Annotated in this window: 50 protein-coding genes (2 of these 50 running past the window's edge); 34 read left to right on the forward strand and 16 right to left on the reverse strand. The window is 47.0% G+C overall.

Going from position 1 to position 57,671, the window contains the following annotated elements; all coding sequences use genetic code 11:
* From MHM89_RS13410 to MHM89_RS13420, 3 genes are all read right to left on the reverse strand, one after another.
* On the reverse strand, window positions 1–1,051 hold the 5' portion of the coding sequence (locus MHM89_RS13410) for a dihydrolipoyl dehydrogenase (protein WP_239409022.1). 398 nt of this gene lie to the left of the window's left edge; only the first 1,051 of its 1,449 coding nucleotides appear in the window; the start codon lies at window positions 1,049–1,051; its stop codon lies off the left edge, out of view.
* A 43-nt stretch (window positions 1,052–1,094) separates the two neighbouring features.
* The gene (locus MHM89_RS13415) at window positions 1,095–1,835 is read right to left on the reverse strand and encodes a glutathione peroxidase (protein WP_239409023.1); all 741 of its coding nucleotides are present in this window, start codon (window positions 1,833–1,835) and stop codon (window positions 1,095–1,097) included.
* A gap of 149 nt (window positions 1,836–1,984) precedes the next feature.
* On the reverse strand, window positions 1,985–3,154 hold the full coding sequence (locus tag MHM89_RS13420) for a flagellar assembly protein T N-terminal domain-containing protein (RefSeq protein WP_022944072.1): 1,170 nt from the start codon (window positions 3,152–3,154) through the stop codon (window positions 1,985–1,987).
* A 127-nt stretch (window positions 3,155–3,281) separates the two neighbouring features.
* Here MHM89_RS13420 and MHM89_RS13425 point away from each other — a divergent pair, with 127 nt between their 5' ends.
* From MHM89_RS13425 to MHM89_RS13435, 3 genes are all read left to right on the forward strand, one after another.
* Window positions 3,282–3,737, forward strand: a complete 456-nt coding sequence (locus MHM89_RS13425) for an LPP20 family lipoprotein (protein WP_026110991.1) — start codon at window positions 3,282–3,284, stop codon at window positions 3,735–3,737.
* 307 nt (window positions 3,738–4,044) lie between these two features.
* Window positions 4,045–4,680, forward strand: a complete 636-nt coding sequence (locus MHM89_RS13430) for a transglutaminase-like cysteine peptidase (protein WP_151172381.1) — start codon at window positions 4,045–4,047, stop codon at window positions 4,678–4,680.
* Window positions 4,677–6,626, forward strand: a complete 1,950-nt coding sequence (locus MHM89_RS13435; protein WP_239409024.1) for a LapD/MoxY N-terminal periplasmic domain-containing protein — start codon at window positions 4,677–4,679, stop codon at window positions 6,624–6,626. Before MHM89_RS13430 ends, MHM89_RS13435 begins: the two co-directional genes overlap by 4 nt.
* On the opposite strand, the gene MHM89_RS13440 is transcribed toward MHM89_RS13435, so the two are convergent.
* From MHM89_RS13440 to MHM89_RS13455, 4 genes are read right to left on the reverse strand one after another with little or no spacing between them, the layout of a single operon-like run.
* The gene (locus MHM89_RS13440) at window positions 6,623–7,219 is read right to left on the reverse strand and encodes a response regulator transcription factor (RefSeq protein ID WP_239409025.1); all 597 of its coding nucleotides are present in this window, start codon (window positions 7,217–7,219) and stop codon (window positions 6,623–6,625) included. The genes MHM89_RS13435 and MHM89_RS13440 overlap by 4 nt on opposite strands.
* A gap of 2 nt (window positions 7,220–7,221) precedes the next feature.
* A complete protein-coding gene (locus MHM89_RS13445; RefSeq protein WP_239409026.1) occupies window positions 7,222–8,646 on the reverse strand; it encodes an HlyD family type I secretion periplasmic adaptor subunit in 1,425 nt (474 codons plus the stop codon).
* Window positions 8,643–10,775 carry a type I secretion system permease/ATPase gene (locus MHM89_RS13450; protein ID WP_239409027.1) on the reverse strand — a complete coding sequence of 711 codons (2,133 nt, stop codon included), beginning with the start codon at window positions 10,773–10,775 and terminating at the stop codon, window positions 8,643–8,645. Before MHM89_RS13450 ends, MHM89_RS13445 begins: the two co-directional genes overlap by 4 nt.
* A 23-nt stretch (window positions 10,776–10,798) precedes the next feature.
* Window positions 10,799–12,772, reverse strand: coding sequence for a TolC family outer membrane protein (locus tag MHM89_RS13455; protein WP_239409028.1), 1,974 nt, complete (start codon window positions 12,770–12,772; stop codon window positions 10,799–10,801).
* A 228-nt stretch (window positions 12,773–13,000) separates the two neighbouring features.
* Between MHM89_RS13455 and MHM89_RS13460 the strand changes: the two genes are divergently transcribed.
* Complete coding sequence (locus MHM89_RS13460; protein WP_239409029.1) at window positions 13,001–19,027, forward strand: retention module-containing protein; 6,027 nt, start codon at window positions 13,001–13,003, stop codon at window positions 19,025–19,027.
* 57 nt (window positions 19,028–19,084) lie between these two features.
* Here MHM89_RS13460 and flgN read toward each other — a convergent pair whose 3' ends face one another.
* The 3 genes from flgN to flgA form a co-directional block, all read right to left on the reverse strand.
* The gene (flgN, locus tag MHM89_RS13465) at window positions 19,085–19,513 is read right to left on the reverse strand and encodes a flagellar export chaperone FlgN (RefSeq protein WP_022944063.1); all 429 of its coding nucleotides are present in this window, start codon (window positions 19,511–19,513) and stop codon (window positions 19,085–19,087) included.
* On the reverse strand, window positions 19,506–19,832 hold the full coding sequence (gene flgM, locus MHM89_RS13470; protein ID WP_022944062.1) for a flagellar biosynthesis anti-sigma factor FlgM: 327 nt from the start codon (window positions 19,830–19,832) through the stop codon (window positions 19,506–19,508). Before flgM ends, flgN begins: the two co-directional genes overlap by 8 nt.
* A 72-nt stretch (window positions 19,833–19,904) precedes the next feature.
* Window positions 19,905–20,621 carry a flagellar basal body P-ring formation chaperone FlgA gene (gene flgA / locus MHM89_RS13475; protein WP_081604382.1) on the reverse strand — a complete coding sequence of 239 codons (717 nt, stop codon included), beginning with the start codon at window positions 20,619–20,621 and terminating at the stop codon, window positions 19,905–19,907.
* Between the two features lie 167 nt (window positions 20,622–20,788).
* Between flgA and MHM89_RS13480 the strand changes: the two genes are divergently transcribed.
* The 21 genes from MHM89_RS13480 to MHM89_RS13580 all read left to right on the forward strand — a co-directional run bounded on the left by MHM89_RS13480 (window position 20,789) and on the right by MHM89_RS13580 (window position 42,088).
* Window positions 20,789–21,721: a chemotaxis protein gene (locus MHM89_RS13480; RefSeq protein ID WP_022944060.1), complete on the forward strand. Its 933-nt coding sequence runs from the start codon at window positions 20,789–20,791 to the stop codon at window positions 21,719–21,721.
* A 47-nt stretch (window positions 21,722–21,768) separates the two neighbouring features.
* Complete coding sequence (locus tag MHM89_RS13485) at window positions 21,769–22,602, forward strand: protein-glutamate O-methyltransferase CheR (protein WP_026110988.1); 834 nt, start codon at window positions 21,769–21,771, stop codon at window positions 22,600–22,602.
* A gap of 73 nt (window positions 22,603–22,675) precedes the next feature.
* Entirely contained in the window at window positions 22,676–23,086 is a 411-nt protein-coding gene (gene flgB / locus MHM89_RS13490; protein WP_045978574.1) for a flagellar basal body rod protein FlgB, read from the forward strand.
* Between the two features lie 2 nt (window positions 23,087–23,088).
* A complete protein-coding gene (gene flgC, locus MHM89_RS13495; RefSeq protein WP_045978575.1) occupies window positions 23,089–23,511 on the forward strand; it encodes a flagellar basal body rod protein FlgC in 423 nt (140 codons plus the stop codon).
* 14 nt (window positions 23,512–23,525) lie between these two features.
* Window positions 23,526–24,203, forward strand: coding sequence for a flagellar hook assembly protein FlgD (locus MHM89_RS13500; RefSeq protein ID WP_022944056.1), 678 nt, complete (start codon window positions 23,526–23,528; stop codon window positions 24,201–24,203).
* A 39-nt stretch (window positions 24,204–24,242) separates the two neighbouring features.
* Window positions 24,243–25,568, forward strand: coding sequence for a flagellar hook protein FlgE (flgE, locus tag MHM89_RS13505; RefSeq protein WP_022944055.1), 1,326 nt, complete (start codon window positions 24,243–24,245; stop codon window positions 25,566–25,568).
* A 129-nt stretch (window positions 25,569–25,697) separates the two neighbouring features.
* Entirely contained in the window at window positions 25,698–26,441 is a 744-nt protein-coding gene (locus tag MHM89_RS13510) for a flagellar basal body rod protein FlgF (protein WP_022944054.1), read from the forward strand.
* Window positions 26,442–26,462: 21 nt separating this feature from the next.
* Window positions 26,463–27,251 carry a flagellar basal-body rod protein FlgG gene (gene flgG / locus MHM89_RS13515; protein WP_022944053.1) on the forward strand — a complete coding sequence of 263 codons (789 nt, stop codon included), beginning with the start codon at window positions 26,463–26,465 and terminating at the stop codon, window positions 27,249–27,251.
* 14 nt (window positions 27,252–27,265) lie between these two features.
* Window positions 27,266–27,946 carry a flagellar basal body L-ring protein FlgH gene (flgH, locus tag MHM89_RS13520; protein WP_026110987.1) on the forward strand — a complete coding sequence of 227 codons (681 nt, stop codon included), beginning with the start codon at window positions 27,266–27,268 and terminating at the stop codon, window positions 27,944–27,946.
* 11 nt (window positions 27,947–27,957) lie between these two features.
* Window positions 27,958–29,049 (forward strand): flagellar basal body P-ring protein FlgI, encoded by a 1,092-nt coding sequence (locus MHM89_RS13525; RefSeq protein ID WP_022944051.1) that lies wholly within the window; start codon window positions 27,958–27,960, stop codon window positions 29,047–29,049.
* Between the two features lie 150 nt (window positions 29,050–29,199).
* Window positions 29,200–30,135 carry a flagellar assembly peptidoglycan hydrolase FlgJ gene (gene flgJ, locus MHM89_RS13530; protein ID WP_235419877.1) on the forward strand — a complete coding sequence of 312 codons (936 nt, stop codon included), beginning with the start codon at window positions 29,200–29,202 and terminating at the stop codon, window positions 30,133–30,135.
* Window positions 30,136–30,138: 3 nt separating this feature from the next.
* On the forward strand, window positions 30,139–32,148 hold the full coding sequence (gene flgK / locus MHM89_RS13535) for a flagellar hook-associated protein FlgK (protein WP_045978577.1): 2,010 nt from the start codon (window positions 30,139–30,141) through the stop codon (window positions 32,146–32,148).
* Window positions 32,149–32,153: 5 nt separating this feature from the next.
* Complete coding sequence (gene flgL, locus MHM89_RS13540) at window positions 32,154–33,401, forward strand: flagellar hook-associated protein FlgL (RefSeq protein WP_022944737.1); 1,248 nt, start codon at window positions 32,154–32,156, stop codon at window positions 33,399–33,401.
* Between the two features lie 278 nt (window positions 33,402–33,679).
* On the forward strand, window positions 33,680–34,684 hold the full coding sequence (locus tag MHM89_RS13545) for a flagellin (protein ID WP_130145116.1): 1,005 nt from the start codon (window positions 33,680–33,682) through the stop codon (window positions 34,682–34,684).
* Between the two features lie 389 nt (window positions 34,685–35,073).
* Window positions 35,074–36,081, forward strand: a complete 1,008-nt coding sequence (locus MHM89_RS13550) for a flagellin (RefSeq protein WP_022946272.1) — start codon at window positions 35,074–35,076, stop codon at window positions 36,079–36,081.
* A gap of 160 nt (window positions 36,082–36,241) precedes the next feature.
* Window positions 36,242–37,246: a flagellin gene (locus tag MHM89_RS13555; RefSeq protein ID WP_130145114.1), complete on the forward strand. Its 1,005-nt coding sequence runs from the start codon at window positions 36,242–36,244 to the stop codon at window positions 37,244–37,246.
* Window positions 37,247–37,322: 76 nt separating this feature from the next.
* Entirely contained in the window at window positions 37,323–37,772 is a 450-nt protein-coding gene (locus MHM89_RS13560; protein ID WP_130145112.1) for a flagellar protein FlaG, read from the forward strand.
* 24 nt (window positions 37,773–37,796) lie between these two features.
* Window positions 37,797–39,215: a flagellar filament capping protein FliD gene (gene fliD, locus MHM89_RS13565; protein WP_022944857.1), complete on the forward strand. Its 1,419-nt coding sequence runs from the start codon at window positions 37,797–37,799 to the stop codon at window positions 39,213–39,215.
* Window positions 39,216–39,226: 11 nt separating this feature from the next.
* Complete coding sequence (gene fliS, locus MHM89_RS13570; protein WP_022944856.1) at window positions 39,227–39,649, forward strand: flagellar export chaperone FliS; 423 nt, start codon at window positions 39,227–39,229, stop codon at window positions 39,647–39,649.
* Complete coding sequence (locus MHM89_RS13575) at window positions 39,642–39,926, forward strand: hypothetical protein (protein ID WP_239409030.1); 285 nt, start codon at window positions 39,642–39,644, stop codon at window positions 39,924–39,926. Before fliS ends, MHM89_RS13575 begins: the two co-directional genes overlap by 8 nt.
* Before the next feature lie 83 nt (window positions 39,927–40,009).
* Complete coding sequence (locus MHM89_RS13580; protein ID WP_239409031.1) at window positions 40,010–42,088, forward strand: 6-hydroxymethylpterin diphosphokinase MptE-like protein; 2,079 nt, start codon at window positions 40,010–40,012, stop codon at window positions 42,086–42,088.
* A 34-nt stretch (window positions 42,089–42,122) separates the two neighbouring features.
* Here MHM89_RS13580 and pseI read toward each other — a convergent pair whose 3' ends face one another.
* From pseI to pseB, 5 genes are read right to left on the reverse strand one after another with little or no spacing between them, the layout of a single operon-like run.
* The gene (pseI, locus tag MHM89_RS13585) at window positions 42,123–43,184 is read right to left on the reverse strand and encodes a pseudaminic acid synthase (RefSeq protein ID WP_130145106.1); all 1,062 of its coding nucleotides are present in this window, start codon (window positions 43,182–43,184) and stop codon (window positions 42,123–42,125) included.
* Window positions 43,177–44,694 carry a UDP-2,4-diacetamido-2,4,6-trideoxy-beta-L-altropyranose hydrolase gene (gene pseG, locus MHM89_RS13590; RefSeq protein WP_239409032.1) on the reverse strand — a complete coding sequence of 506 codons (1,518 nt, stop codon included), beginning with the start codon at window positions 44,692–44,694 and terminating at the stop codon, window positions 43,177–43,179. Before pseG ends, pseI begins: the two co-directional genes overlap by 8 nt.
* Window positions 44,691–45,368, reverse strand: a complete 678-nt coding sequence (gene pseF / locus MHM89_RS13595) for a pseudaminic acid cytidylyltransferase (RefSeq protein WP_239409033.1) — start codon at window positions 45,366–45,368, stop codon at window positions 44,691–44,693. The genes pseG and pseF overlap by 4 nt, the downstream gene beginning before the upstream one ends.
* A gap of 17 nt (window positions 45,369–45,385) precedes the next feature.
* Complete coding sequence (gene pseC / locus MHM89_RS13600; protein ID WP_239409034.1) at window positions 45,386–46,528, reverse strand: UDP-4-amino-4,6-dideoxy-N-acetyl-beta-L-altrosamine transaminase; 1,143 nt, start codon at window positions 46,526–46,528, stop codon at window positions 45,386–45,388.
* The gene (gene pseB, locus MHM89_RS13605) at window positions 46,525–47,526 is read right to left on the reverse strand and encodes a UDP-N-acetylglucosamine 4,6-dehydratase (inverting) (protein ID WP_130145098.1); all 1,002 of its coding nucleotides are present in this window, start codon (window positions 47,524–47,526) and stop codon (window positions 46,525–46,527) included. Before pseB ends, pseC begins: the two co-directional genes overlap by 4 nt.
* 231 nt (window positions 47,527–47,757) lie before the next feature.
* Here pseB and MHM89_RS13610 point away from each other — a divergent pair, with 231 nt between their 5' ends.
* Both MHM89_RS13610 and MHM89_RS13615 read left to right on the forward strand, forming a co-directional pair.
* The gene (locus tag MHM89_RS13610; RefSeq protein ID WP_239409035.1) at window positions 47,758–48,546 is read left to right on the forward strand and encodes a flagellin; all 789 of its coding nucleotides are present in this window, start codon (window positions 47,758–47,760) and stop codon (window positions 48,544–48,546) included.
* 150 nt (window positions 48,547–48,696) lie between these two features.
* Window positions 48,697–50,127 (forward strand): sigma-54 dependent transcriptional regulator, encoded by a 1,431-nt coding sequence (locus MHM89_RS13615; RefSeq protein ID WP_022944847.1) that lies wholly within the window; start codon window positions 48,697–48,699, stop codon window positions 50,125–50,127.
* A gap of 60 nt (window positions 50,128–50,187) precedes the next feature.
* Here MHM89_RS13615 and MHM89_RS13620 read toward each other — a convergent pair whose 3' ends face one another.
* A complete protein-coding gene (locus MHM89_RS13620; protein WP_022944846.1) occupies window positions 50,188–50,763 on the reverse strand; it encodes a DNA-3-methyladenine glycosylase I in 576 nt (191 codons plus the stop codon).
* A 173-nt stretch (window positions 50,764–50,936) separates the two neighbouring features.
* On the opposite strand from MHM89_RS13620, the gene MHM89_RS13625 reads away from it, so the two are divergent.
* The 7 genes from MHM89_RS13625 to fliI all read left to right on the forward strand — a co-directional run.
* Window positions 50,937–52,052 carry an ATP-binding protein gene (locus MHM89_RS13625; protein WP_239409036.1) on the forward strand — a complete coding sequence of 372 codons (1,116 nt, stop codon included), beginning with the start codon at window positions 50,937–50,939 and terminating at the stop codon, window positions 52,050–52,052.
* Window positions 52,045–53,445: a sigma-54 dependent transcriptional regulator gene (locus MHM89_RS13630; RefSeq protein WP_138547723.1), complete on the forward strand. Its 1,401-nt coding sequence runs from the start codon at window positions 52,045–52,047 to the stop codon at window positions 53,443–53,445. Before MHM89_RS13625 ends, MHM89_RS13630 begins: the two co-directional genes overlap by 8 nt.
* 188 nt (window positions 53,446–53,633) lie before the next feature.
* Window positions 53,634–53,966: a flagellar hook-basal body complex protein FliE gene (gene fliE, locus MHM89_RS13635; protein WP_026111098.1), complete on the forward strand. Its 333-nt coding sequence runs from the start codon at window positions 53,634–53,636 to the stop codon at window positions 53,964–53,966.
* Window positions 53,967–53,985: 19 nt separating this feature from the next.
* Window positions 53,986–55,707, forward strand: coding sequence for a flagellar basal-body MS-ring/collar protein FliF (gene fliF, locus MHM89_RS13640; protein WP_045978597.1), 1,722 nt, complete (start codon window positions 53,986–53,988; stop codon window positions 55,705–55,707).
* Entirely contained in the window at window positions 55,700–56,737 is a 1,038-nt protein-coding gene (gene fliG, locus MHM89_RS13645) for a flagellar motor switch protein FliG (RefSeq protein WP_022944841.1), read from the forward strand. The genes fliF and fliG overlap by 8 nt, the downstream gene beginning before the upstream one ends.
* Before the next feature lie 3 nt (window positions 56,738–56,740).
* Complete coding sequence (gene fliH, locus MHM89_RS13650; protein ID WP_239409037.1) at window positions 56,741–57,598, forward strand: flagellar assembly protein FliH; 858 nt, start codon at window positions 56,741–56,743, stop codon at window positions 57,596–57,598.
* Window positions 57,595–57,671, forward strand: the 5' end (the start) of a protein-coding gene (gene fliI, locus MHM89_RS13655; protein ID WP_151172400.1) for a flagellar protein export ATPase FliI. It continues 1,261 nt past the right edge of the window; 77 of the gene's 1,338 nt are visible here — the first part of the coding sequence; its start codon is at window positions 57,595–57,597; its stop codon lies off the right edge, out of view. Before fliH ends, fliI begins: the two co-directional genes overlap by 4 nt.

Genomic DNA, 57,671 nt, shown 5'->3' on the forward strand with positions numbered 1-57,671 from the left:
ATACAGCCGCAATTGGCGCTCGACGTAAGCCATTACGCACATCAGGGTAGCGTCCTGCATTGTGCCCTGCGATAGTGCCTTGATCCGTAGCTTCATGTAGCAGCGGCACCATATTACTGGCATCTCCGGCAATAAATATGTTGCTGTCCCCGCATTGCATAGTGTATTCATCGGCAATGGGGACTCCTCGCTCATCAAGCTCTAGCGATGTATTTGTCAATGCTAGCTTATCGACGTTCGGTTTGCGGCCTGTGGCGGCAAGCACGTAGTCGAACTGTTCGCTGTGTTGTTGTCCATGACCGTCGGTATAAGTGAATTGAGCTTTATCGCCGACTTGTCGCATATTTGTCACTTGAGCATCGGCGTCTACGAAAAACTCTTCAGCGAAGGTGGTGGCGGCATAATCTTTTAAGACTGGATCGCTTAGCGGGCCAATCGCTCCGCCAACGCCGAATAACTTTACGCGTACCCCTAAACGATGCAATGCTTGGCCAAGCTCTAGACCAATAACGCCAGGGCCAAAAACAGCCACAGACTCGGGTAAGTCTTGCCAGTCAAAAACCTCATCGTTAACAATTAAGCGCTCGCCAAAGTTGTTAAACGCTTCTGGGTAGCTAGGTCGGGAGCCGGTGGCGATAACGACACGCTTGGCTTCAATTAACGTATGATCAGCGACTTGAACTTGATGATCATTAATAAATTGTGCGTGGCCAATCAGACGGTCTTGCGGGTCGATATCTTCGACTGCATCAATTACAAAGCCAACAAAGCGATCACGTTCGCTGCGCACGCGATGCATCACTGCCTGACCATCAATAATAGGGGCTTGGGTATTAATACCGAAACGGTTTGCTGTGTGCACACTGTGGGCTGCTTCTGCAGCGGCGATCAAGAGTTTGCTAGGCATGCAGCCAACTCGCGCACAAGTTGTTCCGTAATGGCCTGCCTCAACCATGAGTACCTTATTGGTATGTTCTTTCGCGCTGCGATAAGCACTTAGACCGGCTGAGCCTGCGCCAATGACTAAAACATCGGTGCTCACTTTATTCATAGCAGTGTCCTTATAAAAAGGGCCCGCAGGCCCTTAAAATGAATTAGTTGTTAGTGAAGTAAAGGGAAAGCTCATCAGAGCCACCTATATGTTGCCCACCAATAAATACTTGCGGGACCGTATCTCTACCGGATATTGCTTTTAAGCTGGTAAGCGACGCTTGACTACCTAACACAATTTCCTCAAAAGCAAGACCGTGCTGCGAAAGCATTGCTTTCGCTTTGGTACAAAACGGGCATCCCGGCTTAGTAATAATGCTTACCGGCTGTGGCTTACTTTGTTTGGGGTTAATATAATCAAGCATAGTATCTGCATCCGATACCTCAAAAGGGTCGCCTGGTTTTTGCGGCTCGATAAACATCTTCTCGACCACACCGTCTTTCACGAGCATGGAGTAGCGCCAGCTACGTTTACCAAAACCTAGGTCGTTCTTGTCGACCAGCATGCCCATGCCGTCGGTGAACTCGCCGTTACCGTCAGGGAGTAAGGTAATATTGTCGGCTTCTTGGTGCTCAGCCCAGGCATTCATCACAAATGTATCGTTTACCGACACACAGACAATGTCATCTACGCCATTTTGTTTTAGTACACCGGCAAGTTCGTTGTAGCGTGGTAAGTGTGTTGACGAGCAGGTTGGTGTAAACGCACCGGGCAATGAGAACACCACGACCGTCTTACCTGAAAAGATATCGTCTGAGGTAAGTTGTTGCCATTGCTCGCCTTTACGCACTGCAAATGTCACCTGAGGAATTCGTTGGCCTTCGCTGTTGTTAAATGTTGTCATACTGATAATCTCCTTTCGATGTGTTGGGTACAGTGTGACAAAAGCGAATTGATTTGTATATCAGTAAGAATTGATGACTTTGATTGTTAAAATCGAACGTTGAACGTATCTTGATTTTAAATGGTACCCAGGGAAGTGCTGAGCCTAGGCTATTGGCTCAGCAACACTAAGTCGTTGAGTTGAATATTCGCCAGTGGCCGTTTACCAATATTAGTGGCAATGGCACTGTGTTGGTAAAGCTGATTCACTTCTACACGGTGTAAGGTGGTTACCTGACGTGGCAAATGTTTGCCTGCATAGGTGGTGAGGTTGCTGCTATGCGCCAAAGTGAGTTGCTGACCCATCACTAAGCCGTTGGCTTTACCTAAGTTGACAACTACTTGGTCACCATCAATATGCTGAATTAATCCACGGGTGGGTAGGCAGCGCAGCTCATTGTTAAGGTCAAACATCACTTTCTCACTAAGCGCAGTAATGGCTCGTCCGTATTGGCTTTGCCAAAAAGTGCCACTGTTTACATCGATACGAGCGGTTTTTTCAAACTGCCAAGGCCCTTGAGTTTGATAGGCTTTTTGCCATATTTTTTCAAAGCTCAAGGCATCGAATAACGCAAACTCTACATTAAAATAGCGGTTATAGCTTTCATCCTGCCAAAATGCATAATCATTATTCAATTGCTTGCCGGTGGAAATATCGGTGATTTGCGAGAGTAACACGTACTGACTGTTACTTTTGTCGCGAATATATTCCAGTACGTTTTCATCATACTGAAATTGCTGTGTAAAGAAGGGGCTAACATCCACCGCTTCTTTAAAATAAGGAATAGGCAGCATAGCTAATTGCGTTTGGCTCATAATTGCGTAGAGCTGCTTAGTAAAAGCAGGGGCTACGTCAAATATTTGACCATAACGAGCTTGCTGTGGATTATCCAATGCCGTGCGTGTGAGAGCAAAGTGGCTAATAAAGTCTTGTTCAGGGCATTGCTGTGGGTTGTCTAACACTTCAATTTGCATGGTGACACTGATCATGCCATCACTTTGTTGCTCTTCGAGCAGCTGCATCTGTTGTACTTGACCATGTGCTTGCAAAGAAAGGTGATCCTGAGTGAGCACGCCGTTAGTCAAGGTCTGCACACTGGATAGCTCCAGCCCTGAATATAATAACGCCTGTTTTATAGCGTCACTGACCGCGTTGGCGCGTGCTGTTTCGGTATCTCCATCCTCTAAAGTCGCAACCCCTGTGGTTTGCAACCATTGGGCGCTGACACTCGGGCTTATTAGTGCAATCATCAGTGCGCACACAGATGCCAAATATCGCATAGTTATCCCACCTAAAAATGTTCTTGCAACAAAGATAGCAAAGAACATACCAACTCCCCTGTAATAGTGGCATTTATCGTGCATACTACTGAACATAGGTTTAGAGACAATCAGTGTGGAGCAAAACATGCTACGAATGATGATACTGCTGATCAGCACATGGAGCATGCTCGGTTGCAGCAGTGTGTTTGATAAGCACGTTGAATACGCCATAGAGCAGCCTGACAATTATCCGATTTTACGTGCGATTGGCTACGCGCCTATTGCACCGCAGCCCGGTGAAAGCGCTCAGCAAAAATCGCTGATGGCGATGAAAGCTTCAAAGATAGAAGCCTATCGGGAGTTGGCGGAGCAGGTTTATGGCCAACAAATGCAAGGGCAAACCACCGTTGCCAATGCCATTGCTGGAGATGATGTACTGCAAGCGCGGGTTCAAGGGGTGATCCGAGGGGCTCGAGTTAAACGCAGTTATGTTGTTGGCGATAGTTATGCGACTGAATTAGAGCTGGATATGAAGCTAGTACACGATCTTTACATTACTCAGAGTAAGCCTCGCAAGGTAAAAAAGGTCACTTACTACTGAGGTGCTTGCTGATATACAACATTGCCCCAAGTGTACGCCAGTGCGCTTGGGTTTATCTTTTCTTGCCTTTATACACCTGCATTTTTGCTTTAATTTCTAATATCAAACTTATTCTAAGCACCTCTTTATACTGCATTTACGGCTAACATCGGGTGCTGCAGAACTGAAAATCACTGCTATGCTTTAATAAATCAAACCCATTGCGTCCTAAGCGGTGCGCAGAAACTATGTAGGCCTTTAGGACGTAGTGAGCAGTGCGAAAATTATAAATAAAATACGGTGGCTGGGGCTAGGTTTAGTGTTCGCCATGACGTTGCTCATGAGTGGCATTCACGCTGGCGCAACTATGGACAGCGGCTTGTTTCAAACGCTTATGCGCAACCAATACGGTACTCAACGTTTACTGGTGGCGCAGCGCTGGCAGCAATTACTAGCTAGCTTGAGTGCTGAAACCGAAACCCGCAAAGTGCAACTGGTCAATCAGTTTTTTGCCACGCAAGTGCGCTACCGCACCGACCAACTTCTCTACAAACAACAAGATTATTGGGCAACGCCATTAGAAACCTTAGGGCAAGGGCTGGGCGATTGTGAAGACTACGCCATAGCGAAATACGCGTCATTGAGGATGCTAGGCATCGCTGATAATAAGCTGCGGCTTATCTATGTTAAAGCGCAAATAGGCGGCCCTCGCAGCCAAGAGTTTCAAGCGCATATGGTGTTGGGTTATTACCCGACCCCCAGTAGCCAACCCATCATTCTCGACTCGCTCACAAGTGCTATTTTGCCAGCAGCGAAGCGCACTGATTTATATCCGGTATTCAGCTTTAACAGTGAAGGTCTGTGGACTGCAACGTCAACTCACAGTGTGGCCGACCCTCGGGCGAGATTATCTCGCTGGCATTCGGTTTTAAAGAAAATGGAACAGCAAGGAGTTAGGTGGTGATAAAGCAAGCATCTACAGCGTCCTGTGGGGCGCACCGTATATCTCTGGTGGTACAACTGTGGCTGGTGATTGTGGTTATTGCTTTGAGTGGGTTGATCAGCAGCGTACTCATTAGCGGGTACAATGTTAAATCTAGCTTCACCGAAGAGCTTTATTTGAAAAACGCCGATAATGCCACAACCTTAGCGCTTGCGCTCAGTCAGATGGATAAAGACCCAGTGACCGTTGAGCTTTTCGTCTCAGCAGCCTTTGATACCGGCCACTATCAGCAGATTAAATTAGTCGATACACAGGGTGAAGTTGTAGTTGAGCGTTCGCTTACACAGCACGAACATGCTTCAGTACCTAGTTGGTTTGCACAGATGTTTGCTTTTGAGGTCGACGCCGGCGTTGCACAAATAAGCAATGGTTGGCAGCAATACGGCACCTTGTATATTCAGAGTCAGCAAAGATATGCATTAGAAGCTTTATGGGACAATGTGCTCAATTTAGCCAGTGGTTTTGCTATCGTTGCGTTATTGAGCTGTATTGCTGCTTCACTCATTTTACGTTGGGTTCTGAAGCCTTTAGAGCGAGTGGTCGCTCAAGCCCAAGGGTTCTCAAAAAAGCAATTTAAGCAGCTTGCAGTTCCCAATACGGCCGAACTAGCTGAGGTGACAGAGGCGATGAATCATCTGGCTGAGCGCTTTGGTGGCATTCTGCGCGAAGGGAACGAGCGTATCGCCCGCGCACAATACCTAGCCCAGCATGATACAACAACAGGGCTAGCCAATGGTCGGTACTTCCTGTCGCGTATGGAGCAAGAGTTAAAGCAAGTTAGTCATCATCAGCAAGTGCTGATACTAATGCGTTTAGCAAATTACGAGCAACTGCGGGGGAGCTTAAACCCGGAACAGTTTTATAGCTTGGAGAAAGAGCTGGCGCAGTTACTGATTAGGTATGCAGAAACTCAGCAAGATAACCTTCATGACTGGCAACTTGGGCGTATCAGTCATTGTGACTTTGCTCTTCGACTCAATGAGGTAATGGCTGCAGAGGATAGCTCACGGACGCTGACGCAATGCTGTAGTGAATTTAGCGATACCTATAATGGGCTGGTAGAGCTGAGGCACAGTATTACCTATATTGAAGAAAAGCAAAGCGGTGAAGAGGCTTTGCAGCAAGGTCAGCGGTTGTTGGCTATGGCCACTGCTTCCGGTGTAGATATGTACGCCGATGCTGCAACCGAGCATCACCAAGTAGCGGCGGTGACTGGGCAATCCTTAACGCAAGCACTTGAAAAAGAGCAGTTTGAATTAAAGCTCACAGACGTACTGAATTTTGACGATAGCTGCGTGCAAAGTGAAGTCGGTTTATATTTGAAAGTGGGTAACAAGGTCCATTCGCGACGCTACTATCAACGTCTGCTCAGTGAGCAACAATTGGATGCGCAGCTGGACTGGAAAACGGTGAAAACATTTTTCAATGAGAAGTTATGGCTGCATTACGCTCAGCCTCTTGCTATCAAACTCAGTGAAGCGACTCTAGAAGATGAAATCGCTTATACCAGTATTCTTGCATTGATATCGAGTGAGCGGCTGCTAGCATCGCGCCTAACCTTGGAGTTTTCTGAGTCATGTTTAATCAACATGGCTGAACAAGTGAAAGAGTTCTGCCGAGAGGCAAAATTAGTGGGTTGCCAATTAGGTTTAACGGATGCAGGTCAAGCATTGAACCAAGTTGATGGTTTAGAACAGTTGGGGTTAGATATTATAAAGCTTGATAACACCTTGGTGCACAACATCAGTAATGATGAGGCCACCCAACAGTTGGTGAGGCATATTTGTGCACAAGTGCGCCCTTTGGGAGTGATGGTCGTGGTGGAGGAATTGGCTCAAGACATTGCTGTTGAATTACTCAAAGAGTTGGGAGTAAGTGCCCGTATTCAAACTCAGCAGGGGCATTAATGCCCTTGCCCAGCACCGTTGACATGCAACGCTAATTGCAGTCGGTCTTTAACCTGTAGCTTTGCAAATGTCGAGCTTAAATGCTGTTTAACAGTACGCTCAGAAATATAAAGTCGTGCCGCGATAGCCTTGTTGGTTTGTCCTTGAGCCACGAGCTTGGCGACCTCACATTCACGCTCGCTCAGTTTACTTAAATCCGCAGAAGTAGGTGAACAGGCCTTATCGGCGATGGAAAGCGCACCAATAAGGTTGCTTAGCAAGCAGCCAGGAAGCCACAGAGCATTGTTTTCAATCGCGTCACGCGCCTGTTTAAGTACAGCCGTAGTGGCGAACAGTTCAACATAGCCGCGCGCACCTAAGCTAAACCCATGTTGTAATTCACTGACACAGGGATTACGGGTCATCAAAATAATTGCGATATGACGAGCATGTAATTGGCCAATGATCTGTTGCCAATCGGGCATACCAGTGAGTACCCAAGCAACACGAGCGTCGGGTATTTGCTCGGGCAGTGTATAAAGCACTTCTATTGGCTCACCTAGGCGCTGCCAATGGCTAGATATGAGCCCTTGTTCGGTTATAAACAGATCCATGGCTAACGCTCCGTCATCGCCTGAGAAGTGGCTTTAAGAATGGGTTTTAACAAATAGTCTAATACCGTTTTTTGCCCAGTGATAATATCCACTTGGGTTGTCATTCCTGGGATAATCGTGAGTTGCTCGCTCAATGAGCCGCGCGATGTTTTTAATTGCACTAAGTAATAGGTGTTATCGCGCTCATCGGTGACAGTATCGGCACTGATGTGAGTGACTTGGGCTTCCAACCCGCCATAAATAGTAAAGTCATAGGCTGTGAGTTTGATCATCGCCGGCTGTCCTGGGCGTAAAAAGGCAATGTCTTGTGGCGCAACTTTGGCCTCCACAAGCAGTTGATCATCAAGGGGGATGATCTCTACCAAGTCACTGCCAGGTTGTAACACCGCGCCCACGGTATTGACCAATAGGCGTTGCACAGTGCCACGAACTGGCGAGCGAATATCTGTTTGTGTAACCTTATCAGCAAGCCCCGTTTGTGTTTCCCGCAAGGCGTCGAGGCGCAGCATCGAGTCAGAGAGTTGGTCGCGCCAGCGGTTCACCATGGTCAGTTCGACCTCATCAATTTTACTTTGCGCTTCTTCAATCGCCGCCTGGGTTCGCTTTAATGCCGCTTGGGCGCGCTTGATCTCACCTTGTAAGTCCACAGCCTGTCGCTCTAAGCGGATTATATCGACTTCAGAGACGGCCCCAGATTGCAGTAATGGTCGTGTTACCCTCAGTTCTCGTTGGCTTAGTGCTAAGCTGGCGCGGTACTGCTCAATGGCTGCTGCTGTTTCATTGTAGTCTTGGCGTCGCTGTTCTAATTGCCGTTGGTGAATACGAATTTGCTGGGTCAATTCCTGCTTGTTACTGCGATATTGGGCTTGCTCATACTTAATCGCATTCGGCGCCTGTTGCGTTAATTCGTCGCTAAATACCAGTTCGGTATGGGCGGTGAGTGCTTGTAAGCGAGCCACTTCAGCGCTTAACCCTAAATATTGGGCGCGGCTTTCACGCAGGCTGGAGACAAACCGAGTCGGGTCGACCTTGACGAGGAGGTCCCCTTGTTCAACAACTTGCCCCTCCTTGACGAGAATTTGCTCGACCATGCCTCCGTCATAAGATTGCACAATTTGCAGTTTTTGCGAGGGGATCACCCGCCCTTCGCCGCGTGTCACTTCATCTAGTTGTGCGTAGGCGGCCCACACCAGCAGCAGTATAACCGCCACGGCTATAGCATACAGAAGACCGCGCGCCGCCAGTGGTTGCTGCTGCATTTGCTGCCAATGCGCATCAGCCACCCAATCTTGCTGATTGGGAGGCACGAAGAAACCATTAAACAGACGATTGAATAACCCCTTTTTGGCGCTGCGTTGAATGCCTCGGCCTAAGCGCTCAAAACTCGCTTGCTCAATACTGGATGGCGGGTGTTCTTGCTCTTTCATGATGCGTGTTTCACCGATTTTTTCGTCAAGTGAGAGGTGATCGTCGCTTTATCTCCATCGGCGATGATTTGACCCTTGTCCATGACTATAACTCTATCAACGAGGTCTAGTAGGGCTGAACGATGGGTAACAAGCACTAGCGTTTTGCTGGAGCAGTAGTGTTTTAGGGTATGAATTAACCGTTGCTCACTGCTGTGATCTAGGGCTGCACTGGGCTCGTCCAATAGCAACACCGGAGGATCATTGATGAGGGCCCGAGCCAGAGCAACGGCTTGGCGTTGTCCGCCAGAGAGAAACTTTCCTTGTTCGCCAACTTGCAAATCAAGGCCGTCAGGATGGGCGTTGATAACCTCCATTAGACCAGCTTTCTCTGCAGCTGCTATTATTTGTTCATCTTCGGCATGCCACGCACCAAGCGTGATGTTGTCTCTTAACGTACCGTACATTAAGCTCACGTCTTGGGGAACGTATCCTATATTGTGGCGTAGCTCAGCCGGGTCGAGTTGGCCGATATCAATGTCATCAACTAATATATGGCCTGCATTAGGGCTATATAACCCCATAAGAAGCTTCTCAATGGTGCTTTTGCCAGAGCCATTTTTACCGACCAGGGCCACATGCTCACCGACATTAATTTGCAGTGACACGTTGCGTATAATAGGCACTGCGTTTTCATCATAACTAAAGTTAACTTGATCTAACTTAAGGTGGCCGTTAAGGACAGGGTGAGATAACCAGTGTTTGCCCTCTGGTCGCTCTACTGGCTTGTCCATTATTTCATTAAGTGAATCCATAGCCGTAGCCGCGTGGTGATATTGTGCCATCACAGCAGCTGTTTGCGAGATTGGGGCCATGGCGCGAGAAGACAACAGATACGCTGCAATCAATCCGCCTTGCGTTAATTCGCCGTCAATCACCAAGTACACGCCAACAATGATAAGGCCAATGCCGACTCCTTGCTGCATCCAAGTAGACAGATTAGTAATTGAGGCGCTGAGCAAACGGCTTTGGGCATTTATACGCGCCAAGTACAGTGTCGCTCGCTCCCACGCTGATTGCACTTTACATTCTCCATGAAAGGCTTTGATATCATCAAGATTGTTTAAGCTCTCAACCAGCACGGCATTGCGCATGGCACTGACTTTCATGGTGTTGTCACTTAGCTGCTCAAGGCGATTGTGACTGGCAAGGGCGTACAGCAAAATGACTATAGCGCCAATGATCAGCGGCACAATTAGCTCTAAGCCAATCAGTGCGATGATTAATACGTAAATTAATACAAAGGGTAAATCGACTAACGCTACTAAGGTCATAGAGCTAAAGAACCCACGGATAGACTCAAAAGCGTGAAGGTTTGCGGCAAATGAACCTGAAGATTGAGGCTTATTCTTCAGTTGCATGCCGAGTACCCGCTCCATAATGGTGGCTGAGACTTTCACATCGATACGGCTCGCGGCTAATTCAAGAAAGTAACTGCGCATCAAACGCAACACCAAGTCGGCGCTGAGCGCCAACATAGCGCCAATACCTAAAACCCATAAGGTATGTACGGCTTGGTTTGGGACAACGCGGTCGTATACGTTCATCACAAACAGCGGCATAGTCACTGAAAACAAGCCTATGAATAGTGCGGCAATAATCACATCGCGATACAGCGAGCGACATTCTTTGATGATTGGCCAAAACCACCCGGTGCGGCTATTTTTATTAGTCAGAGGCGCGCGGGCATCGTAGGCAAATTCAGGCTGAAGATAGATAACCGCGCCGCTATAGGCTTTTTCAAACTCCCCAGTACTTTGTTGTACTGGCGTATCTGCAAGTTCAGGGTAAATCACAGATACTTGCTCGTTATGCTTATCGAAGCTTAGCAGCACACAGGCTTGATTGTTTGCCATTAACACAATAGCAGGCAGTAAAGCGGTATTAACCGCATCAAGGTCTCGATGTACGAGCTTCGACTTAAAGCCTGCTCGTTTGGCGGCGCGTGACAACACAGAAGGAGTGAGCTTATAGTCAACAAGAGGAAGGCCAGCGATAAGCGCTTCGCCAGAGAAGGGGCGATTATGATAATTGCATATTATCGCTAAGCAATCCGCTAAGGCACCACCGTGAGCATGATCCATTTTCATAAAACGCCATTTCTAGTAGGTGGTTAGCTATTGATTTTGGCTTCAATTCGCCTATTGAGCGCGTTGGCGCGCACCGAAATTTCTTGCTGAATAGGCTGTTCAATACCAAAGCCCATGGCAGTGACCCGCTGCGCAGAAATACCGAAGTTATTGATAAGGATCTCGGTAACAGCAAAAGCGCGGCGCTCTGACAGCCGTTTGTTATACCGAGGTTCGCCATCAAGTGACGCGTGGCCGTGGATTTCAACGGTTTTATCTGGGTGTTGCTTTAAGAATGTCGCGAGGCGTTCAATCTCAGCGTAGTATTGCGGCATTACCACGTCAGAATCAAAGGCAAAGGGAATACCTATTTCCACCGAGCGCGTGTCCGCTGTATATTTAGTGCAGCCTTGGGCGTCGACCTCGGTTGCAAATGGTGTGGCCGGACACTGGTCTTTATCATTAGCAATGCCATCACTGTCGTCATCAGCATTCATAACGGCTGCGTTACTGCTAAGACCAGCAGCCGGTAATGTGGTGTCTATTTTTATACTTTTATAGGCGTTGTTGCGCTTATTTTTCTCGGCAAGAAAAGACTTGCGAGACATTTGGCTGGCAACGTCGACTTTGGGGCAAAGGTGCTCGCTATCTGCTGTAAGCGGCGACTCAGTTAACTCACTTAAAGTAGGGTATTGTTCGTTGGTAATACTTAAAGCTTCGAGTAAACCGCCCATCTCTGCTAGCATCGCCAATACATTATTCATTCGCTCATACTCGGCATTTATATAGGCTCGGCTGGATTGAAACGCCTCATTTTCAGCATCAAGCACGTCCAGCAAAGTACGCTCGCCGATATCGAACTGATCCTTATAAGCCAGCTTGACCTTCTCAGAGGCGGCCTGGTGCTGCGCTAAGGCCGGTAGCTTACGCTCTAAAATGCGTACGTTATTGTAGGCGATTTGCACGCCTTGGCGTATCTCTAAACAGGCTAAATCGCGCTGTTGCTTAGCAACATTAACTTGTTCGTATGCTTGCTCGAGATTGGCACTATCAAGGCCACCATTAAACAGGTTGTAGCTTACATCGATGCCAATTCGGCCTTCAGAGCGAGTTGTGTTAAAACCAAGCTCATCTCTGTCTTGCATGCCATAGCGAGCGGATAAGTTCACATTGGGGTGAAATCCAGACTTTTGGCTTTGTGCAAAGGCTTGCTCGGCGCTGATACCATAGAGCGTGGCATAAAAGCGCGGAGAGTTTTCATATGCTAGCGCTAACGCTTTGTTGATAGAAAACGGAATTTGTTCATCATCGATCCCCGCCTCGTTGAGGTTGCTAGGGGGCAGCTCGCCGACAATCCGTAGATAGCGGGCATTGACATCGTGCAGGTTGGCAAGCTCGGTCATAACGTTAGACTCGGCCAGCGATAAGCGTCCGGTGATTTGCTCTAAGTCGGCTGCTCTGGCTACGCCTGCGCCGACGCTTTGCTCTATCTGTTGAAACACCATTTGGTGTTGTTCAAGGTTTTGCTCTGCTAACTCCACCAGCTTGTTGTAGCGAATAACATCAAGGTAGGCGGTAGCAGCATCTAAGCTGGTTTGTTGTGCTTGGGCTAGCAGCTCAAAGTAACGTGTTAGCTGGATTTGCTCAAACCGTTCAACTTCGTTGCTAGTGCGAAAGCCGTCATAGAGCATTTGAGTCACGCTCAACTCGGCGGTATTTCGCGCGTAGTCATCATCAACGCCGTAATTACGTGTCTCGTACCCAGTGCTTGCATTGACGTCGACTTTAGGCAAGTAGCCAGAGAATGCAGCATCGACCCCATGCATTGACGCTTTAAATTCATGCCAACGCTGTTTTACCTGCGGATTTGTGTCAATTGCTTGTTTGGCGGCGTAAGAAAGTGGTTCTGTAGAGCGTGCTTGTGATAACGAGCTTGTAAACATCGTAGTCAGTGCAATAGCGGTAAGTAGAAGCGGTTTAAGACCTATGAACTCCTTGTTAGCCTGTTCACGATCCATGCTAACCTCCCAGTTTTGTTAAATAAACCCAGTACTGCCATGTCAATTGTATGATTTAGTCGAGAATTCATCGATGCGCAATAAAATCATTTTTTGTACCTCTAAAATTCGTTCGACTTAGTATAAAAGTATGGTTTTTTGGCGACAAAATTGGACTGCTGTCCAATAACACTCCGCTCGTCAGTTTCTACACTTAATTTGTCGGCCAAATTCAGTGAGGAAACCGCCATGGACCAGTTAATTGTAAAAGAGGTAGTAGGGGAAGTATTTGTACGTTTGCCCAATGGTGAGGTAAAGCTTGTTAGCGTTGGCGATAGTATCGTCCAAGGCGCGCGCATAATGACCCAAGCACAAAGCTCAGTGACACTCTCAGGCACTCACAGCGACTTTGAAATTCCTGCCAATCAGCATGTATCGCTAGGGGCAGACACGCTGGCTGAATTTGGTTTGAGCTTGGATGAGCATCAGGTCGCACAGCAAAGTGTAGTCGAGGCAATCAATGGCCTTGATGCACAGCCGACCTCACCTTCTGCCACTAACGAAGACCCCAGTATTTCCTCTTTTTTGGATGCACTGCAAGGTGACGGTGACATTCTCGATGCCTTAGAAGCAACCGCAGCTGGTGCGGGTGGAGGCGCCGCTGGTGGAGGAGGGACCTCTTTTGTACAGCTCACACGTATCAGCGAAACGCTATCAGGTCAGCAACTGACCTTAAATGACGATTTTAGTGCTCAGAATCAAGGTGCGATAACGGTTGAGAATACCGGCGATGGGGTGTTGCCAGAGGGTGAAGCAGCGAGTGGTGAGAGCGGAGTTATTACGGTGACGCCGATAGGTTTAACTAATAACCCAGACATTCAAGTCAGTGGCACCAGTACAAATATGGCAGGGCAAACTGCGACTGTGACATTGACCACAGCTGATGGTATTTCGGTTGAGCAGACAGTGGTTATCGATGAGGGCGGTCAGTGGCAAGTGGTGTTCTCTGATGAGGTAGCAGACGGTGCGTTCGAAGTGACTGTTACGGCCACCGATCCTCAGGGAAACACTGTGGTGGGAACAACATCAGGGGAGCTGGACACCACAGCCCCCGTTATTGTTATCGCTACACCTATAGATGAAGATGACCCGACGCCAGCTATTTCGGGGAGCAGCGATTTAGATGCTGGATCAGCAGTGAATGTGCTCATTACAGATGCAGCAGGCGCTATCCAAACACTGGTCGCTACTGTGGGGGAGGACGGCACTTGGCAAGTGCAAGTGACGCAACCATTGGTGCAAGGGGAGTTCAGTGTTGTTGCTAGCAGCACTGATGAAGCAGGGAATATTGGCCAGGCGCAGGCACAGGGCAGCTTTAATGGTGACACTGACCTAGAGAGTTTAACTATTGATATCGCTGCGATTGGCACCACAAACGACAGTACGCCGAGTCTAGCGGGCAGCACGGATGCCCCTGATGGCAGTGTGATCATTATCACTGTCGTTGACGCTTTGGGAAATGAGCAGAGTATAACCACGACAGCTGTTGCCGGTCAGTGGCAAATTGATGTGGCTCAGCCATTGGCCGAAGGCGAATTCTCAGTGACCGCATCTGTAGCGGCGGGTGGCTTAGAGGCCAGTGACTCAGAGTCTGGTTTATTGGACAGCCAAGCGCCCAGTATAGTCATTGACTCACTGGCAACCATCAGTGATAGCACCCCAATAATCAGTGGCAGCAGTGATGAAATCGGCGCTACCGTCAATATATTGGTTACAGATGCGGCGGGAGTTGCGCAAAGTTTAACGGCTGTCGTCCAGGCAGATGGTAGCTGGCAGGTGGAGGTGCCACAGGCGCTGGCTGAGGGAGAGTTTGAGGTACAGGCTAATGTCACTGATGTGGCAGGTAATAGCGCCAGCGATAACGAGCAAGGAGTTATAGATGTCAGTGCGCCGGAGTTAACGATAGATTCTCCTGTGATTACCAATGACACAACCCCCATTATTACTGGCACCAGTAGTGAAGTTGGGGGCACCGTTATTGTGATTGTCTCTGATGCTGAGGGCAATCGACAAACATTAGAAGCGACAGTTCAGCAAGATGGTAGCTGGCAAGTACAAACTCAACAGGCGCTAGGTGAGGGAATTTACCAAGTATATGCTAGTGTTGTTGATGCATCTGGTAATAATGCCAATGATACTGCTCAAGGCGAAGTGGATACTACAGCGCCGAGCCTAACCCTGACTCCCTTGGGAGTCACGAACGATCCCACCCCAGTGATTTCCGGAACAAGTGATGAGATAGGAGCAACGATAGCGGTCGAAGTGGTTGATGCGAATGGCACAACTCAGTCATTCACTGCTGTGGTGCAAAGCGACGGGAGTTGGCAAGTGGAGGTGCCGGCAGAGCTTGCTGAAGGGGGATACCAAGTTGAGGCCAGTGTGAGCGATGAAGCTGGAAACAGCACATCAGCAACGGCAAGTGGAACAATTGATACCAATGCTCCCGATTTGAGCATCGACCCGCTATCACCTACCAATGATGTAACACCAACGATTTCAGGTTCCAGTAGTGCAATAGGTGCCGCAGTAAATTTGACTCTCACCGATGCAAATGGGCAGATACAAACCGTAACAGCGGTAGTGGCGGCAGATGGTAGTTGGCAAGTGTCTGTCCCGCAGGCGCTTGCTGAGGGGGTGTTTACCGTTTCAGCGAGTGTTACTGATGCCCAAGGAAATGAAGCGCAGGCAAATGCCCAAGGGCAAATAGATGTTACGGCTCCGACGCTCAGTATTGATCCGCTTGGAGCGCAAAGTGATACCACGCCTATTATTTCCGGTGTTAGTTCGCAAGTGGGCGCAAGCGTGGTTATCGAGGTCACCGATAGCGATGGTACGACGCAAACGTTAACAGCAGTGGTGCAAAGCGATGGCCGCTGGCAGGTAGAAGCCTCCCAGCCGTTAGCTGAAGGGGATTATACTGTACTTGCATCAGTGACTGATGAAGCAGGGAATAACACCCAAGCGTCAGCGCAGGGCAGTATTGATGCCAGCGCACCGGATTTGACCATCGACAACCCGGGTATAGGCAATGACACAACTCCAATCATTACTGGCAGTAGTTCTGAGGTTGGAGCAACGGTGGCTATTACCGTGGTCGATGCCAGCGGTAATACCCAGACGGTTCAGGCGACGGTGCAAGGTGATGGCACTTGGAGTGCGTCGCTCGCTGCGCCTTTAGCTGAAGGGCAATACACTATCACCGCCGAAGTCAGTGACAATGCCGGTAACCAAGCGAATGATCAAGTCCAAGGCGAAGTGGATATTACAGCACCCTCTGTGACAATTTCGCCCGTTGGCAGTGTGAATGATGAAACCCCTGTAATTAGTGGCAGTGCTGAAGGCAATGAGGGAGATGTTGTATCAATTACCGTAGTTGATGCCAGCGGAGATAGCCAGAGTTTTACGGCACTGTTAGCCGGTGATGGCAGTTGGACAGCTGAGGTGCCCACTGCACTTGCTGAGGGGGATTTTGATATTACCGCCAGCATTACTGATGCCGCAGGAAACGAGGGCACCGACAATGAATCTGGTACTGTTGATACTGCCGGTCCAGGGATCACGATTGATCCCGTAGGAGTGATAAGCGATGCCACTCCTGTTATTTCTGGTATATCAGCGGGCGCTGCGCCTGGAGCCGTGGTGTCAATAGTCGTGGTTGATGCCCTTGGCAATGTTCAGAACTTGAGCGCCACAGTCGGCGCAGACGGTACATGGAGCGCAAACGTTGGTGCAGCGCTGGCAGAAGGAGAGTTTACTATCACAGCCAGCGTTGACGATGGAGCTGGCAACACCTCAACGGATTCTGAGACAGGGGTTATCGATACTCTTGCTCCAAGTGTTGAGATTGACCCACTCGAGCTCACTAACGACAACACGCCCCTTATTTCTGGGGGCTCAAGCGAGGCGAACAGCCAATTAACACTTATCTTTACTGACTCTCAGGGGAACAGTCAAAGCGTAGTCACTACCACTGATGACAATGGCGATTGGCAGGTATCCGCTCCTTCAGCGTTAGCCGATGGTACTTATACCGTGGCCGCGACCATTGTTGATGATGCAGGCAATACGGGTACTGATTCTCAGAGTGCTGTAATTGATACCATTGGCCCTGAGTTGACCATAGTGCCATCGTTTCTGTTAGGTAATCTCGTTTCCTTGTCTGGTACTTCGGATTTGCCCGCAGGCAGTGAGGTCACCATCACAGAGCACCTCGTCGGAGGAGGGATTGGTGCAACGTACACAGCGATCACCGATGCGGATGGCAATTGGACTTTAGTTAATTTGACGGTGCCGCTTCTGACATTAGCCTATGTGACTGCGTCAGCCTCTGATGCCGCTGGTAATTCGACCACCATCAGTACACTCGATTTTGATAATGAACCGCCTGTCCTTAGCATTGATACCCTTGGCTTAACTAATGACAGCACGCCAGTTATCAGTGGCACAACGGATGTGGCTGATGGCACCGTGGTAGAGGTGATAGTGACCGATGCGTTCGGTGACCAGCAAACCCTGCAAGCGTCTACCTCAAATGGCAACTGGTCTGTGGCTGTGCCTACGGCGCTGGCTGAAGGTGGTTTTACTGTAGCAGCGGCAGTACGTGATGACGTTGGCAATCTAACCGAAGTGAGCGCAACCGGCGAGGTGGATACCACCGCCCCTAGCCTAAGTGTGAACGTGCCAGCAAATGGCAATGACAATACCCCGCTTATCTCAGGGACCAGTGATGAAATAGGTGCCACTGTCTCTGTCACAGTCACTGACGGCAATGGTGATAGCCAGAATATTTCTACTGTTGTAGCAGCCGATGGCACCTGGGCTGTGACGCCTTCAGCGTTATCTGACGGCACCTTCTCCGTGAGTGCAACGATAATGGATGATGCGGGCAATATCACCACAGTGTCTAATACCGGAAGTATTGATACTCAAGGAGTGAGTGTCACCCTTGACCCATTAGGGTTAGGGAACGATGCCACACCGCTGCTGAGCGGTACATCGAGTGAAATAGGCAGGGAAGTGAGTATTAGTGTGCTGGATAACAACGGTGATACTTACACACTCAGTGCGACGGTAGACGGCAGTGGTAATTGGTCGGTGCCTGCCCCCAGCCTAGCTGAAGGAGATTACACCGTAACCGTCAGTGTTTCTGATGCTGCTGGCAATAGCAGCAGTGCAAGCGACACTGGCACCATAGATACCATTGCACCGACAGTAAGCATTGATCCAAGCAGCGTGGCACTAACTAATGACAACACCCCGCAAGTCAGTGGCTCCTCAAATGAAGCGAATGCTCAGGTGAGTGTGCAATTTGTGGATGATGCGGGCACTATCCACACGGTGACCACCAACACAGATAACAACGGTGATTGGTCTATTAGCGCCAGCGCAGTACTGGTCGATGGTCAATATACGGTGACCGCACGTGTTACCGACCAAGCGGGAAATACCGGCAGTGCTGTGGATAGCGGTATCATAGATACAACTCCCATTAGCTTTGAGGTCACTGATTTTGACCCCGGCATTTTGGGATTAGTGCTACCGTCAGCGGAAGGCACAGCACCTGCAGGTACAGAGATCTACATTATTGGCTCTAGCCTGCTAGGTGTAGGGCTAGCTGGCATCGACCTTGATGTGTTAAGCACGTACCCCAGCACGACGACTGACGGTGATGGCAACTGGCAGTACACTCTATCTTTATTAGATGTTGATTTACTTAGCGGTGAAGATTATTACTTCGTGACTATTGATGATGCCGGCAACTACCTCGTAAAAGACACTGACAATCAAGAAGTGGATCGCGGCTCAATTTATGACAATGCTGCTGCGGATGAGACGTTGGAGGCCAGTGTGGCAAGCGAAGATGATTTGGCCTTCGAATCAGGTGAGCAAAGCCATTATGCCAGTGTTGAAACTCTGGATTATGAGGCTGTAAGCTTGAGCTTAAATGGCGAGCAGTTTACCGAGTTTAACCAAGTAAAAGAAATCACAGTCAATGCCGAGCAAACTATCAGTGAATCGGGCTTGTTAGGCGCTGAGTCTATTTTGGATAATCCCGATGAGGCAGAAGAGGTATTAGCTCAATTTGATGATTTAGCCTCAGAGCAAACAATAACGAGCGAGGAGCATGGCTTTGGAGGAGCCTCGCAATATGCCACTGTTGGCGATGATGAAGTGATCAAAGCAATGCTGGATAGCTCGGGCAAAGGCGAACTGTAAGAGGTAAAAAAGGGAGCTTAGGCTCCCTTTTTCAAATCAATATTTAGCTTAGTAGGTTCAGGCTTTTAAGTTCTTTACGATTTTATTTTCGCTGCGGTCAATCCCGCCGTCGGCAGCATAGGTTAATGAACTTGGTGCGCCGATAAGAATATCTTTGAGTTGTTTGACGGTGAGCTGGGCATTGTGAGCAGCCTGAGCATTCACTTGATTTTGCTGTTTGCACTTTAGCAATAAAGTCTGTGCATGCTCTATCATCTCTTGGTGCGGCGCTAATACCTCTTGCTCTTGCGCTTTTAATAGCTGAGCAATATGCTGGTCTTGTTGCTGAATTTGAACAAGCGCCTGTTCTTTTTTAGGCGTTAATTCCTTCAGCTCATCACCACTGCGCCCGGCAATAGCGCTCAGCTCATCTTCAAGTAGTTGTAGCAAGTCTTGTAAACTTGAGAGCTGTTGGCCGAGAGCCACACTAAGTGCCGAATCAGCCATACAAATCGAACTCAAACGCAGCGATGTTTTTAGCAAGCTTTTCGCTATCTACTTGATATTTGCCTTCACTGATAGCTTGCTTTAATTCGTCAACCTTTTGTTGATCGAACCCTGATGAGCGCTCAGCTTTTTCTTGCAAAGACTTCATTTGCTTTGCTTGTGGGGTAAGGCTTACTGAGTCTGCTGCAGCCTTCGTACTGGCTTTTGCATTTGCCTCATTACCTTGCGTTTGCGTTTGGTTGAGCTTTTGTTGCTCCACTTTATTTTGTGGTGTGTTGTACACCGAGCCTTGCTGGCCTTTGTTGACTTGATTCACCATCACTAATTACCTAAGCTATATTGACCTTTGCACTGTTTATCGGCCATTCTAGCCAATACTTTAGCATAAAATTTAAATATTAACCGCCACGGTTTCCACTGCTGTTACTTTGGCATTGATCAGCCGGCCAGACTTTACATTACGCACGCGAATATTGTCACCGACACCGCCATCTTCTAGCGCTTCTCCAGATGTTTTTATAGTGAGTCCGTTAAAGCGGGCAATAATGCTCACATTATCGCCCTTACACACCATACACAACTGATTCATACTAATTGGCAATCCTCTGCGAATACTGCGTTTACTGCGGCTGCCGACAATAACTTCTGGCTGCTCTATGTAGCGAGCGCGAACAAAATGTTGCGGACGCTGCTCCGTCGTTAAATCATCAGCACTAATAATTTGCCCACGGGCAATGTGATCATTGGCGACCACGATAGTAGAGAGCTTACTGATGCGTACATGGACATACTGACTCCAAAGAGCAGGACTTGAACACTTAAGTTTTACTGTTACCTGCCGATTAAATGGCGGAGCGCTAGCCGTAGAGGCTTGCGGTGTTACTGCACACTCTCTGGGACCTATGCGCGCATCTAAGTCCATCGCTTGCACTTGCAGCTCTTGATCGGGCTGAATCTGCGCTTGCTCTGTGATGTATTGCTCAGCAAGCGTTTGCAAAGCGTGGCGATCATAGCGCTGTTGTTGGCCGTTGTTTGCCTCAGCCGTTGAGCTTATTAATACACCGGCTATTAACCATAAGCTTTGGAAAAGTTGAATTTTTTTGAACATACTCACCATGTTTCGACTATGCTTATTGGGTAAAACAGGGTATAACTACGAAGCGTCAAAAACTGGGCGTTCTAGCGTAGTTATACTAACGTATGAAGCTAAGAAGCAAAATGCGTTCCTATTTGGCGCGAGTGTGCGAAGTTGTAAATTAATGCTAGGAGAATCCGATGGCTGGCATTTTAGATTCTGTCAATCAACGAACCCAACTTGTGGGTCAAAACCGCCTTGAATTATTGCTGTTTAAACTAAAAGGACGCCAGCGGTTCGGGATCAACGTTTTTAAAGTTAGAGAAGTCCTTCAGTGTCCACCACTAACAAATATGCCGAAAACGAATTCTTATATTCGTGGGGTAGCGCATATTCGTGGACAAACTATTTCTATCATCGATTTGTCTATGGCTGTAGGCGGTCCGGCCATCACTGATATTGAAAATTGCTTTATTATTATCGCCGAATATAACCGCTCTGTGCAGGGGTTTTTGGTGGGTGGCGTTGAGCGTATCGTCAATATGAACTGGGAAAAGATTATGCCACCGCCGTCAGGTGCGGGGCGTTATTCTTACCTTACCGCAGTGACTGAGATTGATGACGAGCTCGTAGAAATCTTGGATGTCGAAAAAATTCTTGCAGAGATCAGCCCTGTTAATACCGAGGTCAGTGAGGGCATTGCCTCAGATGGCGAGATGCAGAAAGATCTCGGTGAGCGTATTGTGTTTATTGCCGATGACTCTGCCGTGGCGCGTAATCAAGTAAAACGGGCGCTGGAGCCTCTCGGGGTGCAAACTGAGCTGGCGAAAAACGGTAAAGAGGCCCTGCTGCGATTAAAAGAAATAGCGAAGCTCGACTGCAAAGATGATATCACTGAGCGAGTGGCGTTACTGATATCGGATGTGGAAATGCCAGAGATGGACGGCTATACCTTAACAGCAGAGGTCAAAGCGGATCCGAAGCTGGCACCATTGCATGTGATACTGCACACCTCTTTAAGTGGCGTATTTAACCATGCGATGATAGAAAAAGTTGGGGCGGATGATTTTATTGCCAAATTTAACCCCGACGAACTGGCTACAGCAGTTAAAAAGTGGGTGCATTGTGATTAATGCCGCCTTGTCTTGTAACCGCTTCAAGTGAGTTAGGTGAGAGTAATTTGGAAAATAAGCATTTAGAGCTCGGTGAATACAACCAGTTTCGTGCATTTTTAGAACAGCAGTGTGGCATTGTGCTGGGTGATAACAAACTTTACTTAGTTAAAAGTCGCTTGGCTCCGCTGATGGCTCGCTTTAGCGTTGAATCTTTGTCGCAGCTAGTTAGCAAGACGTTGAGTCCGCATGAGCGGCAACTTCGTGCCGCTGTTGTTGATGCCATGACCACCAATGAAACATTGTGGTTTCGCGACTCTTATCCGTTTGAATTATTGAAGACAAAGCTCTTACCTGAGTGCAAAGATTTACGTCGGCCGGTAAAAATTTGGTCGGCGGCCAGTTCTTCAGGGCAAGAGCCCTACTCAATAGCGATGTCAGTGGCCGAATATCAACAGTCTCGCCCAGGTCAACTGTCCTCGGGAGCGCAAATAATCGGTACGGATATCTCTAATACCATGCTCGATATTTGTAAAAATGCTGAGTATGACTCATTGGCATTGGCTCGGGGGCTCAGTGCTGAAAGACGCAAAAAGTTTTTTAGCGATAGCGGCAACGGTATGGCTAAAGTTAATGACAATGTAAAACGTATGGTGAGCTTTCGCCATTTGAATTTATTGGATTCATATGCGTTGCTGGGTAAGTTTGACATTATCTTTTGTCGCAACGTCCTTATTTATTTTTCTCCGGAAGTAAAAGCCAAGATCATTGGTCAATTCGCGCAAGCGCTTAACCCTAAGGGATATTTGTTTTTAGGAGCGAGTGAATCAATGACAGGCTTGAGTACCGAGTTCGATATGATCCGTTGTAATCCCGGTATCATCTACCAAAAAAAGTCCTAAATACATAGCCTTACAATCTATGGTCTAAAAATTGCTGTAGCCCCTCTAAGAGAGTCAAAAATTTGGAGAGGCTATGGCTATCAGTTTTGATAAAGCATTTGGTATTCATCCCCAAGCAATGCTCGTTCGCTCGCAAAGGGCTGAGCTATTGGCGTCGAATATTGCCAATGCAGACACCCCTGGCTATAAAGCGAAAGACATTGATTTTGCCAGCGCGTTAAAAGCGGCAAACAATCGGCAGTTAAGCGGCAATAGCTTAGCTCGCACCCATCCGGAACACCTCCAAGCAAGTACCCAAATGAGTATGGGTGAAGCAAAATTTCGTGTTCCAAATCAACCAGATACAGGCGATGGTAACTCTGTTGATGTACAGGTGGAACGGAACTTGTATACACAGAACGCTATAGAGTATCAGGCCAGCTTACGCTTTATGAACGGCAAGATTTCCGGTCTTAAGAAAGCCCTAGGTGGTCAAGGAGCATAATCATGAGTTTATTTAATGTTTTTGATGTTTCTGGTTCGGCCATGAGTGCGCAAAACGTGCGCTTAAATACCACGGCCAGCAACTTAGCAAACGCAAACTCGGTTAGCTCCTCAGTGGAGCAGACATATCGCGCTCGCCAACCTGTTTTCGCTGCTCAGCTGCAGCAAGCGGTAGGCAAACAGCAAGGTGAGTCTGTGGGAGTGAAAGTGCTGGGTGTAGTCGAGAGTGACAAACCGTTGCAAATTGAATACAACCCAGGTCACCCGATGGCGGATGAGAACGGCTATATCTATAAACCCAATGTCAATGTGGTTGAAGAAATGGCCAATATGATTTCGGCGTCACGCTCCTATCAAACGAATGTGCAAATAGCCGACTCTGCTAAGCAAATGCTAACGAGAACGTTGCAGCTTGGTAAGGGTTAAAGCGAGGATAGAGCATGAACAATAATGTGCAATCAGCAACGGGTCTAGGCTCCCTGTATTGGGATAACCAAAATAAGGCGCCGGAAGAAAAGAGTGATGAGCTCACCCAGGAAGATTTTTTCAGCTTGCTGACTCAGCAGTTGTCCTATCAGGATCCGAGCAAACCTGCGGATAATGACCAGATGATTGCGCAGATGACTAATTTCACCATGGCTGAGGGGATCTCAAAGCTCAATGAGAATTTTAACTCTTTGGCTGCGTCAATGACATCTAACTCGGCGCTGCAGGCGTCAACGCTAGTCGGGAAAAAGGCGTTGTTGGAATCTGAAACTATCGAGTTGTATAGCGGTGAAGTGAGTAAAGGGACTGTTCTTGCTAAAGAGCCTGTTGATAATTTAAGCCTCACTATCAAAGACGATAAAGGTCAGGTGGTTGAGGTGGTTGATTTAGGCTCGCAACCTGCTGGTGCAATTCGCTTTGAATGGGACGGTCTCGACAAAGACGGCAATCCGTTTCCTCCTGGTGAGTACGACATTGTGGCAGAGGGCAGCATCAATGGTGAATACAGCTCTTTACCTATGGCGACATTCAAAAATATTGAAAGCGTTAATATCAACGGCGCGAATGGGATCATCGTGAACACCAAAGAGGGCGCAGTGAAGCTCGCTGAGGTGGCTGAGATTTCAGTGTAAAGCATTTGCCTGCGGGCAGTTATTACGAAGAGGTGAAACATGAGTTTCAATATCGCTTTAACAGGGTTGGCGGCAGCCCAAAAAGACTTAGATGTGACCGCAAACAACATTGCGAACGTCAATACCACAGGTTTTAAAGAATCCCGCGCAGAGTTTGCTGATGTGTATGCGGCATCAGTATTCAGTGGCGGTAAAACGAAGAACGGTGATGGTGTGCAAACCACCATGGTCGCGCAGCAGTTTCACCAAGGTTCTTTAAAGTTCACGTCAAATGCACTGGATTTAGCGATTACCGGTGAAGGTTATTTTGCTATGGCTGACGATTTAGCTTCGCAAGATTTTACCTATACGCGTGCTGGGGCGTTCAAGCTTAATGATGATAACTTCGTAGTCGATGCTAAAGGTAACTTACTGCAAGGTTTCCCAACGGATCCGGTAACCGGTGATACCACTTCGGTGAGCTTGAGTACGGCCAATCCGATTCAAATACCTGATTCATCAGGCTCTCCAAATGCGACAGATAATGTCTACAGTTCATTTAACTTGGATGCAGGTGCCACCGTTCCAACGGTAACGCCATTTAACCCAAATGACTCAGCCACCTATAATTCGTCAACATCAACAACAGTCTATGACTCTCTGGGTGAGCCCCACGTGTTGCAGTTTTTCTTTGTAAAAACGGCCTCTAACGAATGGGATGTGCGTGCTACCGTCGATGGCACTGAAGTTGATAACGCGGGTAACGCAGGTGCAGGCCCCATCACCCAGTTTACTTTTGATGCAGCGGGTTTACCATTGCAAACAGATGGTACGCCCAACACCGGCGCGACGTTTAACCCTATGACGCTATCGGGTGCTAACCTTAGCGCCAGTGGTATTTTGACCAACGGGGCCCAGTTTAATGATATTAACTTAAACTGGCGTGATGAAGCTGCGACGGGTAACAAACTCCCAACCCAATTCTCTAGCCGCTTCGAGGTGAAGGCGTTGGAACAAGATGGTTCGACCGTGGGCCGCTTATCTAATATTGAAATCGGTAGTGATGGTAAGTTAGTTGCCTCATATAGTAATGGCGACTCTACCTTCTTAGGTCAGGTAGCGATGGTTCGTTTCCCTAACTCTCAGGGCTTGCAGCAGGTAGGTAATACCAGCTGGAAAGAAAGCTTAGACTCTGGTGAGCCCATCGCCGGTGAGCCAGGAACCGGGACCTTGGGCACGATTAATTCCGAAGCGTTGGAGCAATCGAATACCAACCTTACTAATGAGCTAGTTGATTTAATCAGTGCACAACGAAACTTCCAGGCTAACTCTCGGGCGTTAGAGGTGAACTCAACGCTGCAACAGAATATCCTGCAGATCCGATAAGAAACATCCTACTAGGCCACCTTTTGGTGGCCTTTTTTCATCCCTCTAGTCTCTCCTTTTAAATAACTCCTTTTTCTTGGTATCAATCTTGCTTTAGTCAATATAACGACGATTTTAAGGAGCAAGCCAATGGACAAGATGCTGTACATTGCCACCTCAGGAGCTAAGCAAAGCCTACTGGGGATGGGGGTTAAAAGTAACAACCTTGCCAACGCTAACACCACAGGCTTTAAAGCCGATATCGCTCAGGCACGCTCGATGCAGGCCTTTGGTGAAGGGTTGCCGACACGCGTTTTTGCTCTACAAGAACGGGCAGGGACCAACACCACAGCCGGCGGTATTTCTGAAACCGGTCGCGATTTAGACATTGCTATGAGTGAGCACGGTTGGCTGACGGTATTAGATGATGCCGGCAACGAGGCCTATACCAAAGCCGGTTCATTGAAAATGACCCAAGAGGGGATGCTACTCGATAGAGATGGCCGTCAAGTTGTTGGCGAAGGGGGGCCTGTAATCCTGCCTGTTCCGATTGAGAAAATAAGTTTCAGCAAAGACGGCACCATTCAAGTTCGCCCTCAAGGCGCACCGGCCAACTTTCTTGAAGAAGTGGACAGATTGCAAATCGTTGAGGCCACAGGGCATCAGGTGGAAAAGGGCAACGACGGTCTGTTTCGGCCCGTGAATGGCCAACAACTTGATGTTTCTGAAAATGTCTCAATCATGTCAGGGGCTCTCGAGATGTCGAATGTCAATCCTGTGCATGAAATGGTCGATATGATCAGCCATCAACGTCAGTTTGAATTACAAGTCAAGCTAATGAAAACCGCCGAAGAGAATGACCAGCGTGCTGAGTCACTGCTACGGATTATGTAACATTAGCGAGGAGTCACTACTATGAACCCAGCATTGTGGATCAGTAAAACCGGGCTTGACGCCCAACAGACCGATATTTCGGTTATTTCCAACAACTTGGCTAATGCCAGCACGGTCGGTTACAAGAAAAGCCGCGCCGTGTTTGAAGATTTGTTGTATCAAAATATCAACCAACCTGGCGGGCGCTCTTCACAAGATACAGAGATGCCTTCGGGGTTGATGCTTGGCGCCGGTGCCAAGGTGGTTGCTAACCAGAAGAATTTCTCCCAGGGCAATATGCTAAGCACGGAGAATTCCCTCGACTGGATGGTTCAAGGACAAGGCTTTTTTGAGGTGTTGCTCCCTGATGGCAATATTGCTTACAGCCGTAATGGTCAATTCACGACCGACGAAGACGGTCGTATCGTCACCAGTGGTGCTGGTTTTCCGGTGCAACCAGAAATGAACGTGCCCGATGACGCGCAGTCTATTACTGTGTCGCAAGACGGAGAGGTTTCGGTGCGCGTAGCCGGACAGGCGGACAATGTAGTGATTGGTCAGTTGGTGATCAGTGACTTTATTAATCCATCAGGGCTTGAACCTATGGGCCAAAACCTTTACACCGAAACCGCTGTCAGCGGCGCTCCGGTGCAAGGTAACCCGGGAGTAGACGGCTTGGGTATCATTGTTCAAGGAGCATTGGAAACTTCGAACGTCAATGTGACCGAAGAGCTGGTCAACTTAATTGAGACACAGCGTGTTTATGAGATGAACTCTAAAGTGATTTCATCTGTAGACCAGATGCTCAGCTATATTAATCAGCAGCTATAAGTGAGGGCATTATGATTAGGCCAATTGCACTATCAATTACTTTTGTACTTGCTACAGGGTGTGTTTCTACACAAAACTCCCATGTTGTCGAAAACGACCCTTACTATGCGCCGATGTATCCGCAGGAAGCAACACAAAACATGACCCAAAGTGGCGGCCTTTTCAACCCCGTATTGGCGAACGATTTGTATGCCGATAAGAAAGCGTTGCGTACTGGAGATATCATTACTGTGGTACTGCGTGAGTCAACGCAAGCATCAAAAACGGCAAAAACGGAAACTGACAGAGAAACCGAGCTGGGGTTAGAGCCGGTTATTGGTTTAGGCGGCAATCCGGTCAATATCGGTGGAGATAGCATTCAAATGGGTGTGAACTCAGATGCTTCGTTCACCGGCGACGCTAAATCTAATCAATCCAACAGTTTGTCAGGCAACATTTCCGTGAACGTGATGCGCGTGCTGCCCAATGGTAATTTGGTGATTCGTGGCGAAAAGTGGTTAACGCTTAATACTGGGCAGGAGTTTATTCGCTTAGAAGGCATTGTTCGCCCAGCTGACGTGAGCTCCGAAAACACCGTAGAAAGTAGCCGTATCGCTAATGCGCGTATTCAATATTCTGGCAAAGGCGAGCTGCAAGAAACGCAAAGTGCCGGTTGGCTATCACGGTTCTTTATGAGCACTTTGTTCCCATTCTAAGGAGTCCAGTCATGAAATGGTTAAACCTTATCGTGTTCTGCATGGCGTTGACTAGCTGGCAAAGTTTTGCCGAGCGTGTCAAAGATGTGGCCATGGTTGAGGGCGTACGTAGTAACCAATTAGTGGGTTATGGTCTGGTTGTGGGTCTGCCTGGCACGGGAGAGAAGAGCCGCTTTACCGAACAAAGCTTTAAAGCGATGTTGAATAACTTTGGCATTACTTTGCCGGCCAACCTTAAGCCTAAGATTAATAATGTTGCAGCGGTTGCCGTTCATGCGGATATGCCGGCGTTTATCAAACCCGGCCAGAGTATGGATGTCACTGTATCTTCAGTAGGCAGTGCCGAGAGCCTACGCGGTGGTACCTTATTGCAAACCTTTTTAAAAGGTGTCGATGGTAATATTTATGCTATTGCTCAAGGTAGCTTAGTTGTTAGTGGCCTCGGCGCGCAAGGGCTTGATGGCTCACGTGTGGTGGTCAATACGCCAACTGTGGGTCGAATTCCTAATGGCGGCATTGTCGAGCGCGCGATCCCGAGTCCCTTTACCCAAGGGGATTACATTACCTTTAATCTTAATCGCCCTGACTTTACTACCGCGAAGCGCTTGTCCGATACCATTAATAATCTTGTCGGGCCGAATACCGCAATGGCAATGGACGCGGCGTCAGTGCGCGTAACTGCCCCACGTGATGTTTCGCAACGAGTTGCTTATTTATCGACGCTGGAAAACCTTGAATTCACTCCTGCCGATAATGCTGCGAAAATCATTGTCAACTCCCGTACTGGCACCATAGTGATTGGCAAAAATGTTAAGTTGCAGCCAGCGGCTATTACTCATGGCGGGCTCACAGTGACCATCGCCGAAAATGCAGAAGTGTCGCAGCCTAATGCATTGGCAGAGGGTGAGACGGTGGTGACCAATCAAAGTATTATTGATGTGCGTGAAGACGACTCGCGTGCCTTTGTTTTTGACCCCGGGGTGAGTTTAGACGACCTTGTGCGCGCAATTAATGAAGTGGGCGCCGCACCGGGAGATTTAATGGCCATTCTTGAGGCGTTAAAAGAGGCTGGTGCTATTAATGGTCAGTTGGTGGTCATTTAAATCTGATACTGCAACAGCAAACCCCAAGTGCCCAAAGCCTTGGGGTTTGCTGTTTTTATAGCCATCTAAGTTCTTGTTAATCAGAACTATAAAGTCAGTGGTACGTTTTTTGCTTTAGTTTTTGCATCTAGTCATAACTTTGTCAGTCTTATGGATGCTAACCAACTGCAAACGCAAAGCGTCTTCGATCTCAATAGCTTAGATAAGCTTCGTCAAGATGCGTTAAAACAGCCTGCCGGCAGCGACGGCGAGCGCGCGGCCTTAAAGCAAGCAGCGCAGCAGTTTGAGTCTATCTTTACGCAAATGCTGCTCAAAAGCATGCGCAAAGCCAATGAAGCCTTCGAAGATGAAGACAGTCCGTTTAATGCCAGCAGCGTTAAATACTTCCAAGACATGCATGATCAGCAGCTCTCCAGTGAGTTATCGGCGAATGGCTCATTGGGCTTGGCCGATTTGATTGTGCAACAGTTATCGCCACAAAAAGACAGCTATATGCCTGCGTCAGCTTTGCGTGATGCACGATTAAACAACGCGCAAGTGAAAACCCAAGAACAACACACTGAGGCATCTCCTATCGCTCACAAAGCCGATTTCGCCAATGCCAAAGAGTTTGTCGAAGGGGTGTGGGACGTTGCCCGTGAAGCGGCCGGTAAAATCGGTGTGCACCCCGGTGTTATGGTTGCTCAAGCTGCATTGGAAACTGGTTGGGGCAAGCACATTATTAAAACTGCGAGCGGTGAAAGTTCGAACAATTTATTTAATATCAAAGCGCACCGTGACTGGCAGGGGGAAGCGACTGTAAAACCAACATTAGAGTATGAAGGAGGAGTTGCGGTTCAGCGCAAAGAACCGTTCCGAGTGTATGACTCTATTAAGCAAAGTTTCGATGATTTTGTCTCATTTTTGAAAACTAATCCCCGTTACCAGCAGGCTTTAGATGTGGCCGATAAGCCTCATCAGTTTATCGACGCTATACAACAAGCTGGCTACGCCACCGATCCACAGTATGCAGAGAAAATTAAACGTGTGTTAGGGCAAAGCGAATTACGCGCCCTAGCCGGTGATCTGCTAAGGCAAGGAGAGTAGATCATGTCATTTAACCTACTAAACATTGCCAGTTCAGGCATTCGTGCCAATACCGAGCTGCTTAATACTACCAGTAAAAATATTGCCAACATTAATACCGAAGGCTACGTGCGCGAGCGTACAGAGCATGGCACCACCTTCGACAATCAGGTTGGCCGTGGGCAAACCTATCGTTTGCTCAATGAGTTTGCACAACAGCAACTCAACAGAGACACCTCTAATCGCTCCTTCTTTGAGCGCTTCATGGAGGAAGCACAGCGTATTGATAGTCAGTTCTCTGAGGAGTCCAATAGTCTATCTACGCAAATCAATGGCATGTTTAATAATTTGCAGGAGGCGCTGAACCAGCCCTCTAACAACGTTACCCGCTCGTTGTTCTTCACCAACGCGGAAAACTTTGTTAATCAGATGGATAGGTTGTCAGGAATTGTATCGCAACAAAAGAGTGTGGTGAATGATCAGCTTGGGATCCTTGCTGATGAAGCCAATGGCTTAATTGAGAAAATTAGTGAGCTGAATAACCAAATTACGGCTGTTCATGGCAAGAAAGATCAAGCTGATGCCAGCTCGGTCTATAACGAGCGCGACAAAGCGATTAAAGATCTTTCAGAGCTAATGAACCTAGAAACACTCGATGGGCCTCATGGTGAAAAATTGGTGTTCATGTCTACAGGTGAAGCCTTGGTTATGGAAAATGGTAGCTTTAACTTGTTCTCGTTAAATGGCGATCCAGATCCGAATCTTAAGGAACTTCGCCTTGATGTGACCTCCGGACAAGCCAATAGCTTAGAGGTTGATACCAACAGCTTAAAAGGTGAGATTGGTGGCCTGCTGGCTTATCGAGACGAGGTACTCATACCGGCGCAAAATCAGCTGGGGCAAATGGGCTTATCATTGGCCGACGCCTTCAACCAGCAAAACCGCTTGGGGATGGACGCCAACGGTGAAATAGGAGGTGATCTGTTCACTTTGCCCACCGTCAACGGCTTACCATTCGCCGCTAATGCGGGGTCGGGCAATTTGCAGGCTGGTTTAGAGCAGGGGATGGGCAAAGAGATTCCGGCAACGGATTTCCGTGTTACCTTTACTTCGCCAACAACCGTAGAGATAGTGCCCCTTAATAATAAAGGTGAGCCTATCGGTACGCCGTCGACGGCCAACGTAACGGCGGGAGTGATAGACTCAACCACAGTAACAAGTGGCGAGTCTTACGGCTTAGATATTGATGTGACAGGTGCGCCAGCGGCGGGAGATAGCTTTGATATCAAGTTAAATGCCTTTGCAGCCAGCAATGTTGGGTTGGCGACCACGCGGCCAGAAAAGCTGGCATTAGCGTCGCCAATTCGCACCGAAACAGCGTTAAATAACGTCAGTGAAGCGGCAATTTCTCCCGGTTCTGTGACTGATATTGCCAACTCAACGGGCATCACTGTGGGCCCGCCGCCAAGCTTGACGAATGGGCCAATCAGCTTGCAAAAAACAGGTAATCCTAACGAGTACACGATTACCGATGGCAACGGTACAACGACTTTTACCATTACACCGCCTGCTGAAAATATGCTCGCTCAAGCAGGAGCACCGTACGCTAACTATGGCTTTGACTTTAATATTGAGGGCAACCCGGCTGCAGGTGATACATTTAGCCTCGAGTTTAATACCGGGGGTTTTGACGATAACCGTAATGGCCTGGCACTCGCTGGGCTACAAAGCGAAGAGTTAGTGCGAGAAAATGTGCTCAGCAGTGGCAGCGCCGATAATCTCAAAACATTCAACCAGGCATTCGCAGGTATAGTGACTGATATAGGGATTGTAACTAGCCAAGCACAAACCAGTCATGCGGCTTTCTCTGCGTTGGAGGAGCAATCGAACGCTTGGTATGAGTCGATGTCAGGTGTCAATTTAGATGAGGAAGCGGCTAATTTACTGCGCTTCCAACAAAGTTATGCGGCATCAGCGCGTGTGCTCTCTACAGCACAAACGGTGTTTGATAGCCTGCTTAGCTCCGCGAGGTAAGTAATATGCGTTTATCCAATAATCAAATTTATCAAAAAGGCTTAACCAGTATTTTAGAAAACCAGGTTAAGGTTGCCAAAGCACAAGAGCAGATCAATACGCAAAAGCGCGTGTTAACTGCATCTGATGATCCCTCTGCAACAACGCGAGCCATGCTATATGGTGATGCTATTGCTAGTAACGAGCAATACACCAAGAACCTTAATTTGCTCAACAGTCGTTTAGAGACAGAAGACAGTGTCCTTAAAAACATTAAAGACTCTATTCAACGTGCTAATACGCTTACCGTACAGGCTGGTAATGGTGCATTAACAGAGCAAGACCGTAAAGGTTTAGCGGAAGAGTTAAAAGCCATCCAGGCTAACTTGCTTGATTTGATGAATGCCAAGTCTGAAGACGGTAAGTTTATCTTTTCTGGCTATCAAGATAACAACCAGAGTTACCAGTTTAATAGTGCAAGTGGGCGTTACGAGTATGGTGGCGACCAAGGCCAACATAAAGTTACGGTTGCCGAGGGAGTGAGCATTAAATCATCAGACAATGGTTTCGATGTTTTTGAAAAAGTACCCACGCGTTTAAATGTTGACAGCAATACAGCAACGCCCGGCGGCGGTGTGACTTCGGCAACAGTGTATGTGAACGAACAAAACGCTTTTGACCAATTTCATAAACAAAATTACAACTCAGACCCAGCCGCTGGCGCAACCGCCAACACGATGACGGTGGATATCACGGCCGGCCCTCCCGATAGCTATCAAATACTGCAAGACGGGGCGCCATTAACGCCTGCGGTTACTGGGACCTACACTCCCGGTGAGCCGATTAAGTTTGCTGGTATGGAAATTGATATTCAAGGCGCAGCTCCTGGACAGGCGACCTTCGATTTGGCCCCGCCGGGGCGAGACAACGTGCTTAACACCCTTGAAGATTTGATTAATAACATTACCACCCCGGGTTTGGCTATGCAGGACTATCATCAAGTTTTAGCTGATGGCTTAGTACAGTTGGGTAGCGCCCAAAATCAAGTGTCTCTGACTCAAGCTGGCCTAGGTGGACGTCTTAATACAGCCGAGCGCATTGAGTTTTCCAATGCCGACGTTGATGTTAATAACAAAGAGGCTAAAGCAGATCTCATCGAAGTGGATATGGCTGAAGCGGTAACCGAGTTAACTCGTCATGAGACTGCACTGCAGGCTTCGCAAGCCACTTTTAACCGCTTGTCGAACTTATCCTTATTTGACTATATCGGTTAGTTGAGGTTGCTATTTGTGGTTGGGGCCGTGAGGCCCTTTTTTATTTTTTGTTCCTATAACTATTCGCTCTTCTCCTGCCTCAACGTACCAACTTATAAGTAAAGTTATTAATTTTTATATTTAAATTCATAGTGTTGAAAAAAAGTATAAAAAAATACTAAAGGAAAAAAGTGCTCGCCCGATAACCTAAGTAACTTAGCAAAACGTCAAAAAACAAGCTTTCGCTTAGTAATTGACAGTTTGAGAGTAAATTCAAAGTTTACTGTGGGAGAAATGACATGGCACTTTATGTAAATACTAACGTAAGTTCACTGAACGCCCAGCGTCAGTTAATGAATTCAGGTAACGAGTTAGATACCTCGTTCAAGCGTTTATCATCAGGTTTTCGTATCAACAGCGCAGCTGACGATGCGGCAGGTCTACAAATTAGTAACCGTTTAGGTTCACAAATCATGGGCCTGAATCAAGGTAACCGTAACGCCAATGATGGTATCTCTTTAGCACAAACCGCTGAAGGGGCGATGGACGAAGTAACCAGTATGTTCCAACGTGTTCGTACTCTATCGCAACAGGCTGCGAACGGTTCAAACACTGATGAAGACCGTTTAGCACTGCAAGAAGAAATTCGTGCCTTGATGGATGAAGTTAACCGTGTCGCTTCTGACACTACGTTTGGTGGTACAAACCTTCTTGATGGTTCTTATGAAGCGAGCTTCCAAGTAGGTGCTGATGCGGTGCAAACCATCGGTTTCAGTATGAAGGAAGTAGGCACATCGGCTAATGGTGATAACTCGCTAACAGCAAATGGTGGCTTTACGCTCTCGGGTATTGCAGCGATTGCTTCAGCGGTAACCGGTAAAACGCTTCAAGGTACAAATGGTGTTTTAGATACCGCAGGGGATGTAAGTACCATCTCAGGTATGGACTCTACGGTTACTCTTGCTGATATGCAGTTTAGCGCAGTGTTCGCAGCAGCTTCATCGCTGTCTGTATCTACTCAAGCGAATGCACAATTAGTGATGGCAGGTATGGACTCGTTGATTGCGGTAGTTGATAAGAAACGAGCTGAGCTTGGTGCAGTACAGAACCGTTTCCAATCAACGATTCGTAACCAAGCGAATATCTCTGAAAACTTGAATGCGGCGAAGTCACGTATTAAAGATGCAGACTTTGCTCAAGAGACCGCTAACCTAACTAAGAACCAGATCTTGCAACAGGCAAGCCAGACCATTCTTAGTCAGGCAAACCAGCGTCCACAGGCAGCATTAAGTCTTCTTGGATAAGTAAAATGAAAAGCGCCCTTGCTGATGGGGTATTAGCAAGGGCGCAAAGTTGGATTTTAAAGCGGAAGCTAATTGCTAAAAAAATCCCAAAGTTGGGCAGGGTGCTACATCCCACCCAACTTCTCTCAGTATAAGCAGCTATTATGCCAAAAAGTATAACAATTTTTTGGCAGTCGATTTCACTCTCAAACACAAGGGCCGTAATGGCCCTTTTTTCATATTGGCCCACTTATTGCTCACTTACTCTTATACGCGGCTAGCGCGGGTTTTTAACGGCAAATAATTGCCAAGCCCCCTCTGAAAGCGGCGTAAAGGATCCGCCCTAGTGTGGAAACAATTCGCCGCAAGCAGCGGTTAATAACCTAATTGAGAGTGAAAGAGAGGCTATTATGGCTTTATATGTAAATACCAACGTCAGTGCGCTTAATGCACAGCGTCAGTTAATGAACTCTGGTAATGAGTTAGATACCTCGTTTAAACGCTTGTCTTCTGGCTTGCGTATTAACAGTGCTGCCGATGATGCGGCAGGTTTACAGATTTCTGACCGTTTGCAGTCACAAATCCTCGGTTTAAACCAAGGTAACCGAAATGCCAATGATGGTATCTCCTTAGCGCAAACCGCTGAAGGTGCGATGGATGAGGTGACATCCATGTTCCAGCGTATGAGAACACTTGCTCAACAAGCAGCGAACGGCTCTAACACTGACGAAGATAGGCTTGCTATTCAAGAAGAAATTCGCCAGCTATCTGCTGAGGTTAACCGCGTTGCTTCTGATACCACCTTTGGTGGCCAAAATTTACTTGATGGTAGTTATGAGGCCAGTTTCCAGGTGGGAGCGGATGCCGTGCAAGTAATTGGTTTCAGTATGAAAGAGGTAGGAAGTTCGGCCGCAGGTAATAACTCATTGATGTCTAACGGTGGCTTTACTCTATCGGGGATCGCGCTAGTTGCTTCGGCTGTTGCTAACAAAACTCTCCAAGGTACCAATGGTGTATTAGACACAGCAGCTGATGTGAGTACGTTATCAGGTATGGACTCCACCATTACTACCGCTGATATGCAATTTAGTGCGGTATTTGCTGCAGCCACATCTATTTCTGTATCTACGCAAGCAAATGCGCAGTTGGTAATGGCAGGAATGGACTCGCTTATTGCTGTTGTAGATAAAAAGCGGGCGGAATTAGGTGCGGTACAAAACCGTTTCCAAGCGACCATTCGCAACCAAGCAAATATTTCTGAGAACTTAAGTGCTGCAAAATCACGTATCAAAGATGCAGACTTCGCTATGGAAACTGCGAAACTGACCAAAAACCAAATCTTGCAACAGGCAAGTCAGACGATTCTTGGTCAAGCGAACCAGCGTCCGCAGGCAGCGCTGAGCTTGCTGCAAGGATAAGTTGATACTTTATTCGTATTTTTAAAAAAGTTATTAAAGCCTTCGTTTAATCTGTCGATAACAGAGCTAGAGAACTGTAACTCTAGTTCTTATCGTGAATTTAAGCTGAATAGGGGTATTTCGCTTAGGTTCATAAAATTAAGATAAAGCGGAGGCTAATATGGCTTTATATGTAAATACGAACGTTAGCTCGCTCAATGCGCAGCGTCAGTTAATGAATTCGGGTAATGAGCTTGATACATCTTTCAAGCGCTTGTCTTCTGGTTTTCGGATCAACAGCGCGTCGGACGATGCAGCGGGTTTGCAAATCTCAAACCGTTTGACAGGCCAAGTAAATGGTCTTACCCAAGGTAACCGTAACGCCAATGATGGTATCTCTTTAGCACAAACTGCTGAAGGTGCGATGGATGAAGTAACTAGCATGTTCCAGCGTGTCCGTACATTAGCGCAACAGGCTGCGAACGGTTCAAACACTGATGAAGACCGTTTAGCACTACAAGAAGAAATCCGTGCTTTGATGGAAGAAACTAACCGAGTTGCTTCCGATACCACGTTTGGTGGGCAAAATCTTCTTGATGGTTCTTATGAAGCGAGCTTCCAAGTAGGTGCTGATGCGGTACAAACTATCGGTTTCAGTATGAAGGAAGTAGGCACATCGGCTAATGGTGATAACTCGCTAACAGCAAATGGTGGCTTTACGCTCTCGGGTATTGCAGCGATTGCTTCAGCGGTAACCGGTAAAACGCTTCAAGGTACAAATGGTGTTTTAGATACCGCAGGGGATGTAAGTACCATCTCAGGTATGGACTCTACGGTTACTCTTGCTGATATGCAGTTTAGCGCAGTGTTTGCAGCAGCTTCATCGCTGTCTGTATCTACTCAAGCGAATGCACAATTAGTGATGGCAGGTATGGACTCGTTGATTGCGGTAGTTGATAAGAAACGAGCTGAGCTTGGTGCAGTACAGAACCGTTTCCAATCAACGATTCGTAACCAAGCGAATATCTCGGAAAATTTAAGTGCTGCACGTTCGCGTATTAAAGATACCGACTTTGCTGCTGAGACAGCCGCACTGACTAAAAACCAAATCTTGCAACAGGCAAGTCAGTCAATTCTAAGCCAAGCGAACCAGCGTCCTCAGGTCGCTCTATCGCTACTTGGCTAATTGATAGAGTTGGGCCATAACTGACCATTAGTCGGTTATGGCTTATACTTCTACTATGTGAAGTTGGAGAGAACTCATGGCTGAAATAAATCTTAGTCAAGATACGGCAAGTATTTTGCAAAGTAACGTGACGAAAAATCAAAATAAGGCGTCTGAACAAACGGTTCAGAAACCTGATTTAGCGCCCCAGTCACAGGTGCAGGCTGAAGAGTCATCAACCAGTGACGTGCCGCGTGAACAATCGCAATCAGTTGCAGAGCAGTTATTTGAACAGCAGCAAAAGCAAAGTGAAGAGCTACGTGAAAGTTTAGAAAAATTAAATGAATTTGTTCCAATTAGATCAACTAATTTGATTTTTGAATTTGACGAGCTTGGCGACCCACCCGTTGTAAAGGTTGTGGATCGTGAAAGTGAGGAGGTTATTCGGGAAATCCCTCCGAAAGAGTTCCGCGACATAGCTAAAGCTTTAGAAGAATTTGCCGATAAACTTGATAATCGCGGTGTATTCTTTGACCAATCTGCGTAACGAAAACAGAATTAGGAGGTTTTTATGCCATTAATCACACAGGCGGGCATTGGCTCGGGTCTCGACCTCGAGAGCATTATCAGTGCGTCTATTGAGGCTGAAAATGTTCCTAAAATGCAGAAGTTCATCCAGAAAGATGAGCGCCTTCAAGTTGAATTATCTTCTATAGGTGCCGTTAAGTCAGCATTGTCTAAGTTAAAAGACACTATGGAGAAACTGAGTGATCCTGATAACTTCAACAAGCGATTAGCTGATATTTCACAGCCCCCTAGTGGCGATATTATCTCGGTTAGCCCTTCAAGTGACATAACACCAGGTAACTTTGATGTGCAGGTTCAGCAGCTTGCTCAAGGCAGCCGTGCCATGTCAGCGGCCAATGCTTTTGCTGACAATACGGCCGTAGTCAGTGCATCCGGTGGTACGTTGAGCTTCGGAGCTGGTGACAAAAGCTTTGATGTAACCTTGGATGCTGGAGCCACGCTATCAGATTTACGTGACGCTATTAACGATTCAGACACGAACTTTGGCGTAACGGCCAACATTATCAACACTGGTAGTGAAGCTAAATTAGTGCTGACTTCAAACGAAACTGGATCGGGTAATGATCTTGTTATTACCAATGACAATGCCGAACTTGACGCTGTCTCAACGGTCGCTAATGGTGGCGGTGCAGGAGGCATGAGCATTGCGGCGGGAGACGAAGCGACAGACGCTAAAATCACCGTAGATGGTATCGAGATTGTTAACGACAGCAATGTGTTTAAAGATGCCGTGCAAGGCATGACTATCACCGCTAAGCAGGTAAGTGAGGCCGGAGAAAGTGCAGGCATTAATGTAAGCGTTGATAGAGAAAGCGTCAGTAAGCTAGTAAACAAATTTATTGAAGATTATAACAACTTAGTTGGCACCATCGCCTATCACACAAGCTACGATGAGACACGTCAAGTAGGGTTGCGCGGTGATGCAACAATGCGCTCCTTGGGTGACCAACTCGTTAGTACACTATCAAGTGAGCTGACCGATGCAGGGCCATTTACCAGTATATTTGATATTGGTTTGGGTGTAGATGACAAAGGCTATTTAGAAAAGTCCAGCTTAGTTCGCAGCTTGGATGAAGCTATGGATACCAATTATGATGATATTGGCAAGGCTTTTGCAGGTGAAAACGGTGTGGCAAAGAAGCTTGACGAATTGCTTGGGTCGTTTGTTGATTCGGGTGGCATTCTAAAAACCCGCGAAGAAGACATTAATAATCAGATTGATGATCTGGAAGAAGATGTAATAGACCATCAGTATAGAATGGACGAGTTGGAAAAGCGTCTACGCAAGCAATACTCCAATCTAGATGTTTTATTGGCACAAATGAGTTCGACTCAGCAATACCTAGGCGCTCAATTAGCCAGTTTACCGGGCTTCGGTGGCGGCAAATCATCATCTCAGTAAGGCTATGAATTATGTATAATGCAAAAGTTAAAAACTACCAAAAAGAAGCACTTAAAACTCGTTTAGCAGGCGCTGACCGGTATGAAGTTATTCAGATACTTATGGCTGGCGCCGTAGAGAAAATGGTTCATGCAAAAGTGGCCATAGAGCATAAAAACTTTGAAGCAAAAGCTGAACATTTAGGTAAAGCCTCGTCGATTATCGAAGCGCTGCGTGGGTGTTTGGATTTTGAAGTCGGCGGGGAAGTGACTGAAAACTTATACGCTCTTTATTCATACATGCTTGATCAGTTAATCGATGCTAGCGTGGAAAATAACGTTGATAAAGTGGACGAGGTTATCACTCTACTCAAAGAAATAAAGTCTGCTTGGGATAGTATTCCCGTGGATGTGAGAGAACAAACCTTAAGTACGAAAGAGGCTCAGCTTGGCTAAGGTCATTACTATTCAAGAGCAACTAACTTCACTAGAGGAAAAGCTATCCTCTGGTGATTACGCCGATGGGGCTGAATTATATCAGCAGATAGACAAGCAAATACGTGCGCTATCGAAACAGGAAATAATAGACAACCAACAAGCACTGTCGGCTATTCACACCAAGCTTCTCAACCTAGCTCAAGAAATTAATACCGCTCGTGACAAGACAAGAAAAGACTTGTCAAACTTTACGACCAATCAAAATAAACTCAGAGCCTACGAAATCCCCCGTTAAATATTGAATCCTAAGATATAAATTGGTACGTAGTTTGCTAAACTGATTGCAAAGGTACTTAATTTTATTTGTCGGATTGCTTCATGACACAAGATAAGAATGCTCCCATAGAAGACTTGCTGCGAGAAGCAGAGGAAAAGCTAGAAACAGCGCGAGATGTAACACAACGAGAAGCTATATTTGCAGAAGAGGCGAACCTGCGCTTCGCCAAAAATTTGTCAGCTTTTGAGAAATACTATCCAGACCTTTATCAAGCAATTATCGACTTTGAGCCGAGGCCAGATTTTTGCCTCCATGTCACTCGCTCTGGCCATGCTAATTTTTACATGAAAGATCAAGTGATGCCTTTATACGGCGATGATCCCTTAGCCCAAGCAAAAGCTCAGGTAAAAAGGTACACCGAACAACCTTATTTTGGGAAGACAGCATACAGAGGGCGTTTAGCCGAAGCTGATGAGCGTATTCACATGCAATATATGTGTAAGCTATATAACAAGTTGCATGATATCTCTGAGAAAGACAAAGCGGTATTGAAGGCGCTTCCCGAGAGCTATCCAACTTGCTTAATGTTTGGTTTGGGGCTGGGTTACCATCTTCCTGTTCTTCTGGAAGATCACCAATTTGATTACCTCTTTATTTGCGAGCCTGAAATCGAGCTGTTTTACGCCAGCTTATTTTGTATTGATTGGGATAAGATTATCAGGGATATAGATAAAAGAGATGGGTGTTTGTTTCTTTATATCGGTGTAGAAGTTGATGACTTTTTTAAAGGCCTTAAAGGAACGGCTCAGGACATTGGCGCTTTCTCATTAATTAATAGTTATTGCTACCAACACTATCCATCTGAGCGTATAAATACTGCGATTAAGGGGTTCTTTGAGCGTTATTATGAGCTTCAAGAAGGATTTGGGTTCTACAACGATGCGACGACTGGGTTAGCGCATGCGATGGATAATATAGAATCCAATATTCCTTTTTTCTTCCAGTCAGACTCTTCGACGCAGGAAATTCAAGATATTCCTGTTTTTGTAGTTGGGAACGGTCCTTCATTAGATGAAGCTCTGCCAATTTTGAAGAAATATCAAGATCGTGTGATTATCCTCGCGGCCGGTACTGCACTTCAATCATTGTTGAAAGCGGGAATAACCCCTGACTTTCATGTGCTAGTGGAACGTCCGAAAAATACTTACGATGTACTCGTTGATGTCATGCCAGAAGAAGGTTACAGCAACTTAAACTTATTGATGGTTGATGTTATGTACCCTGAAGTTCCTGATTTATATGGTTGGACAGGAATGGGACTTAAAGGTCCTGAAGCGTCGAGTGTGATGATTCAAAGTCAAACACAAAAAAAGTATGGAATTTTAATGAACAGCCTTCCTAACGCTGGTCCATTGGTTTCTAATACGGCGTTCTCTTTCGCCAGTATGTTTGGTTTTAATACAACTTACTTTGCTGGAGTTGACAATGGCTATGTCGCTCAAGGAGTGAGCCATTCTAAACTCAGTATTTATCGCGATGATAAGCTCAAAGGTAAGTACAAAGCACATGAAAACCCAAGGCATGAAATAGAGGGTAACTTCGGAGAAAAAATTAAAGCGACGAATTTGCTGTTAACCTCTAAAGATATGCTAGAAGGGTTGATAGCTCATTATCCGACTCGTCAATATTATAATATTGGTTCTGGCGCAAAAATAAATGGAGCAGCGCCGTTGCGAGCAGAGGATGTATGGCTAGAGGACTGCCCCGTACTTGATAAAGCAAGTGTCCAATCCAAGATCAAATCTGGGTTTTTCAAGCAAGTCGAATTATCAACAGATGACCAAGCTGTGGATATAGCTGAATTTGAATCTCTGTGCCATTATTTAATCGAAATCGGTGAGCGAGAGTTTTCTACTCGAGCTGAGGCTGCGGCTATTCTCAAGGCACAGCAACGGCTTATTTATGCTTACAGAAAGTCTGCGCATCCGCACTTTTTCCATGTTTTTAAAGGAACTATGTTGTACATGCATTGCCCTTTAATTACGTTGCTTTATCAATATGAAGATGAAGAGAAGAATATGGAGTACTTTCAGCAGGCATTCTCAATTTGGCACGAATTTCTAGTCACAATAAAAAGCGACTTTAAAACGGCTTGGCGGGAGCGGTGTGAAGGCTTTTAACTAGTAGATAGTGTAGGGTCAAGCCCTACACTATCTACTCTGTAGAGAAAAGCTCCCAGCTTAGTGGTGTGCCTCTTTCTATATCTTGTAATGCAGTTCGACCTATAACCTCTTTATAGTGCTTGGGCGCTATGCCATAGCCAGGACGAATACTACGTACGTTTTCCGCAGTGATTTTCTCACCTTGTTTGATATCTCTTACAACATACAAAGAGCGGCGGAAAATCGTATTACCCTTTTCACTTTCTTTGCGCTGATAATTTACATGGCCAAGCGCTTGCCATGCAACATCACTGTCTTTGACCAGTTGCGCTAACTCTGGTTCTTCTAAAGAAAAGCTATCATCCGGTCCGCCACCATTGCGATCGAGCGTTACATGTTTTTCGATTAAGCACGCACCTAAAGCAACAGAGGTAATGGCGGTGGTATTGTCGATAGTGTGGTCAGAGAGGCCTGTTAGTACATTAAAACGTTGCGCCATGTCGGCTAAGGTGGCTAGGTTATAATCTTGCGCTGGGGCTGGGTAACCACTGACGCAATGAAGTACGACTAGGTCTTTACAGCCAGCTTTTTGCGCCGCTTCAATAGCCTCTTTTATTTCTTGCTCGTTGGCCATACCGGTTGAAATAATCATCGGTTTGCCTGTTTTCGCGACATATTCTATTAACGGAATATCGATGGCTTCGAATGAAGCAATCTTATAGGCGGGTGCGTCTAACTCTTCAAGCAAATCCACGGCGGTAAAGTCGAAGGGAGAGCTAAAAATTGTGATTCCTAGTTCTTTAGCTTTAGCAAATAAGGGTTTATGCCATTCCCAAGGTAAATGCGCCTGCTCATATAGGTCATAAAGTGTTTTTCCGTCCCACAGCCCACCATTAATAGTGAATTCTGGATTATCACTTTTCATGGTAATAGTATCGGCGCGGTAAGTTTGAATTTTAACAGCATCTGCACCGCAGCGCTTTGCCATCTCTATTATTCTGAAGGCGTTCTCAATGTCACCGTTATGATTTGCTGACATCTCAGCGATAATATACGGCTTGTGATGCAGCCCTATACTTTTCCCGTCTATAACTACTTCTTTATGACTACTCATAGCTGTTCTTTGCCTCTAAGATGAAAAGTTCACGCTCTCTTTGTATGTATCCTGCTTTTGTAAACAGCTTTTGTGATGCTTTATTTTCGCTTTTGACCGTAGCCTCAATCGTCTTATCGCTGTGCCTCGTGGCCACTTCATTCAATGCTGCATATCCGATACCAAGACCGTAGTATTGCGGATCAATGAGTATCGAGATAATAACGCGATTGTCTCCTGCATTATCAAGGCGAACCATACCTACGCTGTGTTCTTGCTCCTCGAAAGACGAGGTTATGATATACATATAGTCGCACGCACTGCTAAGCTTTCTCTTCATCCATTGCTGGTGTTCTTCCCAGCTAGGCGCTCGTGGTGTCAGTGCGTAGCGGCGGGTCTGTGGTAGTTGTTGCCAATTAAAAACAAGATTTATATCCGCACTTGTGGCTGGCCGCAGTTGTATCTGTCCTTTTGAATTGCAGGGCATTCTTTGTATTTCATCCACGACCCTAAACAGTCCTAATCCATCACACATTGACATCGCAGCCAGGCGCTTTTGCATGTAGTTTTGCATAAGGCGTCGTAAGCACACTGTGAGTTTATGCAGTTCATCTAAAGTAACGACCTCTATTGCTTCATTGTCTCTCAATCCATCGAGGTTACCAGTTTGGTTATCCGCCACGGGAACAAGGATACTGGGTATCCCTAGCGATAAACGCTCCAGTGCTGAAACGCCAGGTGCACCGATAGCGAGAGTATGCGCACCGATGAGTTCTGCCATAGTATTGCTGTGGGTAATCAGTGTTAGTTTCTCGTAGTTTTGGCTTAGGGCCTGGACGCTCTTGAAACTTGGAGTATTTTCACCAAGCAGCACAGTTATCGGCAACTCGGTGTTTTGTTTAAGTAAGGCGCGAACGATTAAACTAGTGCAACCATGAACATCTCCACCGCCCATAAATAGCAGTAAACGGTGCTCGGGGTCTTGAACTGGTTGGGTATTTAACTTTTCTCTTAGCGACACAAATTCCGGCGCCAATAAAGCGTAATCACTGCCGACAAGCAGTTTTGTGTGACTGTGATCCACTTTATAGAGATCAGATGATCTATTTGGAGTTGTGTCTATCACCAAGGCGGCATGATGCTCTCTCGCTAAATCGTCAATCGCGACTACCTGGCAACCTAAACGACGGACCACGTCAAGCTCCCAAGGTTTGCACAGGGCGTAATGATCAACCACGACTAGGTCGCAGTATTGCACCAACATTGAAAATGTAAGCGCATCCTCTGCTTGCGTCACGCCCAGCCAGGACTTGTAGTCATCTGCTTTTGCTTGGTAGCCATCAGGTAAAGGTAGTAAGTCGACCTGATAGCCTCGAGATTGCAGTAATTGAACCTTATTCCCTGGTAGATCGCGTGAGAAAAAGCACACCTTATGGCCATGGTCAGTGAGGCCATCAGCCAGCCTCAGGCAGCGCATTAAGTGACCACTGCCGATTATTAACGAGGAGTCGACGCGAATAGCAATATTCATGACATTGCATACTTATATAGCGCTTCTGCGAAATCCCAATCCTGTTGTGTATCAATATCCTGAACGCGTAATTTAGGAAGCACTATTGGGCGGCTTTGCGGTGAAAATATGGCGGTGCCAGCAGCAAACGTCGACTTCTTCCCCCAATAAAATTGTCCCGCATCATGATAAACAGTGGGAAGATCTTGCGAGCGAGTATTTAGGTGTTCAGGCATCAGCAAGCTCAACTCCCCATCAAGGGTAAAGCCACGCTGCACCGGAAAGTCAAACTCAGTTGCAGAGAAGGTATAAGTAGGGTTGTCGCTCATTAGCACCTTAAGCCCCTTTTGTATGTCTTCTGGACGAAGCAGTGGTGCCGTCGCGTAGATACAGCAAACAGCGTCAAATTCGTATTGCTGGTCTAACTGTGCAATTGCGTGCTGAATAACCGCGAGAGTGGGGCTAAAGTCATCGGCAAGCTGCTTCGGACGCATGAAGGGCACACTTGCTCCATAGCGTTTAGCAACTGTTGCGATTTCCTCGTCATCGGTAGAAACGATTACATGGTCAAAACAACCACTGGCGAGAGCTGTCTCTATTGAATAAGCAATCAGTGGTTTACCGAGAAACGGCTTAATATTTTTTCTTGGGATTCTTTTACTACCGCCGCGAGCCGGGATGAGTGCAATATTCAAAAGGAGCTCCAACCAACCTAATTACTATTTAATACGTTAAGGAGTTTATTAATAATTGTATCTTGCTCATGTTCTGATAAAGACGGGTATAAAGGTAAAGTGAGACAAGACGCGTAATAATTTTCTGTTTGCTCTAAAGAAAAAGAAGGGCCATTGAATAAGGACTTATAAAAGGGTTGTTTGTAGACTGGTACATAATGTATCTGAACACCTATACCCTCGGCTTTAAGTGTATTAAAAATCCTCAGACGTTGCTTTGGCGGTACTTTAACTACGTAAATGTGATAACTGCATAGATTGTGTTCTGACACCGTCAGTGGCTGTACACTCGAGGCGGTAAAAGTCTCATTATAGCGCGTTGCTAACATATTTCGCCGCTCTACCCAGCTATCTAATTGTTGCAACTGTGACTGTCCTAATGCTGCGCAAATATCCGGCATGCGGTAGTTGTAACCCAAATCCGTTTGTGAATAGCTCCAGGGTTCCTCAGCAGACAAAGGCGTCCGCTCGATACCGTGAGAAGCATAACTGCGCATTCTATGTGCTAATTCCTCGTTATTGGTAACGGCCATCCCGCCCTCTGCCGTGGTGATCATTTTCACCGGATGAAAACTAAAAACAGTAATATCGCTGTAGCGACAACAACCGATTTTACTGCGTTTGTAACTCCCTCCAAGTGCATGGGAGGCATCTTCGATGACATGGAATTTAAATTTTTTGGCAAGGCGATTCACTTCTTCCATATCGCAACTTTGGCCTGCAAAGTGAACGGGAATTAATACCTTAGGTAAGTGCCCGGTAAGTTCGGCTTGTTCAAGCTTAGTCTCGAGGCTCGAGATACAAAGGTTCCCTGTTGAGGCATCAATATCCACAAAGTCGACAACGGCACCGCACATACGAGCACAATTGGCGGAAGCGACAAAGGTGTTAGCGACAGTCCAAACTTGATCACCTGGTGCCACGCCAAGTGCTAGGCAAGCGATGTGCAGAGCTGAAGTGGCACTATTAACGGCCACCCCATAGTTTGCACCTGTGTAGTCGCTTAGTGCTTGTTCAAAAAGAGTGACCGCCGGACCCTGTGTAAGGAAGTCAGAGCGAAGCGCATTAACAACTGCGTCAATATCCACATCACTGATACTTTGACGCCCGTATGACCTCATAGCATAGCCTTTTTGTTGAATTCGGTGATTTCCTCAGGCGTGAGGTAATGCTCGTTGTTGAATGAGTTGTACTCAAATCCATACTCAACAGCGCTACCTCGCTCGCCTAAAGCGTTAATCGTGAAGTCGTTGCTACGACTAAAAAACTTGATACCTGGGGCGATGACGAAATGATCATCATACTCATAGGTGTCTAAGCTTAGCTCAGCAGGGCACATCACTTCATGTATTTTTTCACCAGGTCTGATGCCAACCACTTTCTGTTCTAAACTCGGTGCCATAGCCGTAGCGAGATCCGTGATCTTAATTGAGGGGATCTTCGGCACAAATATTTCGCCGCCTTGCATGCGCTCAAAATTTTTCAGCACAAAGTCAACGCCTTGTTGCAGGCTTATCCAAAAGCGGGTCATCTCTTCATGAGTGATGGGGATGTGGTCATATCCTTGGTCAATGAACTTTTGAAAGACTGGAACGACCGACCCTCGCGAACACACGACATTGCCATAACGCACCACAGAAAATAGGGTCTTGTGACCACCGGATATATTATTTGCAGCGACAAAAAGTTTATCGGAAGCTAATTTAGTCGCACCGTATAAGTTAATTGGACTCGCTGCTTTATCTGTAGACAATGCTATGACTTTTTCTACATCGTTATCCAATGCCGCATCAATCACATTCTCGGCACCGTTAATATTGGTTTTAATGCACTCCATTGGGTTGTATTCTGCTGCAGGCACTTGTTTGAGCGCTGCGGCATGGATTACAAAGTCGACACCTCGCATCGCCTTGCGCAGCCGTTCTTTGTCTCGCACATCGCCGATAAAATAACGCATGCAGGGCGCATCGTACTCTTGCTGCATCTCGAATTGTTTCAGCTCATCGCGTGAGTAGATGATGATTTTCTTGGGCTTATAGTGCTTTAATAAGGTACCTACATACTTTTTACCAAAAGATCCGGTACCACCTGTGATTAGAATTGACTTGTTGTCGAACATAAACCAAACCCGCCGTAGGTTAGATAATAAGCTAATAGTTAACGTTAATTTGACGCTCTGTCTATACTCTAGCGCATGAAGCAGTAATTATGCCAATAAAGTCATGGTGATACAGGTATAGAATGGCAAATGCGTCGCGGTAGCCTAACAAAAGTGCAATGTAACAACAGTGACAACAAGCTAAGAACTTCTATAATTAAGTATTAAGTTACTTACTCCTTGGAGCCTAGTATGAAAATTAACTCGCAAAACTCAGAACAGCAGCTGCAGTCAACGTTATCGAGTATTCGTAACCAAGATCAGCAACTCGCTACAGGTAAGCGCGTTAACTCAGCGGCTGATGATGCAGCTGCGCTTCAAATTATTGACCGCTTAACGGCGCAGCAAAATGGTTTTACACAGGCCAGCCGTAATGCCTATGATGGTATTTCCTATGCGCAAGTGAGTGAGTCAGCATTGAGTAACGTCAATGATTCTGTTGGCCGTATTCGCGAGCTATCCATACAAGCTGGTAATGGTGCACTTTCCGATAGCGACCGCCAGGCTTTGCAAGAAGAGGTCGTGCAACTGCAAAGTGAAATTACCAACACGTTAGAGCAAAGCAGTTTTGCCGGGAAGCCGTTATTTGATGGCCAAAGTGTCAGCTTCCAAATTGGCGCTGATGCGAATCAAACAAACGCCCTTGAACAGCCCAATAGCGACTTCCTTAGTGCCGTAAATGCTATTGATATCACCACTCAAGCGGGCGCTAATTCAGCGTTAGATGTGACTGAGCAAGCCGCAGAGCAGGTTAACCAGCAGCGAGCGCAGCTGGGCGCTTTCGAGAATAGCCTAAGCAGTCAAATTCGCTCGCTTAGCGAGCAAAACGAGAATGTTGCAGCAAGTCAAAGCCGCATTGCTGACACTGACTATGCAAAAGCGGTGAGCGAGCGCACCAGTAATGACATCCTTAACCAAGCATCTATCGCGCTGCGCGGCCAAGCTAACCAAAACGCCGCCGCAATTTTAGGACTGCTGTAATGGTGATTCACTATGCGCTGAATCAAACAAAACTAGGAAAAGCGTCTGATTTTTGGCATTAACGTCAAAAACATGCCGCTTTTCCTTGAATCCTCCCTGAACTGCAATACAATCTAGAGTTATAACAATCGCTTAGTATTTGGCGGCGCGATGATCCTGATTCTAGATGACAATACGACTCGAGCCCAAGGGTTGAGCTCAGCACTAACCTTTGTGGGTGAGGCTAATGAACTGACCACCTCAGGTGATTTGTGTGCAAATATTGATAAGCACCACGAGCCCATTATCGTGCTCGGGGCACTCAATAACGGCGAACACCAGCAATTAATTAAAGCGCATCCAGAGTTACCATTTTTATTAATTGGTGAAACGTTAAAACCCTTATTAGATATCGCTAACGTCATTGGCCTTATAACCGAGCCTTTTCACCATGATGTAACCACCCAATTGCTCCATGACTGTCAGCAATATGCGCGCATGAAGCCCACCCAAAGTGCGCACAATCCTAAAGCCTTCAATGGCTTAGTGGGGGATACCGAAGCCGTCAATCATGTTCGCTTTTTGATCTCTCAGGTGGCGAAAACGGAAGCAAATGTGCTCATTCTTGGGGAGTCAGGCACCGGTAAAGAAGTGGTGGCTCGTAACGTACACCTTCTTTCGGGACGCAGTTCAGGCCCGTTTGTGCCGGTAAACTGTGGCGCTATCCCCGGCGAATTATTAGAAAGCGAATTGTTTGGCCATGAAAAAGGCGCATTTACTGGCGCCATATCAGCGCGTAAGGGGCGCTTTGAGTTGGCTCAAGGTGGTACCTTGTTCTTGGATGAAATCGGCGATATGCCATTGCAAATGCAGGTTAAGTTACTGCGTGTATTGCAAGAGCGTACTTACGAGCGAGTTGGTGGTACCAAAGCCATTCAAGCCGACGTTCGAGTGATCGCAGCGACGCACCGAAACTTAGAGCAAATGATTGAAGCGGGAGATTTCCGTGAAGATCTATACTACCGCTTGAACGTTTTTCCCATAGAGAATCCGGCGTTGCGCGAACGTGGCGATGATATTGGCTTATTGCTCAAAGAGCTGACTAAGCGAACAGCCCAGCAAAGCGGTCAAAGCGTTAAGTTTACCGACCGCGCCATTGAAAGTTTAAAAGGCCATACGTGGCCCGGAAATATTCGTGAGCTCGGTAATCTTGTCGAACGCATGGTGATTATGTTTCCGGATCAAGTGGTTGATGTACCAGACTTACCGAAGAAATATCAGCATCTTGATGTTGAAGCATTTGTTCCAGAGTACCCCGAAGAGCTATTAGAGCGCCAAGCCCTGAATGATATTTTCGGTGAAGGCTTTGTTGATGACGATGAGCAACTACCTGCTGAGCATGAATCTGCAGCGGACAATATTGGGGTGCTGCCTGATGATGGAGTCAACCTCAAAGAATACCTTGCAGAGTTAGAAGTGAGTCTTATCACGCAAGCGCTTGAGCGCTATGACTATGTTGTTGCCCGTGCTGCTGAGGTGCTGGGCGTGCGTCGCACCACCTTAGTTGAGAAAATGAAAAAATATAATCTCAACCGCGATTAGCTTTGCCGCAGTAACACAAGCGGTGCCAGCGCCCCTTAAGTAGTTAACTCAGGTTCAAAGCTAATACAAAGCGATCACCTGCTCTTTGCGAAAGCATTGGTTGTGGTGGTCGTTAACCATGCCACAAGCCTGCATATGAGCGTACACTGTAGTGGATCCTAAAAATTTAAAGCCACGCTTTTTCAGATCTTTAGCAAAAATATCGGATTGCTCACTGGTTGCTACGTAATCTTCAGGACTCGCGATGCTGTTGACGCGCGGTCTGTCATTCACAAATTGCCATTGATACGCGCTAAAGCTACCAAACTGATGTTGAATTTCAATAAAGCGTTGAGCGTTATTAATAGCGGCATTAATTTTTAACTTATTGCGCACAATACCGGCATCATTGAGCAAGCGCGTGATGTCTTCGCCATCAAAAGCGGCGACAGTGTGAATATCAAAGTCAGCAAAAGCACGGCGGTAGTTGTCTCGTTTTTTTAAAATGGTATACCAGCTCAAACCAGCTTGTGCCGATTCGAGAGTAATAAACTCGAATAAGCGTTGATCATCATAAACAGGCACACCCCATTCATCGTCATGGTAGGCAACGTAATCGGGCTTACTTAAGTCCACCCAGGCGCAGCGAATACACATAAAAACTCCTTGTAGAAAGCGTTATCAACTAATGTATCAGGTAACTGTTTTTTTATACAGTGTCATTTTTTTGATAGCAATAATAACAATGTAACTTCATGAATATTAAATAAAATAAAGTTGGTACGCTTTGTGCTTTTATGGATTAGACCTTGTGTTTAAGAGTGAAAATCATGGCATTAGCGAGTGTTATCAATCCACAAATCCTTCATCATGGCCAGTTTAGTCCGGTATTAGCGCAAGAGGCTTACGTTGGAGAGCTGAGCGACTTGCGGCTACAAGCCAGCTGGCTGAGTCATTTAGTCGATACCATGCCTGCGGGTGTGGTGGTGCTTGATGGACAGGGAATGATAGCCAAAGCCAATCAAATTGCCAGTGATATGTTAGGCGAGCCGCTCGAAGGTGAGAAATGGTTTGCGGTGATCCAGCGCTCATTCCGCCCGCAACAGGACGATGGCCATGAAGTGTCGTTGCGCGATGGACGGCGTATAAAATTAGAAATCCGCGCGCTCACGCCCGAGCCCGGGCAGCTTATTTTAATGACCGATTTAACAGAAACGCGTCGTTTGCAATCAAGAGTGGCGCACATGCAACGTTTAAGCGCGCTTGGCAAAATGGTGGCTACTTTAGCCCACCAAGTGCGTACACCGCTCTCGGCAGCGATGTTATATGGGGCCAATTTGGGCTCGTCGCGATTGAATAATCAATCGCGTGCCCACTGTCACGATAAGCTCATGTCGCGTTTGAAAGATTTGGAAAACCAAGTGAATGATATGCTGTTGTTTGCCAAAAGTGGTGAGCAGCAAGTCGTTGAGCCGATGTCATTAGGGCAGTTACTTAATGATGTAAATTCTGGCAGTGAAGCCATGCTTAGCGAGCATGAAGCGCATCTACAAGTACAGCTTCCTGAGCCCGATATCGAAGTCATGGGCAATCGTACAGCCTTGGCCAGTGCCATCAATAATCTGGTGCACAATAGTTTACAGGTGATAGGCAGTGGTGCGCATATTAAGATGCAGGCACGTCGTCAACGCACGAACAGTGATTATGTCGATATCATCATTAGCGATAATGGCCCAGGGATCAATGAAGAGATTATTGACAAAATTTTTGAGCCTTTTTTTACCACTAAGCGTCAGGGCACAGGTTTAGGTCTGGCTGTGGTTGCCTCAGTGGTGAATGCCCATAAGGGGCAAATAAAAGTAGAGAACCTTCAAAACGGTGGCGCGCAATTTACGCTAACGCTTCCTGTTTTGCACAGCAATACCCAGGAGCAGAGCAATGAATAACTATGTACTTGTTGTCGAGGATGACAAGGGGTTACGCGAAGCCCTAATCGATACATTAACACTGTCAGATATTCGCTGCATTGCAGCAAAAAGTGGTGAAGAAGCAATCATGATGCTAAAAGAGCACAGTGTTGCTTTAGTGGTCAGTGATGTGCAGATGCCCGGTATTAATGGCATTGAATTACTAAAAAGCATCAAGCTTAACTATCCAGACATGCCGGTATTAATGATGACGGCCTACGCCACTATTGATGATGCGGTCGAAGCCATGCGTCTGGGGGCCATCGACTATATGGCAAAGCCATTTGCCCCCGAGGTCTTACTAAATTTAGTGAGTCGTTATTTACCCAATGAGACGGCTAGCCAAAGTGGCCCAGTGGTCGCTGATGCCAAAAGTTTGGCGCTACTCGATTTAGCCAATAAAGTGGCTGACAGTGACGCGAGTGTCATGGTGATGGGTCCAAGTGGAAGTGGTAAAGAGGTATTGGCGCGCTATATTCACGACCAATCGCCGCGCAAAGAGGCGCCATTTATCGCTATCAATTGTGCAGCCATTCCCGAAAACATGCTTGAATCGACTTTGTTCGGTTACGAGAAAGGCGCGTTCACTGGCGCTGTGAATGCCTGTCCAGGTAAATTTGAGCAAGCACAAAATGGCACCATTTTACTTGATGAAATTACTGAAATGGATTTAGGCCTACAAGCGAAATTGCTACGTGTATTGCAAGAGCGCGAGGTTGAGCGCTTAGGGAGTCGCAAAACCATCGAGCTCAACGTACGGGTGTTGGCCACCTCAAACCGTGACCTCAAAGAAGCGGTCAGAGCCGGTATATTCCGGGAAGATTTATACTATCGTCTAAACGTGTTCCCGCTGACCTGGTTGCCACTCAATCAGCGCCCCGGGGATATTATTCCACTGGCTGAACATTTATTGGAACGCCATTGCCAAGCTAGCAAACAAGCGACTGCCTCGCTCAGTGCCGATGCCAAAGAGCGCTTAATGGCGCATACTTGGCCGGGAAATGTGCGTGAGCTTGATAATGTTATTCAGCGTGCGCTGATCTTAAAATCCGGTGATGAGGTGCACGCCAGCGCCATTTATATCGAAGAGTTCGTCACTGATGATGAAGTTGAGCTCAATGCGCACCAAGATATGCCCTCTGCGCTCAATCAACACTATGATGAGCTGCCAGTGGCATCGCCCCAAGGTGTAGACCAAGCCCATAACTTTAAAGATGAGCTTAAAAACAAAGAGCACAAAATAATTCTCGATACCTTAGCGCGCTTCAACGGTAAGCGTAAGGATGTTGCTGATGCCTTAGGGATCAGCCCGCGTACCTTACGCTACAAAATAGCGCAAATGCGCGAGCAGGGGATCCACCTTCCTGCATAGTCTCGTCATAATGTTCTATTTCAGCCCGGGATAAGCTCGGGCTTTCTTGTGGGCGTCAAAAATATAGCTTGCCTAATTCCTCAGTGTCAAAATTAAAATAGCAATAACATACTGTTAAATAACAATATTTTGTTGGCACGACTTGTGCATTGTTCAGGGTAAGTTTAATTAACTGAGTGATGCCCAAGATGAAAGTCCAAGCCAACTCATTATTTCAAGAAATGCAGTCGCTCGCGCAAGAAGCGCAAGCTCGTAACCCATTGAAAGAGGCACAAAACCAAGTGCCGCAAACATCGACCAGCCAATTTGGTGAGCTACTAAGTAGCGCAATCGATAATGTTCATAACCTACAGCAAGACGCTAAATCGAAAGTGGTTGCTGTGGAGATGGGTGACCGCCGCGTTTCTCTTGCCGAAGCAATGATCGCATCGCAAAAATCCTCTGTCGCATTTGAGGCCACTGTGCAGGTTCGTAACAAGCTAGTGGAAGCCTACAAAGACATCATGAACATGCCTGTATAACGGATAGCGGAGAACAGTTGTGGCACAAGCAAACCAATCAACAGATTTAGCCCTTGCCGATGGCGGTGTTGACATGAACACCGACTCCTCGGGTGAACAGCAAGAACAAAAGTCTGGTTATTTAAGCGCCCTTAATGGCGTGGATATGCTACGACAGGTGACGCTGATCATCGCTTTGGCTATTTGCTTGGCCATCGCTATTTTTATCATTATTTGGGCGCGTCAGCCTGATATGCGCCCGTTGGGCAAAATGCCCACCGAGGAATTGATTCAGACCTTGGATTTCTTGGATGCGCAAAAAATCGATTATGAACTCGATGGCAACGTGATCATGGTTGCCGAAGATGCCTATCAAGATATAAAACTGAATATGGCTCGAGAGGGGCTTACGCAAGGCCCGCAATCTGGCACCGATATCTTGATGCAAGACATGGGATTTGGCGTATCACAGCGTCTTGAACGTGAACGTCTCAAGCATTCTCGCGAGCAGCAGCTAGCGCGTACTATTGAAGAACTTAATAAAGTATCTCGCGCCAAAGTATTACTGGCCATTCCTAAAGAAAATGTATTTGCTCGTATTGAGAAGAAGCCTTCAGCAACGGTTGTTGCGACGGTTAAACGCGGCCGTAACCTCAACAGTGAAGAGATAGACTCTATCGTCGATATCGTCGCCTCGGCCGTGCAAGGACTGTCTCCTGAACGGGTCACGGTGACCGATCAAAATGGTCGTCTGCTTAACTCCGGTTCACAAAATTCGTTATCGGCGCGCTCACGTAAAGAGTATGAGATTGAGCGTCAACGAGAGCAGGAATATATAGAAAAAATTGATAGCATCATGATCCCGGTGGTCGGACTGGGTAACTATACTGCGCAGGTAGACTTGGTCATGGATTTCAGCGCAGTAGAAGAGACTCAAAAGCGTTACAACCCAGATTTGCCAGCGGTGCGCAGTGAAACCACATTAGAAGAGAATAATATTGGTGGTTTAGCGGTCGGCATTCCTGGTGCTTTAACAAATCAACCGCCAGTGAACTCTAACATTCCAGAGAATGCATTGGACGAGCAAAGTGCGCAAACTCGCTCACCGTCGCGCAGTCACAAAGAAGCGACCCGTAATTATGAGCTTGATACCACTATTTCTCATAAACGTAAGCAGACTGGGGTGATCCGTCGTATCAGTGTTTCCGTGGCTGTGGATTACACACAAACAGCTGGTGCGGATGGGCAAACCACCAGTGCACCGCGCAGTGCCGAGGAGCTCAACAATATTCGTCGCCTATTACAAGGAGGCGTGGGTTTCGACATGCAGCGTGGTGATGCCTTAGAAGTCGTGAGTGTCCCCTTTGTACGTGAAGATATGGGCGCGGTTGCTGAACTGCCACTGTGGGAGCAAAATTGGTTTATGAAGATAGTGCGTTTAGCACTGGGCGCATTAGTGATAATCGTGTTGATCATTGCCGTGGTTCGCCCCATGCTTAAACGACTTATCTACCCAGATGATACACTGGAAGAATACAATGAAGATGCGTTGAGTTCGGGTGTTGATATCGGTGATAGTACATTAGAGATGCTAAACAAAGATTTCGACTCGGCAGCGGTGGGCTTCTCCTCCGACGGGACACTGCAGTTGCCAGACTTACATGGTGATGAAGATCTCCTAAAAGCGGTTCGCGCCTTGGTTGCCAATGAGCCTGAACTATCCTCGCAAGTAGTTAAAGCATGGTTGAGTGAAGATGACTGAAGAACAACAGCAACTAACTAGCGGCTTCGATGTTGATAAACTCGAAGGCGTAGAGAAAGCAGCAATCCTGCTACTGAGCTTGTCTGAAGAGGATGCCGCGCAAATTCTTAAACACCTTGAGCCCAAACAAGTGCAAAAGGTGGGGATGACCATGGCCGCGCTTGATGACCTTAGTCAGGATAAGATCAGCGCCGTGCACAACCTGTTTATTGAGCAAATTCAGCAGTTCAGCACCATTGGCTTCCAATCAGAAGACTTTATTAAGAAAGCTCTGACAGCCGCATTAGGTGAAGATAAAGCGGCAAGCCTGATTGACCAAATTGTGATGGGCTCAGGTGCAAAAGGTCTTGATTCGTTGAAATGGATGGACTCCAAACAGGTGGCGAACATTATTCGCAACGAGCACCCGCAGATTCAAACCATTGTTTTATCTTATCTGGAGCCAGAGCAAAGTGCAGAAATTCTGGCCCAGTTCCCAGAGAAAGTACGTTTGGATTTAACCATGCGGATTGCCAACCTCGAAGAAGTGCAGCCAGCAGCGTTGCAAGAGCTCAACGAGATTATGGAGAAGCAATTTGCAGGTCAAGCTGGGGCACAAGCTGCGAAGATGGGCGGCCTGAAAGCGGCGGCCGATATCATGAACTACCTCGATACCAATGTCGAAGGCCAGTTAATGGACTCTATTCGCGAGCACGACGAAGAAATGTCACAGCAAATTCAAGATCTTATGTTCGTCTTCGAGAACCTTATGGATGTCGATGACCGAGGCATTCAGGCCATCCTACGCGAAGTACAGCAAGATGTGCTGATGAAGGCAATCAAAGGTGCCGATGACGGACTGAAAGAGAAAATCTTCACCAATATGTCCAAACGGGCAGCCGATATGCTGCGTGATGACCTTGAAGCCATGGGTCCTGTGCGTATCAGCGAAGTGGAAGCGGCGCAAAAAGAGATTCTCTCTACGGCGCGACGCTTATCCGACTCCGGTGAAATTATGCTTGGTAGTGGTGGTGGCGAGGAGTTCCTCTAAGCCATGAGTGAGTCAAAATTACGTCGTGGGCAACGATTAGACGCCAGTGAGGCAGCAGATGAACTGCTGGAGAACTGGCCTATTCCCGATGTCAGTGCAGATCCAAAGAAATATCAAGGGCGTTCAACCGCCTTTGGGACACCGCTCGAACAGCTTTATAAAAAGCATGTCGAGGAAGATGAGCAGAGCGATGGCGAAGAGATCCTGACCCCTGAGGAGACCGACTTTCCTAAACTAACCCTTGAAGAGTTAGAGCAAATTCGCCAAGACGCATACGAAGAAGGCCTCAAACAGGGGCATGAACAAGGCTACGTTGACGGATTTGATAAAGGTGCCAGTGAAGGCAAAGAAGCGGGCTTCCAAGAAGGGCTAAAGCAAGGCAAAGAGCAAGGGCTTGAAGATGCGAAGCCCATCATTGACGAACAACTGGATGCGTTAAAAAGCACGTTAGAAGCGCTTGATGAACCCGCCAAACATATTGATGAGCAGGTTGAGCATGAGCTGATCTTTCTCGCCAGCGAGTTAGCCAAAGCCATTACCTTGAGTGAGTTAAAAACCAACCCCGACACTATTTTAAATGCGCTTCGCGCGGCAACCGAAGCCTTGCCAAGTAATGAGGCAATGTGCCAAATCAGCCTCCATCCAGATGATTTAGCTATAGTGATGTCGCACTTCAGTGACACCGAGTTGGATAATCGCCATTGGCAGTTACTCGGTGAGCCGACTTTGGCGCGCGGTGATTGTAAAATCAAGCAACAGCGTTCATCTATCGATTTCACATTGGGGTTGCGAATCCAACAAGTACTGGAACCGTTTTTGCACGACAGCGGTGTCCATGTGCGTGATGAGCCAAAATCATGACAACTTCATTAAGTGAGCGTTTGCACCAGCAGCGTAAACACATCCATCAACCTCAGGTCGCGGTAGCGGGGAG

This window comes from Pseudoalteromonas sp. CNC9-20, assembly GCF_022347875.1.
Taxonomy (GTDB): Bacteria; Pseudomonadota; Gammaproteobacteria; order Enterobacterales; family Alteromonadaceae; genus Pseudoalteromonas; species Pseudoalteromonas ruthenica.

Bases quoted from the DNA above. Each gene is read 5' to 3' on its own strand.
- MHM89_RS13415 (WP_239409023.1), bottom strand. From the start codon at position 1,835: ATGACAACATTTAACAACAGCGAAGGCCAACGAATTCCTCAGGTGACA.
- MHM89_RS13420 (WP_022944072.1), bottom strand. From the start codon at position 3,154: ATGCGATATTTGGCATCTGTGTGCGCACTGATGATTGCACTAATAAGC.
- MHM89_RS13425 (WP_026110991.1), top strand. From the start codon at position 3,282: ATGCTACGAATGATGATACTGCTGATCAGCACATGGAGCATGCTCGGT.
- MHM89_RS13430 (WP_151172381.1), top strand. From the start codon at position 4,045: ATGACGTTGCTCATGAGTGGCATTCACGCTGGCGCAACTATGGACAGC.
- MHM89_RS13440 (WP_239409025.1), bottom strand. From the start codon at position 7,219: ATGGATCTGTTTATAACCGAACAAGGGCTCATATCTAGCCATTGGCAG.
- MHM89_RS13445 (WP_239409026.1), bottom strand. From the start codon at position 8,646: ATGAAAGAGCAAGAACACCCGCCATCCAGTATTGAGCAAGCGAGTTTT.
- MHM89_RS13450 (WP_239409027.1), bottom strand. From the start codon at position 10,775: ATGAAAATGGATCATGCTCACGGTGGTGCCTTAGCGGATTGCTTAGCG.
- MHM89_RS13455 (WP_239409028.1), bottom strand. From the start codon at position 12,772: ATGGATCGTGAACAGGCTAACAAGGAGTTCATAGGTCTTAAACCGCTT.
- MHM89_RS13460 (WP_239409029.1), top strand. From the start codon at position 13,001: ATGGACCAGTTAATTGTAAAAGAGGTAGTAGGGGAAGTATTTGTACGT.
- flgN (WP_022944063.1), bottom strand. From the start codon at position 19,513: ATGGCTGATTCGGCACTTAGTGTGGCTCTCGGCCAACAGCTCTCAAGT.
- flgM (WP_022944062.1), bottom strand. From the start codon at position 19,832: ATGGTGAATCAAGTCAACAAAGGCCAGCAAGGCTCGGTGTACAACACA.
- flgA (WP_081604382.1), bottom strand. From the start codon at position 20,621: ATGTTCAAAAAAATTCAACTTTTCCAAAGCTTATGGTTAATAGCCGGT.
- MHM89_RS13480 (WP_022944060.1), top strand. From the start codon at position 20,789: ATGGCTGGCATTTTAGATTCTGTCAATCAACGAACCCAACTTGTGGGT.
- flgB (WP_045978574.1), top strand. From the start codon at position 22,676: ATGGCTATCAGTTTTGATAAAGCATTTGGTATTCATCCCCAAGCAATG.
- flgC (WP_045978575.1), top strand. From the start codon at position 23,089: ATGAGTTTATTTAATGTTTTTGATGTTTCTGGTTCGGCCATGAGTGCG.
- MHM89_RS13500 (WP_022944056.1), top strand. From the start codon at position 23,526: ATGAACAATAATGTGCAATCAGCAACGGGTCTAGGCTCCCTGTATTGG.
- flgE (WP_022944055.1), top strand. From the start codon at position 24,243: ATGAGTTTCAATATCGCTTTAACAGGGTTGGCGGCAGCCCAAAAAGAC.
- MHM89_RS13510 (WP_022944054.1), top strand. From the start codon at position 25,698: ATGGACAAGATGCTGTACATTGCCACCTCAGGAGCTAAGCAAAGCCTA.
- flgG (WP_022944053.1), top strand. From the start codon at position 26,463: ATGAACCCAGCATTGTGGATCAGTAAAACCGGGCTTGACGCCCAACAG.
- MHM89_RS13525 (WP_022944051.1), top strand. From the start codon at position 27,958: ATGAAATGGTTAAACCTTATCGTGTTCTGCATGGCGTTGACTAGCTGG.
- flgJ (WP_235419877.1), top strand. From the start codon at position 29,200: ATGGATGCTAACCAACTGCAAACGCAAAGCGTCTTCGATCTCAATAGC.
- flgK (WP_045978577.1), top strand. From the start codon at position 30,139: ATGTCATTTAACCTACTAAACATTGCCAGTTCAGGCATTCGTGCCAAT.
- flgL (WP_022944737.1), top strand. From the start codon at position 32,154: ATGCGTTTATCCAATAATCAAATTTATCAAAAAGGCTTAACCAGTATT.
- MHM89_RS13545 (WP_130145116.1), top strand. From the start codon at position 33,680: ATGGCACTTTATGTAAATACTAACGTAAGTTCACTGAACGCCCAGCGT.
- MHM89_RS13550 (WP_022946272.1), top strand. From the start codon at position 35,074: ATGGCTTTATATGTAAATACCAACGTCAGTGCGCTTAATGCACAGCGT.
- MHM89_RS13555 (WP_130145114.1), top strand. From the start codon at position 36,242: ATGGCTTTATATGTAAATACGAACGTTAGCTCGCTCAATGCGCAGCGT.
- MHM89_RS13560 (WP_130145112.1), top strand. From the start codon at position 37,323: ATGGCTGAAATAAATCTTAGTCAAGATACGGCAAGTATTTTGCAAAGT.
- fliD (WP_022944857.1), top strand. From the start codon at position 37,797: ATGCCATTAATCACACAGGCGGGCATTGGCTCGGGTCTCGACCTCGAG.
- fliS (WP_022944856.1), top strand. From the start codon at position 39,227: ATGTATAATGCAAAAGTTAAAAACTACCAAAAAGAAGCACTTAAAACT.
- MHM89_RS13580 (WP_239409031.1), top strand. From the start codon at position 40,010: ATGACACAAGATAAGAATGCTCCCATAGAAGACTTGCTGCGAGAAGCA.
- pseI (WP_130145106.1), bottom strand. From the start codon at position 43,184: ATGAGTAGTCATAAAGAAGTAGTTATAGACGGGAAAAGTATAGGGCTG.
- pseG (WP_239409032.1), bottom strand. From the start codon at position 44,694: ATGAATATTGCTATTCGCGTCGACTCCTCGTTAATAATCGGCAGTGGT.
- pseC (WP_239409034.1), bottom strand. From the start codon at position 46,528: ATGAGGTCATACGGGCGTCAAAGTATCAGTGATGTGGATATTGACGCA.
- pseB (WP_130145098.1), bottom strand. From the start codon at position 47,526: ATGTTCGACAACAAGTCAATTCTAATCACAGGTGGTACCGGATCTTTT.
- MHM89_RS13610 (WP_239409035.1), top strand. From the start codon at position 47,758: ATGAAAATTAACTCGCAAAACTCAGAACAGCAGCTGCAGTCAACGTTA.
- MHM89_RS13615 (WP_022944847.1), top strand. From the start codon at position 48,697: ATGATCCTGATTCTAGATGACAATACGACTCGAGCCCAAGGGTTGAGC.
- MHM89_RS13620 (WP_022944846.1), bottom strand. From the start codon at position 50,763: ATGTGTATTCGCTGCGCCTGGGTGGACTTAAGTAAGCCCGATTACGTT.
- MHM89_RS13625 (WP_239409036.1), top strand. From the start codon at position 50,937: ATGGCATTAGCGAGTGTTATCAATCCACAAATCCTTCATCATGGCCAG.
- MHM89_RS13630 (WP_138547723.1), top strand. From the start codon at position 52,045: ATGAATAACTATGTACTTGTTGTCGAGGATGACAAGGGGTTACGCGAA.
- fliE (WP_026111098.1), top strand. From the start codon at position 53,634: ATGAAAGTCCAAGCCAACTCATTATTTCAAGAAATGCAGTCGCTCGCG.
- fliG (WP_022944841.1), top strand. From the start codon at position 55,700: ATGACTGAAGAACAACAGCAACTAACTAGCGGCTTCGATGTTGATAAA.
- fliH (WP_239409037.1), top strand. From the start codon at position 56,741: ATGAGTGAGTCAAAATTACGTCGTGGGCAACGATTAGACGCCAGTGAG.